Source organism: Sphingobacterium sp. N143 (assembly GCF_030325625.1).
Lineage (GTDB): Bacteria > Bacteroidota > Bacteroidia > Sphingobacteriales > Sphingobacteriaceae > Sphingobacterium.
Genome location: NZ_JACAIS010000004.1, coordinates 173,015 through 230,685, shown reverse-complemented (window position 1 = coordinate 230,685; position 57,671 = coordinate 173,015). Strand labels below are relative to the sequence as shown.

The window sequence follows — 57,671 nt, the reverse complement described above, 5'->3', positions numbered from 1 at the left end:
AAGTATCAGTTTTGAGAGATATTCAATGCTTTTCGCCAAGTTTTTTTCTTGCCGGATTCTTTTGATTAGGCTACGTTTTTCCCACCGTAACCTAATTCCCCCCGTTTTTTACCCAGCGTAGCATCACAGGGACCTAATAATCATACTTTTCAACTGATTTGATCTGATTATTACCTTCGGTAAATACCAGTGTCGGCTGATAAGTTGCTGCCTCTTCCGGAGTTAAGTTAACAAAAGAAAGGATATGTACGGTATCACCTACTTTTGCATGCAATGCAGCCCCGCCGTTCATACATACCTCACCACTTCCGCGCTTGCCAGGCAGCACATAAGTCATGATGCGGCTTCCACTTATTGCATTGTTAATATAAACCTGCTCATATTTCACTATCCCGGCAGCGTCCAATAGATCAGCATCAATGGTAATTGATCCATTATAGGCTACATTTGCTTCTGTTACTTTAACCGTATGAATCTTGGCTTTTAAAATTTTTAGTTCCATTTGTTCTTATTTTTTTAGATAGATTGTTTTAAATTCAAATTGTTTATTGCTAATGTTCTAAATTCTATTTCTTGGTCTTCTTGTTGAATGACATGGCGTTTATGATGCACCTGATAACTAAACCTGGCATCCGCAAAATTATTGAACCTGTTGTCAGCATCAGCTCGTACAGTATAGTCAACCTCACCTTTATGATTAAAGCGCGTAATTTCAACTTCGGTTATCCTATTGGATAAAGAAAACCAACAGCCTTCACCCAGGCCGCCCAGCCATTGGGCATCACTCGGCAAATGCGGGGGGCGCTCGGGCTCTTCCACAAATCCCAGAATCAGATCATCGGGAAGCTCTTTTGATTTTGACTTGATAAAATTCGGTTTCAATAATCCAACCTGGAATTTCAGTGAATCCCATCGTCCCATATCCCATGTTTCCAAGGCGGAATTCATATAACAATACACAGCTCCCTGCCCCGCATTGACCACATTGCTCGTGGGACTTGCCTTCAGGCATTCTGGATAAAGGATCTTGTTCATTCTGGGATCATTCTTTTCTAGGGAATTGGCCAAAATTTGGGCTACATACCTTGAGCAGCTGTTGTTATTGGGAGCGAGCGCTCCATATAAAACAGGGCCCTTATCCACCAACCTTTCTGCAAACTCCACGCCATGCTGAAAAGATACGCCACTGCAGATGGTACATAGCATTCTTCCGCCCCCGTGAGTTGCAGACTCCTTGGCTTTCAGTTCTTGTAGGATCTCTTCAAAGTTCAATAATTCGCCCGCATCAGAAAATTCAGCCATAGTTGTCAGCGCCAAGCGTGGGTCAAACTGACTAGAACGGGCCCTCCCAAATCCACGGGGTGTAATATAACGACCAAAATCAAAGTACCTGAGATTTCCAGTCTTTCGTTCTATGAGGACAATGGCAGCATGGCCAACCTTGAAATTTAGGTTTTTTACAATACCTAATTTCTTTAAAACGGCCATCCATAATTCATCTCCCCTTGCCGTAAGATCGGGCCAAGCAATGGGGATTGCTAAATCATTATATTGATGCATTGTAGTCCTTACTTATCTCTTTGATCGGTTCCAAATCTTGGTAAAGTTTATGCATATATCGATCGCCATGATCTGGAAAAAACAAAACCACATGATCTGATTCGGTTAATCCCATGTGTTCAATATGTTTATCCAATGCAGCTAAAACCGCAGCACTTGAGAATCCAAGCAGCTGCCCACTTATTTCACGATATCTTTTGGACATAACAACAGTTGCATCTTTGTCAATCTGATAAATTTCGTCCACGGCAGTTTTGTCAAAAGCCCCCGGGATGAATGTCCTTCCAATGCCTTCAATCGAATCAAATTTGACCGCCTGATCTGGCATTGGCGTATCCTGCATATATAAGCTATATACAGAATCTTTTGGTTCAACTCCAAAAATCTTCACCTGTGGGTTTTGCTCTTTTAAATACCGGCCAATCCCCGAGATTGAACCACCAGTACCAACACCTGCCAAAACATGGGTTACCTGGCCTTTGGTTTGCTTCCAGATTTCAGGACCAGTAGTTTTGTAATGTGCTTTGATATTGTTGGAATTGTAATATTGGTTGGTGAAATAGGTGTTCAGGTTGTTCGCACTGAAGTTTTGGGCTAAATACTGGGTGGAATTGAAAACATGCAAGCCATTGGAATTGTCACAGCGTTGAATGCTGGCACCATAGGATTTCAACAACTCGATTTTCTCATCCGAGCAACTTGCTGAAACAAAAATCTTTGTTTTATACCCCAGTTTTTTAGCTATCAACGCCATACTTATGCCCATATTTCCACTACTGGCCTCAACAAAAGTACCTCCCGGTGCAATCTTTTTGTTCTGTATCGCATCCTCCATCATAAACCAAGCAGCCCTATCCTTGGATGATTTACCCGGGTTATGAAACTCTTCTTTGACTAAAATAGTTGTATTATACCGCATGGATAAATATTCATCCCTACGTAATGGCGTATTTCCAATAGAATCCTTTATCAAATCTTACCTTATGTTTTTATATGTAGTTTATAATTTAACGTTAAAATAGGTGTTATATTCTATTGTGTTCCTGTTTAGGAGTAATAAACAATGAAAATGTTACCGATTGCCCTGTATCTCCGATGGCAAACTGGCAATTGCCATCACCTATGTCTTCGGTTTTTTTATGGCTGGCGTTCCCTTTTTTGATAGTTATAAAAATTAATTTTTCAGTTTGCTTTCATAGAGTGAAATCCACTGTTGCACACTCATTTTTTTTTATCAGTTCGCCAATGAGTGCAAACGGGATATCTTCCGATTTTTTAAACCTTATACAGCTTTTACCCATATCCAGCTTCTGTCGGCAGTGTTTTGGATATTCTGATACAAACCATTCCAGTAATGCAGGATCGGAATAAATGCCCATGTGGTAGAGATTGATCGAATTTTTCTGCGAAGCGATAGCTGCAAAGGGAAGTGGCTCGGCGGGTTTACAGTGGTAGCCAGCGGGATAAAGACTGTGCGGGACCACATAGCCCAGGCCACCATAACTGATTGTGGCAATAAATCCCTGTGGCAGGTTCTGCACGATGGTGCTGTGCAGTTTACCAAAGGCTTCTGACCGGTCTTGGGGAACATTTGCCAGGATTTCTTCAACGGTATTTCCGATGGCTTTCATCATATGTTATATCAAATCTATTACTTTTTTCTTGTGCGCAAAAATAGCATAACAACTGCTGTGGTAACTACCCCAGAAACAAAGGCAAAAATGGTCGAACTGATGGCGTAGTTTCTATAATTAAAATGCGCCTGCGCCTCGGCAGTTGTTTGATAGTATCCCAGTTCCACCGAACGTTTGATTACATTCGGAAAATACTCGGGTGTGATGACATTGGAAATAATCCACTGCGTAAGCGGACTTAAAACAGCAATGAGGAGGGAAAGAACGATACCCGAAATAAGACCTTGCTTATAGGTCATGCTCCCATTGTAGAAATTTTTCTTTTTGTCTTTCAGTGCCAAAACCATAAACCAGATTGCCGGGATGGCAAAAAGATTGGTAAGGTAAAGGTGGTAATCAATATATCTTCCGTGCAACCCACTTAGCTTTTCCAAAAGCATCCACACAAGGGTCATGATTGCAAAGAATACAGCCCATTTGATTTCAATGTTTATGTTGTTCATCTATCAGGATTTTTTAAGGGATATTAAAACTTCTAATTAGGCCTGCTGCTGTTTATATGGTCAAGTGCATGTATTACTGTGGAAATATATAAAATAAAGATACAGAAAATCGGTTTTTCTTCTATCGGTAAAGCCAATTTTTTCAACCATAAACTTGCCTTTAAGAATAAATCTGTCATTGCTGCTCGTGCCGGGGATATTGTCAAAACTTTCACGATCAGTACATGAGAGATAGAAACGGGACTAGGAAAGAATAAGATGGCAGGGAGTTTCAGTTGAATGCTGTAGATAATTTGTAGATAACAGCAGGTTCTATCGTTTGTTAACTTTGTCCTGCAGCTGAAACTACAGTTGTTTTTTTAAAGTAGAATATGAAAAGAGTTATGATTGGAGGCATTGGGCCTCTCCTGAAGTTTGCATTGATCGGTTATAGTTTTGTTTTAATGATGGCCTGTGGCAAGGATAAAGATCCGGTAGTGGACGTAACACCTGAACCGATCGAGGTCGACGTCTATGTGACAGGAATAAAAAAAGTGGCCGGGATCAATAGACCATTCTATCACAAGAACGGTGAGGAGCATATGCTCCCCTATAATGGCAATGTCTCAGCTACCGCCAACGACATTTTTGTATCGGAAGGGAATGTGTACGTGGTCGGGTTTATCAATTCTGATCTAACCTGGCAATACCTGCCAAGGACGGCGGTATTATGGAAAAATGGTGTAATACAAAATTTGGAAATGCCCAGATCCACGATAAGATCGGAAGCAAGGGCTGTATTTGTTTCCGATAATAATGTTTATGTTGCTGGGAGACATCAGAAACCCAAAGGTAATTGGGTTGCCTGTATTTGGAAAAATGGGAAGGTAATGGATGTTACGGACGGGAGCAATATGGCCAGGCTGTATGATATATGCGTACTTGGAAATGATATCTACGCGGTAGGCTATGAGATAAATGACGAAATTGGAACTCAGGGCAAATATTGGAAGAATGGCAAGGCTACTTTGTTGGAAAATAAGCATGCTGAGAATATCGTTCCCAACCAGATTTCCATTCTGGGTGGAGACATTTATGTTATCGGTACAGGTTTTGGCGGTGAAGGACAGACCGTGCAGTACTGGAAGAACGGAAAACAGTCCATACTACCTTCAAAACCAGCGCCTGTCAATTATGGGCAAGCCATAACAACAGAGGGTAACAATATATTCATCGGCGGAACCCTGGATAACCAACCGACTGTATGGCGGAATGCTGCATCATTGAATTGGAGCATTAACTCCGATCCTTCCATAGATGCAGAACTTTCGGATATGAAAGTATTAAGGGGAAATGTCTTTGCCACAGGATGGAGAAAAAGTGGAAAGGGAAGAATACTCTGGGTATGGAAAAATGGAAAGGAATATTTCAGTTCAGAAACTGATACGCACTATACACCTACCGGCTTGTTTATTGTCGGCCGGTAATGTGATTTTGGAATCCATCCGCATTTTGGACCTCGTATTGAGAAGGTTGTGAAATTTGGGTAGTAACCTGAAAAGCAAAAAGCCCAACTTCCGTTGAGCTTTTTGTTTTGTGGAGCTGGAGGGATTCGAACCCTCGTCCAAACATGGTACTGTATACGCTTTCTACATGTTTAGCTGCTCTTTAATTGTCGGGCGAGGGAAGGTGAGCCGCTTACCTATACCGGACGCCGTAGTTGCTGTTTCTCACAAGTGCTTAGCAACATCACACTTGCCAGTTCTATTGTTCGATGCCCCGAATGTTAAACCAAAGAACAGGATCTAACGGGACAAATAGCTATGTTAAGTCTAACTTAAGCAGCTAAGGCGTAGTTTTCTTCGCCAGTTATAATTCTGAAAGTTCAGATTAAAGTGCTCTACTAACAACGCACTACATGCTTACATAACCGTCTCCATCCTGTCAATTCCGGTCAACCCCAATTATGTGGCTACAAATATACGGTTTTTTTACGATATATCGCCCTATATATTGCAAAAAAGCAAGGCTGAATCTCCTCAGTCTTGCTTTTTGTAGACGGCTATTTAATCAGACCGGCACGTTTTAGGAGTGGTTCGACAGATGGCTCCTGTCCTCTAAAACGTTTATAAAGTACCATTGGATGTTCTGTACCTCCTTTGGAAAGTATATTGTCCTTAAACTTGGCCGCAACTTCTTTATTGAAAATACCATGTTGTTTAAAGTAATCGAACGCATCTGCATCCAGGACTTCAGCCCATTTGTAGCTATAATAACCTGAAGAGTAGCCTCCATTGAAAATATGGGAGAAGGCAGTACTCATCGCATTCTCCTTCACATCCGGATACAGCTTGGTGGAGGCGAATTGCTGGTCTTCAAATGCTTTTAGATCCGTGATGGCTGCAGGATCCTGCCCATGCCAGCCCATATCCAGGAGCCCAAAGCTCAACTGGCGCATGGTAGCCATGCCCTCTAAAAATGAAGCACTTTCACGGATTTTATCCACCAATTCCATCGGGATGACTTCGTTAGTCTCATAATGCCGTGCAAATAATTCCAGCGCTTCTTTCTCATAGCACCAGTTTTCCATCACCTGACTTGGCAATTCCACAAAATCCCAATAAACGGATGTCCCAGATAGCGTAGGATAGATGCTGTCTGCGAGCATGCCATGCAGCGCATGTCCAAACTCATGGAATAAGGTGGTTACTTCCTGGAAAGTCAATAGAGAAGGTTTGGTGGCGGTAGGTCGGGTGAAATTACATACAATGGATACATGTGGACGTTCCTGCTTGCCATCTTGCACATACTGTGATTTGAAGGAGGTCATCCAGGCCCCGTTCCGTTTGCCTTTGCGTGGAAAAAAATCGGCATAGAAAATAGCAACAAGCTCGCCCGTGTCGGTACTGACTTCAAAAGTCTGGACTTCCTCGTGATAGGTGTCGATGTTGCTGACAGCTTTGAAATGGATGCCAAATAAACGGCGGGCAACCTCAAAAGCGCCATGCAATACATTGTCGAGTTTAAAGTAAGGTTTAAGCGTTTCATCATCCAGATTAAAACGTTCCTGCTTTAATTTCTCCGCATAATAAGCGCCATCCCATTTTTCGAGCTGTTCAATACCATCCCTTTTCTTCGCAAATTCGGATAACTCCGCAAACTCTTTTAATGCTGCGGGCTTGGCCTTTTCAAGCAGATCGTTCAGAAAATCGGTGACTTTGGCCGGGTTTTGTGCCATACGTTCTGCTAGCACAAAATCGGCATGTGTGGCATAACCGAGTAGCTTGGCACGTTCAAATCGTAGTTTAACGATCTGAAGTACCTTGTTAACGTTATTGTATTCGTTATCTTGGAATGCCTTGCGCCCTGCAGCCAAGGTCATCTCCCGGCGAAGTTCCCGGTTGTCGGCGTAGGTGACAAAGGGAAGGTAGCTTGGAAAATCCAGTGTAAAGAGCCAGCCTTCTTTTTCATGGGCCTTGGCCAGTGCCTGGGCAGCTTCAACAGCACCATCTGGAAGTCCCGCAAGATCTTTCTGATCCGTGACCAGAAGCTGGTATGCGTGGGTTTCGGCAAGTACATTCTCGCCGAATTTTAATTTTAAAAGCGATAGCTCAGCGTCAATGGCACGGAGCTGTTCTTTCTGTTCATCGTTCAATAGGGCACCATTGCGGACAAAATCCTTATAGGATTTTTCCAATAAAGTGCATTGCTCAGCTGTCAGGTGTAGTTGATCCTTTTGTTCGTAAACGGTCTTTATACGTTTGAACAGATCAAAATTTAACGTAATGTCATTCCCCAGGGCAGATAATTTTGGAGCGACATCCTGGGCTATCCTTTCCAGTTCATCATTCGTTTCTGCGGAATGCAGATTGAAAAAGATATTCGATAACCTGTCCAGTGTCTGCCCGGAATAGGACATGGCTGCAATGGTATTGTCGAAGGTTGCTGTTTCGGGATTGTTGACGATGGCATCGACTTCATCTTTTGTCTTTTGGATCGCCTCGTCAAAGGCAGGGATATAATCTTCGTTTTTTATCTGTGAAAACGGCGCAGTATCGTGCGGCGTTTTGAATTTCTCTGTTAAAATACTCATAGGAGTAAATGTAATAAATATTTGCCTGAAGCGCTAAAAGCAATTTGAATTATGTGCTGCTGATGATATTAATTGGGAATGTGTATCTTCGCAGCATGAGGTTGAATACGATTTATATGCTGCTGGTAGTTATTATAGCTGTCCTGATAAGCACAGAAACATATGCACAGCAGAACTGCGATTCGCTGAGAAATGAGGTGCCGGCCTTTTGTAAACTGCTGGATGATGACGCCCGGGTAGAGTTTCCAAAGGATTATGCTAAAATCGCTGATTGCATGGAAATTGATTCTGTCGCACAGATGTTATTGGGATATGAGCTGGTCAAAATGAAAGCTTTACACTTACAACGTGAAAAAGGCAGAGTTTTTACTTATGGCGACTGGATGGATATGGTGGTGGAACTGAAGACGGGAAAGGAATACCGCAATGCTGTCCAGATGATGCAATTGATCCACAATAGGATCAATCGCGGAGACTGGGAAAAGTTGTTGAAGTTAATGAAAGATAGTATGTTGCCCAGTCATTTGGAAGCTCTTGAACTTGATAAATTGGAAAAAATGCTTTTTGATCCAAAGAATAAAGGGAAGAAATTTATTGAGGTGATGGAGCATATTAAATAAAAGGGGTAGGTAGAAGGGAAAGTATTTGATGTTCACCTGGCGGAATACAATAAACAAAATGGGCTGTTCAATTTTTTTGAACAGCCCATTTTGTTATCTGGGACAAGGGTTATGCTAGTTTTCCCAATGCCGCTTTGATTCGTTTCAGCGCCTCGATCAAACTTTCGTCTGATGCTGCGTAGGATAAACGGATATAGTTGTCGTTACCGAAAGAGTCGCCCCCTACAGTAGCTACATGACCTACGTTCAATAAATATAAAGCAAGATCAGATGAGTTTTTGATGATATTTCCATCTTGGTCTTTTTTGCCAAAGAAAGATGAAATTTCAGGGAAGAAATAGAATGCACCTTCGGGAAGGTTGGTGCGTACCCCCGGGATATCACTCAATAGATCGTACACCAATTGACGACGACGTGCAAAGGCTTCTTTCATTTTGTTGACCGACGCTAATCCTTGTTCGTAAGCAACAATACCTGCACGTTGTGAAATGGAGCAAGTCCCTGAAGTGGTCTGGCCCTGTAATTTATCATTTGCTGCAGCAATCGTTTTGTTGGCAGCAATATAACCCAAACGCCAGCCTGTCATCGCAAAGGCTTTTGAGAAACCATTGATGATAATAACGCGGTCTTTGATGCTGTCAAATTGTGCAATGGATTCGTGTTTGTCGACAAAATTGATGTGCTCATAGATCTCATCCGATAGAATAAATACCTGTGGATGCTTTTCAAAAACTTTCGCCAATGCTGCCAATTCATCTTTACTATAAACCGTTCCAGTAGGGTTATTGGGTGAAGAGAACATAAACAATTTGGTTTTTGGCGTGATGGCAGCTTCCAATTGCTCAGGCGTGATCTTAAAGTTATTGTCAATCTCCGTATTGATAAATACGGATTTTCCTTCTGCCAGTACAACCATTTCAGAGTATGATACCCAGTATGGTGTTGGAATGATAACCTCATCTCCTGGATTGATCAACGTCAGGATTACATTAGACAAGGATTGCTTTGCGCCTGTTGAAACAACGATCTGTGAAATATCATAGTCCAGGTTGTTCTCTGTCTTCAATTTATTCACGATGGCCTGACGCAATTCAGGGTATCCTGGTACTGGCGAGTAACGTGTCCAGTTTTCATCCAGGGCCTTCTTCGCTGCATCTTTTACATGTTCAGGAGTGTTAAAGTCAGGTTCACCTACGCTAAGGCTGATTACATTGATGCCTTTTGCTGCTAATTCTCGGCCCAGCTTGGTCATTTTAAGTGTGGCCGATTCGGACAAATTATTTATCCTGTCTGATAAGTATGATGATGTGCTCATGGTAGGACAAAGATATTATATACGTCGCAAATAATCTTCTTTATTTTTGAAAATTTACAAAGAAAAAGACTGTTTTTATTGGGGCTTTGGTAACAAAAGAGCTATTGAGCCAATCCAAGGACTCCCCATGTTGGTTTTTAGGCTGGGATGTTCAAAACTAATCGACTGGATTTGCCGTTATATCTTTACCTTTGCCCTACAAAATAACTGCCATGTCGAGACAAAGAAGATTGGTTTTATTATCGCTGTTTACGGGAATAAGTTTAATGATCGTTAAGTTTGTTGCGTATTTCCTGACAGACTCCAGTGCAATTTTTACGGATGCAGCAGAAAGTATCGTCAATGTGATTGCTTCGGGTTTTGCTTTTTATAGTATTTATCTCGCTGCGCAGCCTAGAGATGAAAACCATCCCTATGGACATGGGAAAGTGGAGTTTTTCTCGGTATTTCTGGAAGGTGGACTGATCTTTATTGCTGGGGCGATTATTTTGGCCAAAGCTTGCTACACGCTTTTTTTTCCTGCAGAGATTACTCGTCTGGAACAAGGGATTTATCTGATTGGCCTGACTTCACTGGTCAATTTTGCCATAGGTTTTTATATCATGAAAAGGGGACGTGCTTTGGGGTCTATTACTCTGATAGCCGATGGCAAACATCTTCAGGTGGATGCCTATAGCACGATTGGATTGATATTGGGCTTAATCATCATGAAGCTGACGGGGTTCCTATGGATCGATGTGGTGATTTCCCTCATTCTTGGGCTTTTTATTCTGTTCAATGGTTATAAACTACTCCGTCAATCCATTGGTGGACTGATGGACGAATCGGATACAGCATTGGTGCAGGATGTGGTTGAAATCTTGGAACGCAATCGAAAAGCAGAATGGATTGATGTCCACAACCTCAGGGTACAGCGTTATGGCAATGAACTCCATATTGACTGTCACCTGACTTTACCTCATTATTTTGACCTGGTTAAAGTCCACGATGAGATTTCGGAGGTGGATAAGATCGTAAATAAAGAGATGTCTGTCCGTACGGAGTTTTTTGTGCATGCTGATCCCTGCTTACCGCAATGCTGCCGTTATTGTCAGGTCAAGGACTGTCCAGTCCGCTCGGAAGCCTTTCAATCCAGGATTGCCTGGGATATGGATAATGTCACCCGCAACCAAAAGCATTTTCTATATGCCACAGCCGACTGATGGGCTGGGGGAGACCGGATTGCCGACTGGTACAGATGATCCGATATCCTCCTGATGGCGGAGATGAAAAATATACTTGATTCTTATAAATATGTATAAAAAAAGGTATCTTTGCCTTTTAGCAAAAGAGTTTAAAAATCCTATATGAAGCACATTCGTAATTTCTGTATTATTGCGCATATTGACCATGGCAAAAGTACTTTGGCAGATCGCCTTTTAGAGTATACCAATACCATTAGTCAGCGTGAAGCACAGGCACAATTACTTGATAATATGGATTTGGAACGTGAACGTGGTATTACGATCAAGAGTCACGCCATCCAGATGAATTATAAAAAAGATGGTCAGGAATATATCCTGAACCTGATCGATACTCCCGGACACGTTGACTTTTCATACGAAGTTTCCCGTTCTATTGCGGCCTGTGAGGGTGCATTGCTTATTGTAGATGCTTCACAGGGGATTCAGGCACAAACGATTTCGAATCTATACCTTGCGCTGGAACATGATCTGGAGATTATCCCGATCTTAAACAAGATGGACCTTCCAGGTGCCATGCCTGAGGAAGTGAAAGATCAGATCGTGGATCTGATCGGTGGCGACCGTGATGCGATCATCCCAGCTTCGGGAAAGACTGGTCTTGGGGTACCGGATATTTTGGAAGCTATTGTAGAACGTATTCCACACCCCGTAGGTGATCCGGACGCACCATTGCAGGCATTGATCTTTGATTCTGTATTCAACTCCTTCCGTGGGATCATGGCTTATTTCAAGGTTGAAAATGGTGAAATCCGTAAAGGTGACAAAGTGAAATTTGTGGCCACGGGTAAGGAATATTTCGCCGATGAGATCGGTACGCTAAAGTTGAACCAGGTGCCAAAAGAAGTCATCAAGACCGGCGACGTTGGTTATATCATTTCTGGTATCAAGGAAGCAAGAGAAGTAAAAGTTGGGGATACCATTACACATAAAGAACGCCCTTGTGCTGAAGCTATCCAGGGTTTTGAAGAAGTGAAACCCATGGTCTTTGCGGGGATCTATCCGGTGGATACCGAAGATTACGAAGAATTGCGCGAGTCCATGCACCGCCTTCAGCTGAATGATGCTTCCTTGGTCTTTGAACCGGAATCTTCAGCCGCCTTGGGTTTTGGTTTCCGTTGTGGCTTCCTGGGCATGCTCCACATGGAGATTATTCAGGAACGTCTGGAAAGGGAATTTGATATGACGGTGATCACAACCGTTCCCAACGTTTCGTATAAGGCTTATATGACCAGGGATAAGGAGGAAGTTATTGTTCATAATCCTTCCGACCTGCCTGATCCCAGTAAATTGGATTCCATCGAAGAACCTTATATCAAGGCTAACATCATCACGAAATCAGACTTTGTCGGCCCGATCATGTCGCTCTGTATCCAGAAACGTGGTACGATCATGAATCAGCATTACCTGACTTCAGATCGTGTGGAACTGGTCTTTGAGATGCCAATGGGGGAGATCGTATTTGATTTTTACGATAAACTGAAAACAATTTCCAAAGGATATGCTTCATTTGATTATCATCAGATCGGCTACCGTACTTCGGACCTGGTCAAATTGGATATCCGGCTGAATGACGAACCTGTGGATGCCTTATCTTCTTTGATTCATCGCAGCAATGCCTACGATTTTGGTAAGAAAATCTGTGAAAAACTAAAGGAACTGCTTCCGCGCCAACAATTTGAGATCCGTATCCAGGCTTCTATTGGAGCGAAGATCATCGCCCGGGAAACCATCTCCGCACTTCGGAAGGATGTAACGGCAAAATGTTATGGTGGTGATATCTCACGTAAGCGTAAATTGTTGGAGAAACAGAAAAAAGGTAAAAAACGCATGCGTCAGGTGGGGAACGTAGAAATTCCGCAATCTGCATTTATGGCGGTATTGAAGTTGGATTAATCGTATATAATAAAAAAATAAAGGAGCTCTTGGGCTCCTTTTAAATACAATAAAATCTCCTAAACATGAATCTATTAGATGGTAAATTAGTTTCCGAAAAAATTAAAGAGCAAATTGCGTTGGACGCCGCTGAATTTACAACCCAAACCGGCCGAAAACCACATCTTGTCGCTATCCTTGTCGGTAATGATGGTGGCAGTGAAACCTATGTCGCCAGTAAAATGCGCAATTGTCAATTGGTTGGCTTTGAATCCACCAACATTCGTTATGATGAAACAATCACGGAAGAGGAATTGATCGCCAAGATCAAGGAAATCAATCAAGATGACCATATCGACGGTCTGATTGTACAATTGCCATTGCCAAAACACATCGATCCGGACAAGGTGACTGAGGCTATTGATTATCGTAAGGATGTGGATGGGTTCCATCCGATCAATCTAGGTCGTATGCAGCGTAACCTGCCTTGTTTTATTCCTGCCACTCCTTATGGCATTATGTTGATGCTGGATTATTATAAAATCGATACAGCAGGCAAACATGCCGTTGTCGTGGGCCGTAGCAATATCGTGGGATCTCCCATGAGTATCCTGCTTGCCCGTAATTCCAATCCTGGAAACTGTACTGTTACATTGACGCATAGCCGAACAAAGGACCTTAAAACAGAGGTGCTTCGCGGTGATATTGTCGTGGCGGCCATCGGTAAGAAAAATTTTGTCACCGCTGACATGGTCAAAGAAGGTGCGGTGGTGATTGATGTGGGGATCAACAGAGAAACCTCAACCACAACAAAATCTGGATTTAAACTGTACGGTGACGTGGACTTTGAACATGTTGCCCCCAAAGCTTCCTGGATTACTCCGGTACCTGGTGGGGTGGGGCTGATGACGATTGTCGGATTATTGAAAAATACATTAGAGGCAGCCAAGGGAACTATTTATCCAAAACAATAATATTGTCTATTTGGCATAGAAGTTGTAAATTGATAAGGAATTAATCATTAATTACAAACTGAGGTGAAATCATCATGGGTTTTTAGGTATACTTAAATCAAGGTATATAAAAGCTTATGGTTACTTCAAAGCCATTAAAAACAAATATTAGCATGAAAAAAATTGCACTTTTAGCAGTAGTGGCAGGAGCATTGTTGATGTCTTCCTGCAACAATTCAGAGCAAAAAGCTTCTACGGAAACGGACTCTGCACAGACAGTTGGTGAACATGTTGATGCGGCGATCGCTGATTTAAAGAATGCGGAAGAAAATGCGCGCTTGAAAGCTGAACAAGCTAAGAAAGATCTGGATGATGCCATCGCCAAGGGTGATAAAGCAGCTGAGGAAAAGGCACGCGCGGCAACTGAGGAAGCCAATACTGCCTGGGAGAAAACCAAAGACGCCTTGCGCAATGCTGGGGAAGACGTAAAAGAAGGTCTGAAAGATGCTAAAGATGCAACAGTAGATGCGACAAATACTGCTGTGGATAAAACAAAAGAAGCAGCTGAAGATGTGAAAGATGCCTCGAAGAAAGTAGGTGAGGATATCAGCCGTAAAGCCAAAAATGTTGGTGAAGCGCTGAAGAACTAATCTCTTCGGGAGTACGCATTAATTAGACAAAAAAGAACCGGGGCCACCAAGTGAGCCCCGGTTCTTTTTTTACCGTTATTGCCTCCTTACCTGATGGTCAGCAGGAGCTGCCCCATAAGCCTGATGTCTCTACTGGAACTGTTGATGTAGCAGCAGCTGTCGTTTGACAGTGATGTCCCTTACTTGTAATATTCCCACAGTAATTTGGAAAGCTTACGGGTCAGGACTTCAGCTGCATTTGTTTTCCCCCAGCTCTGGTCTTGGTTGTTTTTGGTGAATATGCTGAATACATAGTCTCCCTTAGGTGCGTTGACCAGAATGACCTCGTTCCGGACATCATCCAATGAACCTGTTTTGGACGCGGTCTTGACTGTGGGCGGAATCTGAGAGAGCCCTCTTTCATCATAGAACATATTGCCCAGCAATCGGTACATCTGATCCGAAGCTGTTGCCGACACTACTTTTCCCTGGCGGATCAAGGTCAGCAGATCTGCGATTTCTTTTGGCGTTGTTTGCCCCCAGCCATATTTTTGCCAATCGGCCTGTCTGCCTTCGGTCTGGGAGTTGACCCGGGTATTTTGCAGTTGCAGCCCGGCCATCAGCTCGTTGATCTGAATGCCACCACCGGCCAGCTTTTGGTTCCAGATGCTAGTAACATTATCACTATATGATAACATCAGGGCAATCAAGGTCTTGAGGTCTACCTGAGTACTGTCCTTGAAAAACTGCATCAGACCCGAACCACCATATTTTTGTGCCTCACGGTAAAGAAAGCGTTGGTCCAGCTGCAGCTGCCCCTTGTTGATTTTGTCAAAAATACCGACCAGAATAGGTATTTTGACCACACTTGCAGTAGGGAAGATGCTGTCGGCCTGGATGTTGACCTCTTTATTTTTCTTGAGATGATGTACATAGATCCCAACATCCCCTTGAAACCCCTGTATGAGTTGTTTAATATGTGATTCGAGCTTTTTATCTGTCGTCCGCTTCTGCCCATAGATGGACAGGGAAAGAAGCAGTAGGATCATGGATAGAAAAATGTTACGCATGGCGGGTTTTGAATAGTTGTTAAATGTGCTGGATAATAGTTATTTTTATTGTTTATAGGGCTGAAGTTATGAAATATCCATGATTAGCAGGCACAAACAGGGATGAAAATAACCTGGATATTCCATATGACCATTGAAAGATAGATTATTTGCATATGAAATTATTTATGATTTTAATCGGTTGTAAACCGAAAAATAGACGTACTGAACAACATGATATTTTCTTCGGTATCGGGAATGAACTCCGGGATTTTGTTGAACCGATCAGGGACTTCTGGCCTGAAGCAGACGGTAAAATCCATATTGATGCCTATCGTGTGGTCAATAAAATTGGCGAGTACGAAATCAGTGTGGTGGAGAAAAATGATCTCCTGATGCCGGACACTGCATTAAAGTTGTTTTTTGTCAATCTTGGCGGTTATAAACCGAATGAGTTTGATGAATCGCATTACAAGGAGCTTATTGTTGCCCCCAATTTGGCCAAGGCTACAGAAAAGGCGAAACGGACTGTTTTCTGGAAACATCATGGTTCAGCGCATATTGATGATAAATATGGACTGGATGTAGATGATATCTATGAAATAGAGGATTTACTGCTGGCGGCGGACAAAGCGAAATATGGTATCCAGATTGTCTCAAAAATGGGACTTAAGGACGATGTGATCACGAATGGGTACTTTAAGCTGAGTGCTTTATAGTAATTTGTGGAAAGGGTACCCGGATTGGAAGAGTGTAGCTAATAAAAAATAGGATGATCAAAAAAGGGCAGTCTAAAAATAGACGCCCTTTTTTGATGTTAACCAATTTGCTGTTGGTCCCGATGTTGTTTGCGAATCACGCTATGTTTTTTACCGTATATAAAATAAATCAAGAGGCCTAAAGCCAGCCAGATTGCCAATCGTTCCCAGCTTTCAATGGGCAGCGATGCCATCATCAGGATACAGACCAGGATACCCATGATCGGAACAAAAGGAACCAATGGTGTTCTGAAAGGGCGCTCTAGGTTCGGATCGGTTTTGCGAAGGACCAATATTCCAACACAAACCAATGTGAAGGCAAATAAAGTGCCGATACTGACCATGTGTCCAAGATCGGATACTGGAACAAAGCCTGCGAAAATACTGACAAATACCATGAAAATTGCATTTGTTTTCCATGGTGTCTGTCTTTTGGAAAGATCCGAAAAGACTTTAGGCAACAGTCCGTCCTTACTCATGGAGTAGAATACACGGCTCTGGCCGAGCAACATCACAAGAATCACGGAAGTATAACCGGCAATAATGGTAATGATCAGCGCTGTATTGAGAAAGTGGTAACCTGTTTTTGCAAATGCTGTGGCCACCGGTTTGGCATCGCCTTTAAATACCGCATAGTTTTCAATGCCCGTCATGACATAGGAAAACAGCACATAGAGTAGGGTACAGATGATCAATGAACCGATGATACCGATAGGCATGCCCTTTTTTGGATTTTTAGCTTCCTGTGCGGCGGTACTTACCGCGTCAAAACCAATAAAGGCAAAGAACACAACTCCTGCCGCACGTAGCACACCGCTAATCCCGAAATGGCCAAAATCGTCACTCTTTAAAAAGGACCACAGACTTTGCTGTCCACTTTTGACGAGCTCCTCCCCAGCATTGGTCGGAATAAAAGGATCGTGATTTGCAGGATTTATAAAGCTCCATCCTAATGCTATAAAAATGAGGACAACACCTACTTTTAAGATCACCAATATGTTATTTACGGTAGAGGATTCTTGGGTGCCACGCATCAGTAACAGCGAGAGTAAACAGACGATGATGATTGCCGGTAAATTGACCATTCCACCTTCCCATGGTCCTTTGAGGAAGATGTCGGGCAGGTGTATATGGAAAATCATCAGGAGCTGATTGAAATATTGGGACCAGCTGACGGCAACAGTGGCACCGGCAAGGGCATATTCCAGTACCAGATCCCAGCCGATAATCCAGGCAACGAATTCGCCCATGGTTGCGTAGGAGTACGTATAGGCACTTCCGGCAACAGGGATCATGGAGGCAAATTCAGCGTAACAGAGACCTGCAAAAGCACAGCCCACGGCAGCGATAATGAATGACAGGATAACAGCTGGCCCTGCATTTTCCGCAGCAGCAATCCCGGTGAGGGAAAATAGCCCTGCTCCAATGATAGCGCCCACACCTAATGCAATAAGTCCTGTACTGGACAGGGTTCTTTTTAGCGTATGTTCACCATTTTCGTTGGCCTCAGCAATCAGTTGAGGAATCGATTTTTTAAATAGCATAGGATTAATTCTTTTACGATGATTTAGCTTTTTAATTGTTTAATTTATGTCAAATATAAATGATATCAACGACAAAAGGGAAGATTGCGCTTCCCTTTTGTTATAAAATCTACAATCAATCGATTGTATGTGCTTAATAGGCGGCCGTAAAACGTTTGTTAATAAACTGTTTATTTTCGATCTCATCGACTATGGCAACCGCAAGATCTTCAACGGACAGCCTGGAACGTCCTTCCTGATCGAATACGGGCTGGTCTAAGCCAGTACGGTATTGGCCTGTCCTGGTTCCGCCCGCATGTGAATTCATCTCAATGGCAGGACTGATCATGGTCCAGCTGAGCTGCTCTTCCTTTCGGATCGTATCGAGATAATCTGCTGCGGCCAGTGCCCCGGGTTTGATTGCCGCAGGGAAGTCTGGGGCGTCCACCAGACGTTTTCCTTCAACCAGGAGGCTCCCTGCTCCACCGACAACGATAAAGCGTCGCACACCGACATCTTTGACTGCTTGTTGGATGGCCAAAGCCCCTTTTGTAAAATCGGCATAAAGATCGGGGTTGGTCCAGCCGGCATTGAATGCCGAGACAACGATATCGGCCCCTTTTAGAGCGTTTACCAACTGAGCCTGATCTGTGACGTCGGCCTGAATTTTAGTGATTCTGTCGTTGGACGGAATACTGTCGGTATGGCGCGCAATGGCAATTACATCATAGTTGCGGTCAACCAGTTCTTTTACGAGATGGGATCCAACATAGCCTGTGGATCCAATAACTGCTACTTTCATATTTTTTCAATTAAATGTTTTACTAAAATCAGCCAGCGCTATTTTTTCCAAACGGGAGACAATATCAGTGTCGACTTCCTGATAGAGATCTTGCAATTTGGAATTGATATGCTTACCCACTATACAGTTGGGATTGGGATTGTTGAATTTGCCAACAAGCTCTTCCTGTTTGGTGCTCAGATAAATGTCGGCAAGTGTAATCTTGTCATTTTCAGGATGAATACGAATACCGCCACCTTTACCTTCTTTACTGGTCAAGAGGAATGCCGCTTTCAGGGAAGCGATTTCCTTGCGCACAATAGCCGGATTCACCTGGATGCTGGAGGCTATAAAGTCCGAAGAAAGCCATTGATCGGATTCATTCAACTGGGCCAACACCATAATGTGCAATGCGGTGGCAAATCTCAAATTATGTAACATTCCCTTAACTGATTTTAAAATTTATGGTACAAAAGTAATAGAAAAGGCTTTAAACTGAAATAAAAAATATTACAGTTTAAAGCCTTCTGACAATACGCTGATAAAAAGGGGTGTTTTTTATTTTTTCTCGTTAAATTTTTTATAGCTATCCATGATATATACTTTCAGGGTTTCCTCGCTGCTGTTATGGACAAACTTGTAGGATGGCCTAAATTGTTCTTTGAATAAGGCAAGGTCTGCACCCTCCAATGGTGTCAGTTCTTTGATCAGGCGTTCGGTGAATTTGCGGTCAACGGCTCTTTTTTCCTGTTCTGCTACCAAAAGCTTGTAGTTGGATCGTGCCTGTTTTCCTTCTTTGCTAAAGATACGGCTGGGTGAAATTCGTATACCGCCGCGTTGCTGGCTGACATCGGAGTATTTTCCAGCAATTTTTTCGCGTTGGATCTCTGCCGCGAGCCTGCTATCGGTCATCCGCTCGACAATGACCTCGGTCAGTTCGATGGGATTGTTTATTCTATTCAAATATATTCTACGCAGGCTGGTATCGTAGATAAATACCGTATCCTGTTCATACCCTGATGCCTTGATCAGCAGCAGATCATTGATGTTGGTTTCTATGGCAAAGGAACCGTCCTTATTGGTCTGTACTTCTACCATGTTGCGTAGGTTCTGGATCTGTGCTCCCTCAATTTTTTCACCACTGACCAGTTCCATAATAATTCCCTGTGTTTTTTCCTGTGCAACGAGCTGTCTGCCGATCAGCGAAAGAACTAAGCAACTTAGAATCGTTTGTATGATTTTCATGAGAATAATAGTTTAATCGCAATGAAACCATCATGAAGCCGTTTTCTCCTCTGCTCATGATGGTTTCATGATTTTAATTTCCTGTTATCAAAAATAACGAATAGAATTTGAATTATCTGTCTAATTTGCTTTCCAGGTGTTATTATCTGGATTTTTGTCCGGCATGACGGCATCGGGATCTAGCTGAACGGATTGCAATGCTTCTGTTGTAGGGATTTTAAATTGCCAGACATTGTTTCTTTCCCAAACTTCTACAGGTAATTTTTTCCGTATTTTCTTTCCTGAGGCGGTGGTTGCTTCGACGATAATGGGCATCGGTAGCTTTTCCAGATTTTCAACGGTAATCAGCGCACCGAGTTTTGGCTCGTTGTTGACATAAGAAACCGACTTGATGCCTTGATCCATCTGCCAATTGTTCACAAACCACCCGCGCCAGAACCAGTTAAGGCTTTCTCCGGTACCATTTTCTATTGCCTTGAAAAAATCTTCTGGGGTTGGATGTTTATAGGCCCATTCCTGAATGTATTTCTTAAAGGCATAATCGAAACGCTCTTTACCAATGATTTCGTTACGTAATAATTTAAGGCCGTAGGCTGGTTTGTAGTACACCAAGGCCCCGATATTGCGTTCTTTCATATTCTGAGGTGTGCTCATGATGGGTTCAAGGTTCCGGGAAGTAAATATATAAGGCCTGCTTGCCTGCGAGCGATAATATTCACCATCGTTGAATTCTTGTGTCGCCAGTTCATTGATAAAAGTATTAAATCCTTCATCCATCCAGCCATGTTCGCGTTCATTGGAACTGACAATCATCGGGAACCAGTTGTGGCCGAACTCATGATTGGTGACTCCCCAGAGTGAGCCGGCTTTGGCTTGATGACCACAAAAAGACAGCGCTGGATATTCCATGCCGCCGACATTGGAAGCAACATTCACGGCCACGGGATAAGGATATTCGAACCAATTTTTGGAGTAGATCTCAATAGCGGCCTTGGTGTATTCCGTAGAGCGCTCCCAGGCATTGTTGCTATTGCTTTCGACGGGATAGGCGGATAAAGCCAGGGCTTTTTTTCCACTTGGTAAATTTATTTTTGCTCCATCCAATATGAAGGCCTTGGAGGAGGCCCAGGCAATATCTTGTGCATTATTGAGCTGATATTTCCAGGTCAGGGTCTTTTTATCTGGTCTGGAATCTTTGGCGATCACTTCTTCTGCCGAACGGATCAGTACGGTTTCATCGCTGCGCTGTGCCTGTTGGTATCTTTTAAACTGTTCGGCCGTAAATACTTCTTGTGGATTTAAGAGTTCGCCACCTAAGACAACGATGTGGTTGGCTGGAGCTGTAACCTCCACCTGATAATTGCCAAATTCACGGTAGAACTCACCAGGACCGGTATAAGGCAATGTGTTCCAACCCCTGATATCATCATATACACAGAGCCGTGGAAACCATTGAGCAATGGCATAGATCTTTCCATTCTTGGTGTCCAGAATACCGGTACGGTCTGCTCCATATTGTGGAATAGTATATTGGTAAGCGACCTTAAAGGTTATTTTCCCACCTTTCTTTTTAAGTGCAGCGGGAAGCCTCAGCTGCATCCGGGTGTCATCGATGATATGCTCAATGGCATTGCCATTGGCGTCTGTAACAGATTGAATCTGATAGCCGCCGTCAAAGGTAGAATTTCCATCACCATAACGACTGTTGGTCAAAGGGGAGATCAGCTGCCCACGCCCATGCTGGGAAAACATATTCTGATCCAGCTGGAGCCAAAGATAATCCATATCATCGGGACTATTGTTGCTATAGGTGATCTCGACGGCTCCTGTGATCTGATCATTTTGATCATTAAGCGATGCCTTTATCTTATAGTCAGCGGCATTTTGCCAATAACCGATACCAGGTTTGCCTGCTGCTGACCGGTATTCCGTGCCATTATTGTTGAAAAATAATGGCGCAAATGCCTCTGTATAACTATAATTGGAAGTTTTCTCTTGCGAGAAGGACGGAAAAGCGTAGCTCAATGCAACAAGGCTTAAGGAAGCCAATGCAAATCTTTTCATCATATGTGTTTGAATTATATTGTTTATCTGCTCCAATATACAATGAAAAGTACATAAGGCCAAAAAAAGCTCTTTTTTAGAGAGCTTGTAACAATTATTTTAAGTTGACCCTGTATTCGTCTTCATTAAATCCCAGCAGGATACCACTGCCATGTTCAATGACCGGCCGTTTGATCATACTGCTGTATTGCTGAAGGACCTGATTGGCACTCTCGGCATCGACTACCTGGGCCTGTTCTTCGGGCGTCAGCTTTTTCCAGGTGGTTCCTTTTTTATTGACCAAAGATTGCCAATCAGCCTGTTGCTCCCATTCTTTTAACTTTTCCTCGCTGACACCTTCTTTTTTGAAGTCATGAAATTGGAACGGAAGGTTATTCTCTTCCAGCCATGTCAATGCCTTCTTTACCGTGTTACAATTCTTGATACCGTATACCTGTAGCATAATGATTATAAATTAGTGTATTCAAATTTAGTCAATCCCCCGGGTTTTCAAATAGGTTGGGTGCTTTATGATGAATTTTTTCCAGACTATGCCATTCCCGGTGAAATGATAGTGTATTTAGTACACTATAAAAATTAGGAAGTAATAATTATTTTTAATAATTTAGTAGCTTCAAGAGTTAATAAAGATTAAATAAATCAATAACAGAAATATGAGCCTAAAAGATTTTAAAGGTGTATTGACAGGTGATCAAGTACAAGAGTTGTTTGAAGTAGCGAAGAAGCACAAATTCGCTTTACCTGCGGTAAATATTATCGGAACAAATTCGATCAATGCGGTGATGGAAACCGCAAAAGCGGTAAACTCTCCTGTCATTATTCAATTGTCCAATGGCGGTGCGCAATTCTATGCTGGTAAATCATTGAATAATGATAATTTACAAGCTTGTGTATTGGGGGCAGTATCTGCGGCACAGCATGTACACCTTCTTGCAGAACATTACGGTGTTGCTGTTATCTTACATACGGATCATGCGGCTAAAAAACTTTTACCTTGGATCGACGGTTTGTTGGATGCAGGTGAAAAATTCTTTGCTCAACATGGTAAGCCATTGTTCTCCTCGCATATGTTGGATCTGTCTGAAGAGCCTATTGAAGAGAATATCGAGATTTCAAAAAAATACCTGGAGCGTATGAAACCACTGGGAATGACTGTAGAAATCGAATTGGGTGTTACTGGTGGAGAGGAAGATGGTGTTGACAATTCAGATGTAGACAGTTCTAAATTATACACACAACCTGAAGAGGTTGCTTATGCGTATGAAGAATTGTCGAAAGTATCTGACAAATTTACAGTTGCTGCGGCATTTGGTAACGTACATGGTGTGTACAAACCTGGTAATGTAAAATTACAGCCTGTCATTCTGCATAATTCACAACAATATATCCGTGAGAAATATAATCTTGCGGCTGAGAAGCCAGTGAATTTTGTCTTCCATGGTGGTTCGGGTTCTTCGCCGGAAGAAATTGCTGAGGCTATTTCCTATGGAGCGATCAAAATGAATATCGATACAGATATGCAATGGGCATTTTGGGATGGTGTAAGAGCATACGAAGCTAAAAACCATGATTATTTACAAGGCCAGATCGGTAATCCTGAAGGATCTGATTCGCCAAATAAAAAGTTTTATGACCCGCGTGTCTGGTTACGTAAAGGTGAAGACGCGTTTGTTGCCCGTTTGAAAGAGGCATTTGGTGATTTGAATGCAGTAGATGTAAACAGCAAATTGTAAGCTGTCAAAATTTTAATAAAAAGGTGTCCTATTTTTTAGGACGCCTTTTTTTATGTCAAAATTGGTTAAAAATCCCTTTAATTAACGGGATTGGCTTATTTTTTGACAACTGTTGGAGGCGAAAGTCCGATAAATCACAGCGGTCAGGCTTCAAAAACAATAGGGCCAATGAACCGTGCTATTATTTACGGCTATTAAGAAAAAACAGGTATATCCGGATGAATATCCATGTTAATTTGCAGAGAAATTGCTGAGTATGCGGGATATTCGGTCGGACTTTTAAAAGAAAAATTATTTGCGTATGAAATTTTTAGGACTTAGTGCAATTTTTTTATTGATGACCCAGGTGGGGTTTGGACAGGCAAAACAAAATGTTGGCGATTTTAGTTCAGTGCTGGCGACCGATAAGATACAGGTCGAATTGATCAAGTCAGACGAATCTTTGGTGACCTTTGAAGGGCAGAATTACGAAAATGTGAAAGTGGTCAATACCAACGGCGCCCTTGCATTGAAGATGAATACGTTAAATATGCTACAGGGAGGAAATATTTCTGTTAAGGTCTATTATAAGAGCCTGAAAAATGTAGAGGCTAAAAAAGGCGCGAAGGTATTTGCAACAACAAAGAATACGATCTCAGCTGATCATTTAAAAGTATATGCTTCAGAAGGTGGCTTAGTAGATTTATATGCAGATGCCAAAACTGCTGAAGTGAAGGTAACTTCAGGAGCAACTGTGGCACTTTATGGAAAAGCAAATAGACAAGAGGTCATTTCTAATTTTGGTGGTAAATACGAAGGAAAGGATTTTAAGACGACGACTACCCTGGTGACCGTTAATGGCGGCGGTAAAGCTGAAGTGCATGCCGTGGATTCGATTGAAACGAAAACCCGTGGGGGAGGAGTGATCGATGTTTATGGTAAGCCCGAACAACGTGTAGAGAAGAAGATGGCCGGTGGAACGGTCAACTTTAAATAAGGAAACTGTCTTGATTTTGTCAATTTTGGTAGGAAGCTGTTTTTGATGAATTATAGCGAAACTTTAGGAAATTAGAGTTAAAAGATGAAATAAAAGGGTTTACGCTTCTGGGAGCAGGAAAGGGCTGTTTAACTTTTTTGTTGAAAAGGTCAAATATTTTGTTTTTCTGCTCCGGAGCCTTCTTCATTTGTGCTTAAAATACTTATTTTTGTGTTGGGAATAATAAAAATAGTATTATGGCAAAGCGTAATTATGTTTCAAATTCTACGGAATCTACGCGTATGTTCAAAAATGACTTTTTGGAGTCTTTGACGAAAGTGCACTGGAGTGTACCGTTGATTTTCTATGTACCTGTAGTTGTTTTCTTTTCTTATAAGGCACTGGTTTGGGGAGAAGTTCCTTTCCTTACATATATCGGGTATTTTATCTTCGGACTGGCATTTTGGACTGCATTTGAGTATGCCCTGCACCGCTGGGTATTTCACTATCATCCCACATCAACATGGGGAAAACGGATCGCATTTATTTTTCATGGTGTTCATCATGATTATCCAAGGGACCGCATGCGCCTGGTCATGCCACTCTCTGCGAGTATTCCATTGGCAGTTTTGGTCTATTTGGGATTTACTTTATTTTTTTCTGATGAGTTTATCTTAGCCTGTTTCTTCTCGGGATTTATGGTCGGTTATTTGATTTATGATGAATGTCACTATGCCATGCATCACGCCAATTTCAAGAGCGGCATCTTTAAGCGGATCAAACAGCATCACATGTTGCACCATTACTCGGATCCTGAGAAAGGATTTGGGGTGAGTTCTTCACTCTGGGACGAGATTCTGCGTTCGGGCTTTGAAGAAAAGGAGCCTAAGAAGGAAACCTCAACATTAAAAGAAGGGAAAGTATAGCTGCATTGGTTGAATGACAGTCTAAAACAAAAGCCTTTGGAATAAGCTCCAAAGGCTTTTGTTTTTTTATGTATTTCAGTTTTGTTCCACCAAATAAGATCTGGATCACAGCTCTCGTAAAGGATTGTACAGGGAAGGTTTGACTGGTTATCAAAAAAAACCGCAGAGGCTGTGTCTGCGGTTTTTTTTGATATAATGTCATTAGTTGAGGACAAATTTGAATCCAAGGGAGAAACGTGAAGGCTCAAAGTTAGAACCGTGCGAAAGATTCCACCAAGGTTTCCAATCGAAGTGCATGGCCAAAGGTGCTGCAGGAATTCTGAACTCTAGGCCTAGTGCCGGACGGATAGCAAAATCAACATGGGTATCGCCATCTTTCCAGTGATAGTCATCATACCAGTCGTTGTGCCATTTACCATAATCAATAAATGATACTTGAGGACCTACACCCACATACCAAGATAGACCGCGGGATCCAGGAATACGTTTGTTATAAGAGTAGTCTACACCGACCACGGTGATATTATCACCAAATAAAACTTGAGCGTTTCCGGCATCATGGCCACCAAAATTATGTTTTATCTGTGGGCCAAACAATGATTCCCCATCTCCTAAATCTATTCCGATGCCAATAGCTGTCCGGTAAGGAGTTTGCGCATTTGCCGGCTTATTTGCGACAAATAATAATGTAAAAAGTGTTAAAAAAGGTAGAAGTACTTTTTTCATGATATTAAAAAAAATGTTAGTGTTAAGTTTTCGAAAGGAAAACTTTCGCTGTTATAACAAATAGTTTGCCAAAAGGATCTGTTCATCTGGATAATTTTATTTAAATAGTTAAAGTGCTTGTTATTAGTTTGTTATTTTTTTTTGGTTTAGTGTATCTCCTTCTGTTCGGATATGAATTGAAAATTCGGTTAAACCAAAATAAGAGAAACGATATAGGAGATAGTATTGTTCATCTATAAAACAAGGTGAGTATAAGGAGAAAACTTTAGCAGGGAGCTGACATGGAGCATATACAGATCAACAGAAAAAAAATTGAACAATGGATCGCGGAGGGCTATGCCGTCATTCAGGACGGAAAACTGATCAGGGTTGAAGGCGATGTACATGATTTTTTGGCACAATTTACGGATGAAACGGAGCCTAAGCCTTATCTGTTGAGCGAATTGATTACTTGGCCTGATGAAGAGCTTAAAAAATTGTAAATGGAGCATTATGGAACAGATGAAGATTGCAGCGGAGAAGGTGGTACCTATTGATTTTGATTCCGACGAACTTCCTCTTGAAGTGAAGGAACTTCGTCCTGTCGTATTTAAAGAAGAAGCGTCATACTGGTGTTTATTGGGGCCGGATCCACATCAGGGTATTTTCGGAAGTGGTGATTCGCCAATGGATGCTTTAGGGGATTGGTTGGCGAATCTTAGGCAGCGAGTAACAACAACGGATCCCGATGATGAAGTGGCCAATTATGCCCGGGATAGTTTGAAAATATCCAATCGTGACGTATGGTAATTTCAGAAGCTACAGGAGTGTATCTGAGATCAGAACGATTAAATAAAAGAGGGAATGTTATGGAACATATACAGAACAACCAGCGAAAACGGGATGCTTTAAGAAAAGGGTCTTCCTATGATAAGCACGGTGTGGCGATGTACATCCGTTTGGGTTTTATGGCCATAGTGATGTTTTGGGCAATGTATTTTACGATGTTTGCCATGATTGACCGTTTGGAAAATCTTATTTTCAATATCAACCAATTGCACATGACGCTATTGATGACGGCCGTCATGTTACTCATTGAGCTGGGGATCATGCAGGCAATGTATCCCAAAAGGGTCATTAACCTAGGAATTGCCATGGTCACACTTGCTGTCGGTATTTTCTCCTGGTTCGGTATCCGGGAGCAGATCAATGTGGGGGATGAGCAATTTATCAAAGGAATGATCCCACATCATGCTGCCGCGGTATTGATGTCAGAGAAAGCCAAACTGACCGATCCCGAACTTATTGCCTTACAACAAAGTATTCTTGAAACACAGCAGCGTGAAATTGCATTGATGAAACGTAAACTCAAAGCACTAAAGGGAAAATAAAAGGATTCTTCAACAATTGTAATAGGCCTCGGGGATAGCTACTTTTTTGCCGCTCCAAGTTTCTAGTTGCTGCGCATAAGGATCCAGTTCATAGGTGTCGGCTTCATACAGATAATCGTATTTTCCTGTCTTTAAATACACCAGCAATAAAGCATACCCGTGGCCCTTGGCAGGTAAGATATTTTGGATTTCAAAATAGTCAATGTCGTCCATGACATAGGTTACGCTCGTTTCTTTTCCGGCAAAACCGATCTTATTATTCTTTTTGTCCAGCCAAAAGCCGCTGGATTTTCCGAGCTGGATGTTTACAGCTGCAGGGATATGCTTGACCGCAGCATTGTGGCGATAGTTCTGCTGGATGTCCAGCTTTCTCTTCAGTTTTAAAATGTCGGAGACTTCGATTGTTTTTTCGTAGACAGGATCTTCCAATAAGCTGGAATAATCCCGATGATTGTAAAAATGCAGTGAGGTACCGCCATCATCATAACTCGTTTCATCGTCGTAGGTGTAACAGATGGAACTGGAGATCTGCTTTCCGAAATCAAAGGATAAATAACATTGGTCTTCTCTTTCGTAGCCATAATCTTCAGGGTCATATGCATCATCATCGAGCCAGAGTGACCGGAGATCCTGATAACTTTTGTCGGTATTGGAAGAATCATATAAGGTACTGAAATATTCCTGGACAGCCAGATGCTGGGGAATATTGTCACAATAGATCTCGAGCTGTTTCAACCACAGACTACCTACACGGACCGGGTAATCGATCTTAAAATACCGCGTTCCATAGGCTGTCGTATAGTAATGTCCTATGCCAAGCCGCTCAATAGCGGCATAGGTAATGTCCCAGGAAATAAATTGACTGGGTTCGGTATATACTTCAAAGCCTTCGTCGTCGTCTGCATAGGATTCCGGAAGGATTTTGTAATTGCAGTCTTCCAGCCGAATCCAGATTTTGGCTTTGCAATCCTCCTGTTGACCGATGGTATTGAAGAATATACTATCATGGAACCCAAATTGTTGGGATAGTATAGGATAGACCTTCGAAAAACCTTTTGATTTTGCAGAGATATAGTGCTGGTGGTCCTCGAACAAAAATAAGAAGGGTTCCCCACCTAACAGTTCAATATAGGCATAACGCAATTTTGTCAAGCTGACTTGTTCCTGTTGCCCGTTGTCTCGATAAAAGAGCTGGTCACCATCAAGCCAGATTTTACTCTTGTTATTTTCGGGTGGAAAGAAGGGCGAATGTTTAAAAATGTCCAGCATATCCATGTCTTATTTTCTGGAAACTAAATTAAGCTTTTAGATCCAGATAAACATCAAGTTCAGCATCCAATCTTGTTCGTCATGTGCATGATAGCAGGGCTCCAGACTGTTTGTCTTCCTCAATGGATGGTCGGGTCATTCAATGTCTTTAGGAAAGCGATGATTTTTGCGGTTTCCTGTTCGGTCAATCCCAGGCTGTCAGCTGGAAGTGTCTGGTTGCTTAGTGTAAACCCGAATTGTTGCCCACCACCTTTATTGTAGAAATCCATTACCTGCTCGAGGGTCATATAACCACCGTTATGCATGTAGGGAGCAGTTTTGTCTATATTACGAAGCGTCGGGGTTTTGAAAGCATACTGGAGCTGGGGAATTGTTGGGTGATAACGTCCTCTGCCCCGATCTTGGTCCAGCTGTAGGTTACGGTGGTCAGTAGCAGTTCCCAGCACTTCGGATTCGGTCTTGGCATATTCAGGTGGCACTGTTCCGTTAAACAGGGGTATAAAATGGCAGGTTGCACATTTGGCCTTACCTATGAAAAGATTGAAACCAGCTTTCTCATCAGTCGTGAGCGCCTGTGATTTTCCTTGCATATATTGATCAAATCTCGAGTCAAATGTTGCGAGCGAACGGATATAGCTGGCCAATACATTCTGCAATTGCCAGGTTTCAATGGACTTTGTTTTATAAATCTGCTGAAACACCTCCCGATAGGTTTCATCTTGATTCAGCCGCGTAGTGATCTCATCCATTGAGCCATGCATTTCATCTTTATTGGTGATGACATCCATACTTTGTGCTTCGAGATCTTCCCGGCGCATGTCCCAAAATTGCCCATGCTGATAGTTGCTATAGGATAAGGAAGGGCTGTTGCGGTCCATCTTTTTTCCGGCCAATGTCAAGGGTGTTGTCATTCCGTCCGAAAATCCTTTTTCGGGATGATGACAGGAAATGCAGGAACGTGTCCCATCACCGGACAGGATATTGTCCCTGAATAGCTTGGCCCCCAAGTGTACCTTTTCATTGCTCATTTTTTGTTTTTCCCCAGGCGTGAAAAAGTCGGGCTCAAATGCATTTTTACTGAATAAGTTGGATGCTTCGGGTGAAATCGGGTGGTGGATATTTAGGCTGGGGATATTCTCATGTTTTCGAAATTCGAATAATGCATCTGATATGCTATTGAGATGTTGATCAATCATCGTGAGGTAGTCAAATTTATTACGGTCCCTATTTTGGTTGAGTGCAGCTTCGGCAGTCTCAATAAGATGGAGCGTATGGTCGATGTCCTGCTGATGCTTGACCTGAGGTCTGAGCATTTTCAGTATATTCCCTACCCCCTTGAGGGCATCGGCAGATTCGGGCAGACCTCTACCTGAAAGGGGCGTGTCAAAACCTGTAATGCCTAATGTTGTAATCCGGAATATTTGGTTGCGGAGGGACTCCATCAATTGGGGTAATGATAATGTATTGACTTCAAAATAGGTGTTTATGGCCAGGGATTTATTTTTTAGCTTTTTGAGAAAACGAAGTGTTTCCGCTTTATTTTCTGCCTGATAGGCTGGATAAAAATATTCTTCCAGTGTCTGCAAACCTTCGGCCTCAAGCACCATATTTTCTTCCAGTTCAATCTCATCGAGGTTGGGACCATTTAAAAACCGTGCTGTTTCAGGCATGAAATAAGCAACGGCCCATTCCATTGATTTATAAGTGGACCGTAAATGGTCAAAACCAGCCTGTAGCTGTTTGGTATCTTGTTCATCTTTTACAAGCGTTAGCTGCTGATCGATCTGTCTGTCAAAAACATGGTTGATTCGTAAAACTTCCTGTCGAATTTCGTGTAAATCTCGGGTGACGGAAGACTTGTTTCCTTGACACATGATAGCGAGCAATACGGTAGCAAGTAAGCTGGCTACGATCCAATATTTCATTGATTTATTTTGTAAGATTCAAGTTCAGAATAATAAAAAGAGCGATATCCCATCGGAAGATGGGATATCGCTAGATAGCATAATCATGCAGGGGATTTATTTTTGTACGTCCCTGATGAGGACAACCTGCCCGCCTTCTTTATTGGAGACTGCTCCAGATCCATCTGCATTGGCAAATTTATCATGCTGCCAAGTATGGGAGTGGATATTGACGGCAAAGGTATTTGGTATCCCGACCAAATCTGAGACATCGGTCATTGCACCGAACTCCCAGGAGCCAAATCTATTCAGGTTACCACTTTGGTTGTAATTTTTTTGCCAATCGGCGTCATCCCTTTTATGGTTCATGTTGAGCCAGGGTTTATAAACCTTCGTAGCCATATTGTATTGCCAGATGTAAGAATCGTGTTTGGCTGCGGGATAATAGGAATCACCATCTTCTTGAATATAGACATAATTTTCAGTCACACATAGGTTATCGGGGTTGATCAGGTTCTGTCCAGGATCTGAGTCTCCCTCAGCAATCACTTCGAGCTTTCCTTTCATCATGTCTTTTGCATCTAAATTCAATTTATAAACGCGGCCCCACATAGTTAGCCCTTCGGTTGGGTTGGTACCATCGCTGGACTGCCCTGTTGCGGTAAAATAGATCTCACGACCATTGCCCTGACCTTTTCTATAATCCACATCTTCAACTCTGGAAAAGCGGATGGCCTGATTGTCTAGGTTCTGCTTATTAATCTCTTTACCCGTCAGGTTTTTCGCATTGGGGATCTCGACAAACTCTACGTCATAGGAACTCCCTTTTTTCATATTTGTTTCGGTATAATCGCTGTTGCTCCGTTTCAGGGCATAGAGTTTTCCATTTTCTAGATCTCCCTGCTTGTCGGCCACATACATGATCAACTGTCCGGCAGACTGGTGACTTGAACTATACGATTGGTCCTCACCGATTAAAATATAGGTTTTCCCATTGGAAACATCTTTTGGGAGAGGAACGGCATTTTCCATGGAGGCTTTTCCCAATGCCGGTTTAACACGTGTTTTATCAGACCGCTGTCCTACAGAAGCCAATGGGTCCAGGGCGTGGACCATGCTTTCCTCACCCGATTCACCAGCTGTTAGGAAGGCTGAAAAACCATGTTCCTCTGGTGTTGCCAGCGTGGCTGAACATAACCTCGTGCTACCACCATTGCCATCCATGATGTATTCGCCCTTGACAGGTTTGAAATTTTTGTCCAGGTAAACACGTGATACGGATTGGGTGATTTCATGATTGCTGATCATGAGGAAGCCATCGGAGTTTGGATCCTTCATAAAACCAGCGCCATCCGGCTGGCCTGCAAAAACAAAATCTGGCGTGCCTGACAATTGGTCAGAACTGGAAATCAGGGTGGTGACCTTCAAATGCTCAAAGCCGGGCATAGCATAGACAAAGGCCGGCTCTTTTGAGTAATTCTCTAAAGTTACGATAGGAGGTTTTTCTTCTCCACCTTCTATTTTATCATTGTCCTTGCAGCTATGCATAGCCATAGACAAGAGTAGGCTCAGGATAGTAATTTGGTTTCTTCTCATAACGTAAAGGTAATGCCGCTATATTAGCTGTGCATTAACTTTATTTTAAGGTTATGTGGGTTATAATGGGGGGGGGCAGCATCAGGGGGATAGGGATTGTTTTTTAAGAAAACGATCTGCACTGCGTAGATGTGGCCATGAAAAAGCGAAGATAGTTATTGTACAAATCTAGAGCTGATTCCCCGTTTTTTGATATAGAAATTAAGGGCACGTCCAGCTTCAGTTGGGCGATCAGTACTGAGGATATCTGCACCACGATCAATAAAGCCTGCATAGAGTTGAAATCCCCTTTTGGAAGCCTGTTTATCCAGGTTGCCCAAGGTCCCCAATATGCACATGATGCCATGGTCATGTAGTATCTTCGTCAGCTGGGTATCTGCCTCACGTGTGCCAATGAAAGCTAGCAATCTATTGTCTGGAATATCTTTTTCATTCAATCGTGATAGATCATCCACTGTTCGGATTGAGGCTGAAATCATGAGGTCGCCGGCAAGACTGTGTATTTTGGCTGCCTGATTGGCACTGTAGGTAATGACAACCACACTGGCTTCTGCACGCTGTTTACGAATGGCGTTGATAACAGCTTCATAGGGTACATCATTTTTGATATCCAGTGTAAAGATGACTTTTCCCTTTCCCCAGGCAAGAGCTTCTTCCAGTGTTGGGATTTTATAGGGGGTCAGTTTTTTATTGTTGTCAACAAGACGAAGTTTTTTGAGTTCGGCTAATGTCTTAGCTTTAATAGGTCCTTTGCCGGTTGTCGTTCGGTTCAATGTGTTGTCATGCATCAGCACCAATGCGGAGTCCTTACTCAACCGAACATCACATTCAACAATAACGGGTTGAAGACTTGCATTGTAGGCGAATGTCTCTACAGCATTTTCTGGATATCCAGTCGCTGGACCACCGCGATGAAGGCTGACCAGGGGGTAACGGTTATCATCATAGGTCAAAAATTGATAAAGCTCTTCTACGGTACTGAGCTGAATCCGTTTTCCTACCGGTAGTCCTTCGGTATTGGCGCCGTTGCGAAAACAGCCGGTCATAAAAAGGCCGGTCAATAGAAGTAAGGTAAGATAGCGCAAGCGGTTAGTCATGGGTTATTTATTGTACTGATTGATGAGTGTGGCTAAAGTTTCTACCGTTGTATTCAATTGATCGATGGTTAAATGGGCCTGTGTGTAATAAGGCTCTCTTTCTGTTAGTTTATCCTCAATGAACGTGCGGAGCTCATCGGGAGATTTCCCGATCAGGATGGGTCTTTTATGTAATTTGGATTGAGAAAGTCGGTCAAAAAGCGCTTTTGGTGACATCTGTAGATAGATGGCATAACCATTGGCCTTGATCCATTCCATATTATCAAAGAAGCATGGCGCACCGCCTCCTGTGGAGATCACGGCATAGCTGTCTGCAAATTGACGGAGCTGTTCACGTTCTAGTTTTCTGAACTCTTCTTCACCGTGTTTTCCAAAATATTCGGTAATGGTCATTCCGATTTGTTTCACAATCTCCTCATCGGTATCGATGAAAGGCAGATCTAATTTACTGGCAAGCTTTTTACCAAGCGTGGTCTTTCCACTACCCATATAGCCAATTAAAAAGATAGGTTTAGGCATATGCTATTATTTGTCTTTACTTAAAAAATGATCTTCAATTGTTTTGGCTTCAGGAAAATTGTTGTAATGCCACTTGCCCATGACATTGCCTCCTTTTAATAGGAGCACACCAGGATTGGCCCGCACCATACTTTTGAGCGGGATGAGGTCTGCATAGTAAATTTCAGCAATCAACTGCATTTTATCGCTGAGGTATTGCGCATCTTTGGAGGCTGATGCGGTCAATAGGACGATCCGGAGACCGTTATAGTCTTTGGTCAGCTGCATTGCTGTCTGGTTGATTTTCTGGAGCGCATCAATATTCGCCGATGAAAGATCTTTGGCAACAATAATCATATTATAATATGGATTGCTGATGATTTCCTGTGTATGGTCTGCACCGTCGGCATCTGTGATCAGCAGATCTGGGATAGGAATATCATATCCCTTTTGAATAAGCCGGCTTTCGGGTTCGCCAATAATCTCCCAAGATTCATCTTCCCAGAGTTTATCGGCCATGTATACCTTATCATTCACTTGTTTTGTGGCCCCTGTTTTTTTGTTCTTCATGGTGTAGAGCTGTTCAAACACATCAGCTTGCTTACCCTCTGGCAATACCATCAACGCAGGTAGATTATTACCGACTTTGTAGGGCAGGAAATCTATAATTGGGAGATAATTGACGGTATAAATTCCGATACCTAAGGAAATAATTGCCGTAATCAAAATAGCGGCAAATTGATTGCCTGAACCTTTGATCAGGGATCTGATCTGCTTGCGCCTGAAAAATATAATCAGGATCAGAGCCAAGAGCACCAGATCTTTTGAAAAAGATTGCCATGGTGTCAATGGAATGGCATCACCAAAACAGCCACAGGAAGTGACAACTTCGAAAAATGCGGAATAAAAGGTCAAGAATGTAAAAAATAAGATCAGCAGTAACAGTCCCCAAGCCACCGTATTGGCATATACGCCAAGCAGCAACAGGACCCCCAGCAGAATCTCGAACCCGCAGACCAGCACTGCTATTGCCGTAGCGTATTCATTCATGGCGCTGAGATGGAAGACCTCAAAATATTCCTGCAGCTTATAGCCGAAACCAGTAGGATCATTGGCTTTTATAAATCCTGAGAAAATAAAAAGTAAGCCTGTGAAAATACGGCAAAAACCTAAAAAATAATTTGTCTTTGTATGCGGTGCTGTGGCTGTCATCATCTGATTATTGTTGTGCTATCCCTAACTTAATTAACGCAAACACGGCGTAGTTGAGCATGTCCTGATAATTGGCACCTATACCCTCGGATACAAGTGTCTGTCCGTTATTGTCCTCGATCTGTTTGACGCGGTGTATTTTCATCAGGATCAGATCGGTCATTGAAGAAACCCGCATATCCCGCCATGCTTCACCGTAATCGTGATTTTTGGCCAACATCAGATCCCTTGTCTGGGTGACCTTTTCGGTATATTTTTGATTGACGAAGGCTGGATCAAGATTTTCCTCTCCATCCTGACCAAGGTCGATCTGAATCATTGCCATGATACAGTAATTGATGATCCCGATGTATTCATCTACAATGCCTTCACCCACTTTGGATACTTTTTTGATTTCTAGGGTGCGGATACGCTGTGCTTTGATATAAATCTGGTCTGTAATGGACGAGAGACGCATAATACGCCATGCTGTTCCATAATCTTTTGTTTTTTTAATAAATAAATCTTGACAGTGCTTGATTACACTGTTATATTCTTGCATAGTATCCATATCGTTTTTTGAGAAAGAACTTGTTGAGACAAGTCTAGATTACAAGACAAATATAATTAGAAAAAAGTACTTCTGATGGTCAAATTAATGTACAATTTATGCTATTTTACCAAAATATTAAACAATTTTCAGGGAACTCTCTATCATAATGATGCCTGGCGCTTGTGCTAGGGCGGAGTATTTTGGAAGAATCGGTTACCTCATGTACTGATTTTATACTTTTTATGGTTAAAAGGAATTTAGCTCCTCGTTTGAGGATTATGTCAACAGATAATTATTGCATATCAAAGGCAATTTATCTAAGTTTGATCTAATATCAAGGTTGATTGCCAACTTTGACTGTAAACGAAATAGAGATTCATGGATTTTCAACAACCTATTATTCGAGAAGTAGAGATCATCCGTTATGTGCAACCTTTTCGGGAAGGAGGATCGTTGCCGGCATTGGTCGATGCGGATGATGGCTTTAGTTATGTCATCAAATTTAGAGGGGCTGGACAAGGGCGAAAAGCGTTGATCGCTGAGCTGATCGGTGGAGAACTGGCGAGATTGCTCCAGTTGCGGGTGCCTGAGATTGTCTTTGCCAACCTGGATGAGTCTTTTGGACGTACCGAACCGGATGAGGAGATACAGGATCTGCTTAAATTTAGTGTCGGAAAGAATCTGGGGCTGCATTTTTTAAATGGTGCCATCACGTTTGATGCCAATGTGGATGTTATCGGCGCAGAGGAAGCATCCAAGATCGTTTGGCTGGATGCTTTGCTGATGAACGTAGATCGTACCGTACGAAATACCAATATGTTGATCTGGCATAAGGAGCTGTGGTTGATCGACCATGGGGCTTCACTGTATTTCCATCATAGCTGGGATAACTGGGAAGAACAATCGGTCAAACCATTTGTTCAGATTAAAGACCATGTCCTGCTGAAAAATGCGAGCATGGTGGTACAGGTAGATGCCGAATTTAGCTCCAGCTTTACTGAAGATGTTTTTCGGAAAATAGTAGCGATTGTGCCGGATGAATGGCTGGCAGATCCCGAACGAGACTTGTCGGCTGAGGATGCCAGAGAAGTGTATGTTTCTTTTTTGAAGGAGCGCATTGCAAATTCGTCCATTTTTGTAAAACAGATTGAAGATGCCAGAAAGAACATTGTATGAGTATGCTGTGGTACGGCTGGTACCACGGGTGGAGCGTGAGGAATTTATCAATGTTGGTGTTGCGCTCTATTGCCGTAAATATCGTTTTGCGAAGATGATCTATGCCATAGATGAACAAAAGGTGAGGGCCTTATGTCCAAAAATTGAGCTGGAGCTGATTGAGAATCATCTGTCTTCTTTTCAACAGATCTGCAACGGCGATAAGCGTGCTGGAAAACTTGCTGCACTGGATATGACCGAAAGGTTTCGCTGGCTGACGGCGAAGCGAAGTACCTTGATTCAATGTTCGGCATCGCATCCGGGGCTTTGTGAAGATCCAGAAATCACATTACAGGAGCTCTTTGAGCGTTTGGTGCTGTAGTGGACAGCTGGCTTGGCTTGGGTAATGAAAGGCATGAAGATGTCGGGGTATTCGTCCAACTATGATGGAAAATGAAGAAAAGGTGACCAAATAAGAGGAGTATTGGGATACTTTCATGAAAATAAGGGTTAATCTATCAATATTGTATAGTATATTTGTTTCAATATTTACTTTTGGAGATGCATGATTTTTATCAACATATCTATGAACAGCAACTCGCTGTTTTAGAAATGCCTTCTAACAAGAAGATCTGTGGTTGGGCGACCAAAATTCTGGATGCACTTTTTCCGGAACGAAATTCGGGTGAGATGAAATCGGTCGATGACGTGAAGCTGGCTTTTGAACAGTTTGAGCTGGAGCTGGAACAGCTATTGAGCAAGTCAAAAGCCTGTGGAAATTGCAATCATTCGAAAGTGGCGCGCCAGTTTTTTGAGCGTATTCCAGCACTTTATGAGCTGATGTGCTGGGATGCTGATGCGCTGATGGATGGGGATCCTGCTGCACAGAATAAGCGGGAAGTGGTCCGTACTTATCCTGGTTTTTTTGCGATCTGTATTTTTCGGATGGCAAATGAATTGCATAGGCTTGGCGTGCCATTAATTCCCAGGATATTGACCGAACATGCACATTCAAAGACCGGAATCGATATCCATCCGGGAGCCACCATAGGTCATCACCTGCATATTGATCATGGGACAGGGTTGGTGATTGGTGAAACGTGTACGATCGGTAATTATGTGAAACTTTATCAAGGCGTAACCTTAGGGGCTCTGAGTGTGGATAAAGGATTTTCGAATGTGAAACGCCATCCAACAATTGGCGATCATGTGATTATTTATTCGGGAGCGACGATCTTGGGAGGTGAGACCTATATTGGGCATCATTCGGTGATTGGCGGAAATGTGTGGTTGACAGGGTCAGTGGAACCTTATACTACGGTATATCATCAAGCAACATCAAAATTTATAGATTCAAAACCAATAATATAGAAACTTATGGGAAACATCATAGATACCATTGGCAATACTCCCTTGGTCGAGATTACCCAATTTCATTCAAATCCGAAGGTGCACATCTTTGCGAAGATGGAGGGGAACAACCCTGCGGGATCGGTTAAAGACCGTGCGGCACTGAATATGATCCGTTCGGCATTGGAACGTGGAGAAATTTCAAAAGAGAGTAAACTGATCGAAGCTACCAGTGGCAATACAGGAATTGCCCTGGCGATGATTGCTGGGATATATGGTCTGGACCTGGAACTGGTGATGCCCAAGTCATCTACCAGAGAAAGAACGCTTACGATGGAAGCCTATGGTGCTCAGGTTACTTTGCTGGAATCGATGGAAATCTGTCGTGATTATGCGGAGGAGAAGGCAGCAAAAGAAGGCTATTTTATCTTGAACCAATTTGCGAATCCGGATAATTATAAAGCACATATCAAAACGACAGGACCTGAGATATGGCGTGATACAGCTGGCAAAATTACGCATTTTGTAAGTGCAATGGGAACGACAGGAACTATTATGGGGAATTCAATGTACCTTAAGGAGAAAAACCCTGCCATCCAGATCGTGGGCTGTCAACCCACACCGGAATCTTCCATACCAGGCATCAGGCGCTGGCCTGAGGCGTATCTGCCAAAAATATTTGATCCGAGCCGCGTGGACCGTGTGATTGATATTTCACAGCAGGAAGCGACCGAACTGGCCCGTGAACTGGTGAAACGTGAAGGTCTGTTTGCCGGAATGAGTACGGGGGGCGCATTTGCTGGAGCGCTTAAAATTGCACAAGAAATTGAGGAAGGGGTGATTGTATTTATCGCCTGTGACCGGGGCGACCGTTATCTGAGCTCCGATCTGTTTGCTTAGGTTGCCATGCGATCAGGCTATCTGAAATAGCCTTGTTCGACAGCCTTACATTATTATGCTATGTTTATAATAATGTAAGGCTATTTTTTTTACATTGATGCATGATTCCTGATGTTCTTGGATTTATATAGCCTGGCCAAAAGTCAGCAGATTATTATCGGGATCCAGGATGGAGAATTCCCGTTGTCCCCAAGGTTTGGTCTCCAGTCTGCCGTTGGGATGAATGACAATATTATTTTCCTGCATGAACTGATAGAGCTGGTCGATATGATCTGTACGGATGTAGACCATACCATAGTTCTCAGCAGGTAAAAGATCAGCGAATTCAAAAAAATGGATTTCGACAAGATCTTTTCTCATCATCAGATAACCGGGATAGTCTTCGGTCCCGCAAGGTTGAAAATGGAGCTTTTCCAGGTAGAAATGTTTGGTGGCGGCTTTGTCACGCATGGGCAACTTGGGGTGTATGGCGGTCAATTTCATAACTTGTTTCTTATTTGATATAATGTTGAATTTAATTGAAATATAATGATTTATATGTTTAAATCAGCAGGAATTTAAGACTGTATAGGTGTAACCGCTGATTTTTGCTGAATAATACCTGTAACATCAATAATATATAGTTATGACTTATTATTTTTTATAGTTTAATGGATAATTAAAAGTTATTCAAATTTGTGCCATATCAATTTACAGTTATATGGACAAGAAAGTAAGTGCCGAATTCCGGTACAGACAGCTTTTAAATAAAAAGGTTTCAATTCGAGAGCTTATCTTTATTCTTTTATTCGTTATGTGTCTTACACCGATGGTGTCGGCACCAATGGCTTTACTGTTGGGGATCATTGTCGCACAATGGATAGGTCATCCTTTTTTGACGCTCAACCATAAGCTGACTCAGCTTATGCTACAAGTATCGATCGTGGGATTGGGGTTCGGGATGCAGGTGGATACTGTGATACAGACCGGGAAGCAGGGATTTTTCTTGACCCTGTTGGTGATGTTGGGCACTTTGTCTCTGGGACATGTATTGGGCAACTTATTCAAGTTAGAAAGGGGAACAGCCTATTTGATTGCCGTGGGAACAGCAATCTGTGGCGGAAGTGCTATTGCGGCAGTTGCACCGGCAATAAAGGCAAACGAAAAGCAGATCAGTATGGTTTTGGGAACCGTATTTTTATTGAATGCCCTGGCATTGTTCGTATTTCCTACGGTAGGCCGTATCCTGGATCTCTCACAAACCCAGTTTGGATTGTGGTGTGCCGTAGCAATACATGATACCAGTTCTGTCGTCGGCGCGGCAAGCAAATACGGCAGTGAGGCACTGGAAGTTGCAACAACGGTCAAATTGACACGGGCATTATGGATTATTCCAATTTCGTTTTTGAGCAGCCTGGCGTTTAAATCGAACGGAACGAAAGTCAAATTTCCTTATTTTATCGCATTATTTATACTGGTCATTATCTTGAACAGTTATGTTCCCTGGTTCCAATCCATTGAGACGTATATGGTGGCGATATCCAAGATCGGACTTACATTAACGTTGTTTCTGATCGGAGCAAGTATGTCGAGGGATGTCCTATTGTCTGTCGGTCTCAAGGCGATATTACAAGGTATAGTACTGTGGCTATGCCTGTCAATCCCGGTCCTAGTGTATATTTATTTTTGTTTTTAAACGGTCAGCAAAAGGAAATGGGAGATACCTATTCGTTAGCATGCTGTACTCTTCAGCTGAAGAGTTTCATCAAGATCCTGAAGACTGATATTTTAACAGGACCATATCTTTTAAGCGCTGGCCGTTTTCGTAGATGGGCTGATCATAGTTGTCAATAAAAAAATTCTTCCGAATACCATAGGGGACAAAGCCATTACGCTCATAGAATCGGATTTGATGGATACCGCAGTCGGCAGTACCGACAATCAGGTTCGCATAGGATTTCGCATAGTTTTTTTGGATATAATGCAAGATGCGGCTTCCAAGCCCCTTGTTTTGATGGGGGACGGAAACGGCGATATTCTTAATCTCCAGGGTTTGGGTATCGTGTGGGTATAAACAAAATACAGCAATGGGCTGCTGCTGATCCAGTACTGTATAGACCTTTGAATTGAAAATATAGTTGTTGATTGCGGCCACAGTCTCATCGGCCAAAAGCAACAGATCATAAGGAAAATCCTTATGATCTGTTATTTCTTTTATGTTTAAATCATCTTGCATATCGAATATTGGATAGGCATGAAGGCTAATTGAAATGGTATAAGAAAATGACGTCACCAACATAGGCTGGTTTTGCGGTATCCTTGATTTTTAAGGTAGCTTCAATCGTTACTTTGATCACACCCCGGAGGTTGACCACAGATTTTACATGCGTATGTAACTGCACTTCATTGTCAACAAGAACCGGCTGAGCAAAACGTAAGTTTTCAATGCCATAATTGATTTCCATCTTTACATTTCTCACTTCGGCTATTTGTTTCCATAAATAGGGAATAAGCGACAGGGTCAGGTAGCCATGTGCAATCGTTGTCTTGAAGGGGCTATCCGTTTTTGCTTTTTCACTATCGAGATGGATCCATTGATGATCAAGAGTTGCGTCAGCAAATTGATTGATCTGTTTTTGATCAATGGTGTGCCATTGGGACTCTCCTAATGACTTGCCTTCAAAGGCTTTGTACTCTTCATAATTGTTAATTATTGTCATATGTTATGTCTTTATCGCTTTTCATTGGACTTTATATCCGAAGGTCATACGCATGTTACGTAATCTTGGTTAAAGATAGCTAATGTACCTAGTAATCCAAGCATATTACCTATTTAAATCGTTCTGGATCGCAGTATGGCTGGCAACCGTAATGTATTTAAAATAATATCCACACATTTTAATGTGTCTGACCATAGGCCGGGTTGCCGTATGTTCTTTCAACATAAGATTTAAAATTGTCCAGTATGGCCTGCCAGCCATTGCGTTGTAAATCAATGGGGTTTTCGGATTCAGCGTCAAAAACTACGTTGACATCGGTGGTGTTTTTTTTTGTATCGAAATGAATTTCCACATGGCGGCCATCAGACATGACATAAGCGATTTTTTTAAAGGGGTCGAGAGCGGTATAGGTTCCTTCAAAATCAAAACCGGCAGATCCATCTTTCGCCTCCATGCGATTTTTGAATTTTCCACCTACTCGGAGGTCATTGATTGAACTTGTACAGTGCCAATCATCAGAGGCTTGATTCCACTGCATAATATCTTCTGCGGAGGTGTACGCATTCCAGATGGTTTCTACTCGTACATTGATATTGGCTTGAATTTTTATCTGTTCCATATGCTATTGATCAGTTTTATAGATTAAGTAATAACAGTTTCTAAAATAATAAACAGGAAATTACGGGTTTTGTTATATCCTGAAGTGATAATTATCGAAATTTCAACAGAAATGATCTGAACAGGCTGATCAAAATGATGAGCATATGGTCACATCAATTAATTTTAGGGATCGGTGCCCCGTATTAGCATAGTTTTTACTAACTTTATGAGGCTGAATATGTAAACTCATTTTTTATGCTCTCAAGACTGCTTGTTCTATTTTTTTTATTGATTTCGCAGGGTACAATCTTTGCGCAAAAATACCGAACACTAGAAAATATCAGTTACTGTAAAAATACGGATACTGATGCCTACAAAAAAGAACGTTGTAAGCTGGATCTCTACGTCCCAGCCGATCGAAAAGGTTTTTCTACTATTGTATGGTTCCATGGTGGCGGGTTGGAAGAAGGAAATAAGTTTATTCCACTAGAACTGAAGGATAAGGGTGTTGCTGTCGTTGCAGTCAACTATCGCTTAAGCCCAAAGGGGAAAGCCCCCAGTTATATCGATGATGCGGCTGAAGCAGTGGCCTGGACCTTTGCCAATATTGCTTCTTATGGTGGTGATCCGGCAAAAATTTATGTTTCTGGGCATTCCGCCGGTGGGTATTTGGCTTTAATGGTGGGGCTCGATTCGAGTTATCTACAGCGATATGGCGTCGATGCCAATAAAATTAAAGGGTTGGCACCTATCAGTGGTCAGACAAATACACATTATACTATTAAAAAGGAGCGCGGGCAGTCGATGGTGATCCCGCAGATCGATCAATTTGCACCAATCTCATTTGCACGAAAGGATGCCCCAGCTATTGTCCTGATCACTGGCGATGCGAAGCTGGAGCTGCCAGCAAGGTATGAAGAGAATGCGCATCTGGCGGCTATACTCAAACAAGTGGGGCACCCAAAAACGTCATTGTATGAATTGCAGGGCTTTGATCATGGTGCTGTCTATGCGCCGGGCTGTTTATTGATGCTCAAGTGGATCAAAGAGCAAGAAAAGTAATGAAATGGCTGATGCCATGAAAAATCTTACAAAAGAAACTGGAAATATTATAAGTATAATTTAAGAAATAGTAACGATCTTTACACTGATAAAAGCACAGACCGCTATTTTTACAGATATTACACTTGCATGTAGAAAAGGTTTGTATATACTTTAATTTAATCCTTATGCGGGCAAAAGTCAACATTGTGTTGTTAATCTGTATGTTGGGGCTCCTATTAGTCCCAGGTCGGGTCTTTGCCTGTCATGCGGCCGCTGAAGAACTAAAACAGGAGGAAGCTGCTGAGCATGCTTGCTGTTTGGAAAAGAATATGGAGGCTGAGGATGCCGGACAGGGAAGCTGTTGCGCAGATGATAAACATACTGATGAACAGTCTGGGGACAATGCTGATAGCTGCGAAAAGAAATGTGCGGAAAAATCCTGTCGCAGTTCACTGCAATATAATCTCCTGGTATCTCCTGTAGAAGAGGATGCTTTTTCACTTTTAGATGCAGATGCCATTCAACACTATGCAGGGTATAGACAGCCGATCTATACTCAAGGATATTTTTCGATCTGGCAGCCTCCCAAAATAATCTAAAAGCACGATGGCAGCCCATGCTGTGTCTTATTGGATCGGATTCCGGATCCAAAAATCTTAAACTTATTGGTTGAAATCCCTTGTTGGTACGCGTCTGATCCGTCATGCGTTCTTTTACTATTTGGGGTATTTAAACAGGGATTTCATCTTATTTTACTTACATTATAAATTAGAATCAAAATGAAATCAAATTCGATCATAGGGATGGCTATCATGATATTGCTATCCAATGTAAACAGTTATGCACAAATCAAACATGCACAGACATCAACGATGAAGGTATTCGGAAATACAGCAAGTGAACAGATGATTGAAAAAGCGGGGAGCGGAGGAAGGCTGGCTAAAGTTGACTGGAACGGGGATACGAAGATGGCAACGATTACTTATGATGCGACAAAAACGAGCGCTGATGAAGTACTCAAACGTATTGCTCTTGCAGGATTCGACAGTGAAAAATTTCTGGCCCCCGATGATGCTTATGCTAAATTAGCCAAAGAAAGCCAGTATGTGCGAACGCTGAAGCCTGTATCGGAGCATCAGCATCATGAACATGAAACGCATTCCACGACAAATAATTCTTCAGAGCATGGTACACAACTTGCGCTTGTGACCAGTCGGTATTTTGTGGTAAAAGACGCTTTGGTGAAGGATGATGCTAAAACATCGGCCGCAAGTGCCCAAAAATTGCTGGATGCTATTCAGGCTGTGGATATGAATAAATTGTCATCTGCGGAGCATACCGTCTGGATGAAGGTGATGAATAATTTGCGTAAAGATGCAGCGGACATGACAAAAGCAAAGGATATTGCTGGGCAACGTCTTTCCTTTGCTTCTCTTTCGAACAACATCTATGCACTGGTTAAAGTAGCCAAGCTGGAAACCCAGGTTTATTACCAACATTGTCCGATGTTTAATGATGGTAAGGGTGGGCATTGGCTGAGTAAGGAAAATGGGGTTAAGAACCCGTTTTTTGGTGCAAAAATGCTCAGCTGTGGAAGTACCGTCGAAACAATTAATTAAGAGGCGATGAACTATTCCATCGTGACTTTGTTGATAAATTTATCCGGAATTGCATTTATCCACCATAAAAAAATAGCACTGTGCGGGGATCGCCCTGGTGCTGGATGAAAGAAGCATGCGGCTGGATGAAGGAACAGCAAAATACGAATTAAGCAATAAGAATAAAATGAGCAAAAAAATAATAACTGTTGTACTTTTTTTGATGGCAAATATGGCTGTTTTTGCACAGAAAGTAGTGCGGCATGATCTCTATGTCAGGGATACGGTGGTAAATTATGCGGGTAAAGCCAAACGTGCTATCGCTGTTAATGGGCAGATACCAATGCCTACTTTGACCTTTACACAAGGGGACACTGCTGAGATTGTGGTCCATAATGAGTTGGATGAAAGTACTTCTTTACATTGGCATGGTGTGTTTCTGCCCAATAAAGAAGATGGTGTACCCCATCTGACACAGGAACCTATCAAACCAAAATCAACGTATACGTATCGTTTTCCCATTATCCAACATGGAACACACTGGTACCATTCACATTCGGGCCTGCAGGAACAAATCGGGATGTACGGCAGTTTTGTGATGAAGAAACGCCTTGATGATACGACGTTTAGAAAGGGGATAGATGATCTTCCGACGGTCCCGATCATATTGAGTGAATGGACAAATTATAATCCCGATAATATCCAGCGTATGCTGCACACAGCAAATGATTGGTCGGCGATTAAAAAGGGAGCCACGCAATCGTATGTGGAAGCGATCAAAGAAGGGAAATTTAAAACAAAAGTTACCAATGAGTGGAAACGCCAGCTTGCGATGGATGTGAGCGACGTGTACTATGATAAAGTGTTGATGAATGGTGCGCATTCCACTGATTTGGAGGTAGTTGATGGTCGTTCGTTAAAGGCAGGGGATAAGGTTAGGCTGCGGATTTCAAACGGGGGAGCATCTTCCTATTTCTGGTTGCGTTATGCTGGTGGAAAGATTACCGTTGTGGCCAATGACGGAAATGATGTGGAACCCGTAGAAGTTGACCGGCTTTTGATTTCAGTGTCAGAAACCTATGACGTTGTTGTCACGATCCCGAATGAGAACACAGCTTATGAATTTATGGCGACGACAGAAGATCGGACCCAGTCTGCCAGTTATTTTATCGGTCATGGAATTAAACAGCTTATTTCACCTCTTCCCCGACTAAAATATTTCGAGGGGATGAAAATGATGAACGATATGATGAAAATGAACGGCGACCTGAACGATATGGGGATGAAAATGAGCCTCAATCAAATGGATATGAATGTCGTGATGTACCCGGAGATCACAGGAGATGGAAAAAAGAAAGTAGATCAGGACATGGACCACAAGGGGATGAACCACGGAGAGATGAAGCAGAAAGAGGACCCTGGTCGTTATAATGCAAATGCGCTGGCTGACATTGTTACTTTAAATTATGCGATGCTGGAATCGCCGCACAGTACAGCATTACCTAAAGATGCTCCTGTGCGTGATCTTAAATTTGTACTGACCGGAAATATGAACCGTTATGTATGGAGTATGGACAATAAGATCCTCTCGGAAACGGACAAGATTCCGGTCAAAAAAGGAGAAGTTCTGCGTATCACGCTTTACAACAATTCAATGATGCGGCATCCGATCCATTTGCATGGTTTTGACTTTAGGGTGCTGAATGGCAAAGGAGCGAAAGCTCCATTGAAAAATGTTCTTGACATTATGCCAATGGAAACGGATACTATTGAATTCTTGGCAAATGAGGAAGGCGACTGGTTTTTTCACTGTCACATCTTGTATCATATGATGGCCGGGATGAACCGTGTATTCGCTGTTGGCGATTATCAAAATCCTTATCTTCCGGATAAGGCTAAAGCGTACAAAGCCCTCCAACGGGAGAGTAATATGATCCATTTTATGGCACAGAATGATTTTGCAACGAATGGAAATGATGGACAGGCCATGTTTCAAAATGCGAGATGGCAATTGGGTACCGAATGGAGATTGGGGTATAACGCGATGCATGGCTATGAGGTGGAAACGCATCTGGGTACATTTATAGGGAAGATGCAATGGTTTATGCCTTTTGTTGGCTTTGATTACCGTTACCGAAAAATGGGGTCGGATGAGCATGAAAAGAATATTTTTGGACAGACAAATAAGAAAGACAGTAGGAAAGCTTTGAGTCTAGGTTTTATGTACACATTGCCAATGTTGGTGAATTTTCAGGCGGAAGTATATCATGATGGTATCGTAAGATTGCAGCTGATGCGTGAGGATATCCCGATCTCTCGGCGGGTACGGGGTGACTTTATGGTCAACTCGGATCTGGAATATATGGCCGGACTGAATTATGTGCTAACAAAAAATATGGCCTTCAGAACTCACTACGATAGTGATATGGGATTTGGTGTAGGCCTGTCACTAAATTATTAGATAGATCTGACTATACAAAAAAAGGCATCCCATACACTGGGATGCCTTTTTGCATTCATTAAAAAAGGGCAATAGCCCAAAATTAGTTAGATCATCCATTTAAAAATACTGGCACCCCAGGAGAAGCCCGCTCCAAAGGCTGTCAGCATTACGAGATCTCCTGTATTCAATTTTTTGATATTCTGCCAGATACAAAGTGGTATTGTTGCAGCAATGGTATTTCCCAGATATTCGATATTGCTCAAGGCTCTATCTTCCGGAATGTTGAGACTACGGCCGACGGCATCTATAATGCGCTGATTGGCCTGATGTGGAATTAACCAATTGATATCTTCAATCTGCAAATTGTTGCGCTGTAAGATTGTATTGCAGGCATCACTCATTGACTGAACAGCATGTTTGAATACGGTTTTTCCATCCTGCTTGAGAAAGCGGTTATCATTGACGGGCAGGTTGCTATTGATAGGATAGAGTGAGCCTCCAGCCTCAATTTTGAGGAACTCACGGCCAGCACCATTACTACAGAGGTAAGCGTCCATGATACCACCTTCAAGTGAAGGTTCAAGCCATATGACACCGGCACCATCGCCAAAAAGAATATTCGTGGATCGGTCCTTTAGGTCTACATAGGTGCTAATATTGTCTGCGCCAACAACCAGCACATTTTTATAGCGCCCTGTTTCGACCAGGGATGAAGCCATATCCAAAGCATATAAAAATCCTGAACAAGCTGCATTGACATCGAATGCCCATACATTGGCCAATCCTAATTTTTCTAGAATAATATTTGCTGTTGCCGGCATCGGCATATCTGGTGTCGATGTGGCCACGATAAGGGCATCCACATCGTGAAGGTTTTTATTATATTGTTTGGCTAAATCATGGATTGCTTTGACCGCCATGTCTGAGGTTGCCAGATTATCTTCTAAAATCCGTCGTTCTTTAATTCCGGTACGTTTGATAATCCACTCATCGGATGTGTCACAAAACTGCTCTAAATCGGTATTGGATCTTTTGTTCGGTGGAATATATCCACCAATTGCAGTGATGGCAGCATACGGTCTGCTCGGTATTCTTTCAGTCATAAAATAATGTACTCTATCTCTCTTTTTTCAGGCCTGTACTGAGCGAACTCGGGCAGGATTGAATTTTGCGCCGTAAAACTACGGTTAATTTGTGCAAGTCAGCGGTAATAAACTTGGTTTTTGACAAAATAATTACGTTTTATTACTATTCTTAACTGTTTTTAACAAGTAAGCTATACTATTCTTTTAATTGGTCTTTGAGTAGCAAAATTATATGTTGCTTAGGTTTGTTTTTTCGAAATTTTAATCTATTTGTATTTTTCTAAACCTGAGAACGGTCTAGCTTTTTATGTGTTTTTCTTAGCGGATTTTCTGGTACCTTGATTTATGATCATGTGAACAAATCGTTTCTTACAGATTGAGATTTGCCGGCTGAATTAAGGATGGTCAAAGCAGTTATATGATTCATTTGTTGAAACCATGGGGAGACGGGAAATTGTGGATTTGATAGCTTTGATAAATGTATAAAAAGAGGTAATTTCACCGCACGAGTTTATGATGTAGCAACTTACACCGTTTTATGATGCGAAAATATTTACCTACTGCGGGCTTGATCAGTGTAAAAGAGAATAAGTTATTGCTTGCTTACAGCAACAATAGGAGGGCATGGTACCTGCCCGGCGGAAAGATCGATTCGGGTGAGGATGCCTTGCAGTCCCTTCGAAGAGAGATTCTGGAAGAATTGACTATTGATCTTGATCCTGAAAAAATCACGTATTATTGCCATATCACTGCCCCAGCCTATGGCTTGGTGCCCGAAGTAATCATGGAACAGGAATGCTTCCTGTATCCACTCACAGAGCATATCATGCCGAGTAATGAAATCGGAGCTGTTCAGTATTTTTCCTATGAAGAATATTTAGGTGAAGAGGTTCAGGTGGTTGGCGTACTGCATGTGTTTGAGCAACTTATGAAAGATGAGCTGATTTAAGCTCATCTTTCATAAGCGTTTAAAAGAGTTAGTATCTTTTAAGGTGACTATTCATATTTGGAGAAATCGACCGCAAATATGCAACGATTGACCTGGCTGCCATTTTTTGCACCGGCGTTGGGCTCAAATTCAGTCAGACTCCATAGATAGCCATATTTAGCTTCATGGTATAGCGATTCGGCTCCATATGGCCAACGGTAGCGTACGGTATTGTCGGCCCCATCGGTATATCTTGCCAATCGTGCACTGGATCCGTAGGAGTCACTTGGTGATCCTGTACAAGAAAGCCATGTTCTGTTTCCTTTTCGGAACACACCCTGGATACCGTGTGCATGATTGTCTGCAAAAAGGCTGTTTTTGGGTGTGACAGTAACGATCCCTGCGTTCTGTAGCTTGCCTTCTGTATCAATCGGAAAACCAAAAATCTTGGGTACAATAGACGGATCTGCACTACCGGCATAGTATTGGCCGGTCCAGAATTGTGTGCCTTCATCGTTGATCTGTATCGTGGAAAATGGACTGGCATTGTTGATTTTTTGATAACCGACCTGAGGCAATATATATCGATAATTGAAGGCAAATAGATTCCCATTTGCGTCTTTGCCACATTTTGAGGAGGTATTGTCCCCAGTGCTCACTTCAATGATCTTGTCGAGGTCAAATACACGAACGCCTAGACTGGTACTGCTCAGATAGACCTTTCCTTTGAAATAAGCGATACCTCCTGCGTGTACTTTTAATGGTGCGTAGGACCCATATTGGGTATAGCCCGTTGGGCTGGTCGGTATATCTGCCTGTACCAATAATATATGTCTATAAGTAAGGTAAGTACTGGAACTTGGACTGATATCTATCAGGGTGATGCGAGATCCTTTATGTTCAGCACCATTACGTGCATACCAGCTGACCAGAAGGTAGCGTACGCCATCTTTTGTGAAACCTGTAATACCTTGGGGGCGCCAGATTGCTGTAGTTTCATCATCGGTATTCCAACGGATGCCCCGAACTCTGTTTTCCTCGGGGATGTTGAATCCATAGACTTGTGTATATGCACTGCCGCCAATGGCCTGGCGATTTTTGTTGACTTGCGCTGGGTTTAAAAAACTGAAGCCTGAATTGATATAGGAAGAGGTGTTGACATAGCTGTTGACACTGACACTGGCTGCAGCTGTAGCCGCTTTTAACTTGGGATCAGTGCTGTCTTCAACCGCAGTTCCCGTCGTTGCAAGTTCATTTTTTTTACATCCGCCACTCATAGCGGCCAAAATCAAGATAAGTCCAAGGGTTTGTTTCTGAATCATGTTGTATCGCTTTGTTGTAATAGTATACAATCCTAATTGCAAATAGTTCTCATGTTATTGACGAAACTAAATGATTCAGTTTTTATATAGATGATCTGGATGTTAAATTTGTATTATCATTATCTTTCCAATCGGTGGACGATGTTATTGTTTTTTTGCGTCGATTTTAGCGGATTCGGCTCTTTTTTGAGCTTCATTGTATGTCTTGCAATCCTCATCATCCATCTCTGTATCGAGGTCTTCTTCTTTGTATTTTCCCATCTTCAGGTTGAAATTGTCAGCAGTGCCGGTAATACGCATCGGTATACCAAAGATTCCAAAAGGAGGCAGACCGAGCCTGAAACCTAGATTCATATGTCCATCGAGTCTGATCTGACCTTCAAATCTTGGTCTGAAGCCCATCATTTTCATTTTGGTCCGTTCAATGGTCATGACATTATCTTTGATATGGGACTTAATAGCTACTTTTTTTACTTCTCCATCCTTCAATTTTTCTTTTGAAGTGGATTGGCTGATGCCATTCAGAAGTTTAAATCCACGAAACTTGATCTGGTCCAATGTCAATGTTCCTTCTCCGACGATGGATGGCATGATAGGCTGCATATTACCATCCAATAAGCCACTCAGCTTATAATCTAATGAGACAAGTCCATAGGCATTTTTAGCAGAGCTGACCATATCCCTGAACATTGGAATCTCTTTATAGGCGCGCTGAATATCAAAGCTGTCTGCTTTTACTGCGTAATCAAAAGTAGCCCTTCGCGGATTCAATGGATGGTAATTGCCCTTCATATCCACTTTTAATCCAGCTAAATCAAATCGGGTATTACTGAGGAGCAATGTGCCATTTTTAAGTTGCAGATCGCCATTAAAATGTTTGATGTTCATCTTATTATAGAAGATGTCGTTGGCCTGTCCCAATACCTGTACATCAAGATTCATTGGTAACAAGACAACGCCACTTTCTAATGCTGTAGGTGCTGTCGTGGATGAATTATTGCCAAAAACCATGAAATCTTCGATATTTATCTTTTTGCTGTTGAGGGTAAATAGACCTTTTAGGGCAGCATTGCTGCTGGTCATGTAATTGATGACATTGTTCAGGTGGCCCGTCATGGAGATCTCATTACGTGCATAACGGATCAAAAACTTATCGAAGTTCATTTTTTCCTGATGGAAGCTGAATTTACCACTTTTGATGGCGATCGGTTGAGGGAGCAAATCGGTTTGAACCTGAATATTGCCTATTTCAAGGCGGCCGGTATTGTGTAACCGGCTATAATGACCATTGGTGGCATCGCTCTGGAGTCCCTTGAGGTTGAGATCTGTATGGATAAAACCATCAATATTGGTGCCTTCCAGTGCAAAAAGTTTATAAATAGGGCCAAGATTAAGCTTGCCCTTGGATTGGATTTTGTAGTTGATGTCATTGAAGTTTCTTAGGTCTGCATTCAAGAAAAAAGGCTCGCCGGCAAATGTAAATGAGACAGGTAGAATTTTAATCCTTAAGTCATTGAGTGAGCCTTTTTCGCTATTGACAAATGCTTCAACGTGAATATTTTCCATTGGAATGGGATAATCCTGCGATTTGATCAGTCCATTTTTAATCGCAAAGGACGCATTGGTCTCCGGGAAGATATTCCGTTTAAGGTCCACATAACCTTTGGCGGTTAGGTTGGCATTTACCAGACCGGCTAATTCGACCTGCTTAATGGGATAGAAGCTTTTGATATCGGCCAAGTTGAATAGGGCTTTAAGATCGGAATGTACTGCAATTTTATTAAAATCTGTGATAGAAATATAACCTTTTATATAATTATTGAGCGCCTGGATGGAGATATCCTGAATGGAAACCACTGCACTTTTCATTTGACCGTCAGGATCTTTTGCTTCGAGGTTGTAGGCGATTTTGTCGAGTCCTTGGGGGAGGTCTGCCAATTTAAAATGGCCATTTGTGAGTGTGTTTTTGATCACAAAGGTCGGGATCGAAGCAATATATTCCTGTTCGCGTTTTTGAAGGCCTACTTTGCGGATAGCTTTGGCATAAATTCCGTGGATCTGGGCATCGAGGTTCCATGTGCCACCAAAAGAGAATCCGGGGAACTGCAAGGAAGCGTAAAGCATGTCCAGATCAAGACTGCTCTTCATATTGGCATGTACGGTGACCGGTGTGATACCAGCTATTTCCCCTTTTGCGTTGAAGTATCCGGAGGCGACCTTGAAGTCAAACTGCCGGAGGTTAATCCTCAGGGAGTCTGGATTTAAGCCGGGAAGATCTATTCTTAACTTTGCATTCCAATCTGTCAATGGGTTGCTGGACTGCTTATGGAAAAGGTAGCCATTGTTGATGGTCAGGCCAAGGGACAAATTAGGCATTTCATTATTGTCGATGATATAATCACCGACTAAGTTGACAAATACTTCAGAGGTACCCTGGACCGACAGATCCTTTATCCAGGAGGCGTAGCTATTGGGAACTAGGGAAAGTAATTCACTTAATGTGCTTTCCTGTGATTTTAACTTGAAGTCTAAGTGATAGCCATGGGAAATAAAAGACAGCAATCCTCGAAAACGTACCGGTAGCTGATTGACTTTGATGTCGTTCCGCTCGAATAGGAAGGACAGCTTGTTAGTATTAATGCGCGTCAATAGTGTTGCGTCTATTGTCTTTTTATCGACATAAAGCTCATTGTCAAACGAGAAAGAAAATGAAGCAATCTTGGCCCGTGTATTTAAGTCAAAGATATTTGACATGAGATCGCCTTTGCCCTCATAGTCCAGGTCCTTGGCTTCAAACCATAGGGGAATGGATTGATCTTCGTAATGCAGATTGGTTTTTTCAAATTTGATCAGCTTGAATGCCAGTGCACTGCCTGCTGAATGGTCTGTGGTCCTTGAAGTGTCGCTAGGTGAGGACTTATAGATATTGTAATTGCTGTTACCCAGGGGATCCACTAAGATATTCACGCATCCCTGGCTGACGATAAATTTGTCAATTACGATCTTGGACTTGAGTAAACTAATGAGGTCAATGCCAAAACTTACCTGCTGGGCAGCGAGCAAAGTATCATTTTTAAATGGAGCTGAGCCTTTGAGCAATACTTGGTCCATGGATGCGGTCAAAAGTGGAAATTGGTCAAAAAATGTCAACCGTACCTTTTTATAGTTCAACTCTCCGCTGATATGTTCGTTGACCAGAGACTTAACTTTTGTATTCACTTCGTTTTCAAAAATGTAAGGAATGGATAAAACGCAGAAAATGAGTAGTGTTGTGAAACTTGCCAGACCGATAGAGATTCTTTTTGCAAGCTTTAGAAATTTAGCTTTTGACACAGTGTTATTTTTTGTGGATGCAAAAGTCTGAAATTTATTGCTAAACTCCATTGATTGATCAAATTATTTTAATGCGAAGTGAGCATATGTCGTCTTTCGGTGACAATATAGAGGAGCATGTGTTATAAATGGGGGAGCTCTAACCTAAGGTACTGTAAGATTATTAATTATAGTTAGTTTGCTAACTATCAATTATTTGCTTGTTTTGTTTTTGTTTAATCTACTGATTTTAAGATATTTAATTTTTATTGTAAAAAAATCTAGCAATTTAGTATAGTTTGTTATATATTTGCGATTCAATAAAATCTATTGAATAAGTAGTCTTTATTGAGTTGATAAAAACAGGTGTGCTTTTACATTTGATTAATTACACTTAACTTATTTTTTATATTTTTAATAAAACTTAACTAACGTATTAAAATATCCTTAATATGCATGCAACACTAAAATACATTCCTTTGGTAGCGATAGCTTTGTCTGCTACTTCAGTGAATCAGCTCTATGCACAACAGCGTTCTATCCAGGGAAAAGTCACTGATGCCAGTACAGGGCAGGCTCTGCCGGGGGTAAGTGTACGGGTTTCAGATCAAAATCAAAGCACTTTAACCAATGCGAAAGGTGAATTTGTTGTCAATGTAACCAATAATGAAGCTCCTTTTCTAGAATTTTCTTTTGTTGGTTATGAATCTCAACAAGTTAGGGCTACGGGAGCAAGTATCAATTTATCATTGAAGCCTTCGACAACAGATCTGGAAGAAGTTGTGGTTGTTGCTTATGGTACGGCCAAACGAACAAATATCACAGGTTCTGTCAGTACCGTCAGCAGCAAAGCGATTGAGAACAGGCAGGTCTCCAATATTACGAAAGCGCTTGAAGGCCAGGTTCCGGGACTGCAATCTGTTGCTTCTTCTGGCCAGCCTGGTACGGAGGCTGCTATCCGTATTCGTGGGATTGGATCAATCAATGCGTCAAGTGCACCTTTGATCGTGCTGGATGGCAATCCGTATGCTGGGGATATCAACTCGATAAATCCAAATGATATACAGTCCATTTCTGTTTTAAAAGATGCTGCCTCCAGTGCGCTATATGGGTCCAGAGGAGCGAACGGTGTTATCATCATCACGACTAAATCCGGTGTCAACTCCGATAATACAAAGATCAACCTTAATTTTACGCAAGGTTATTCGAGTAGAGCTGTTCATGATTATGACCAAGTTTCCACAGATGAATACTTTCAATTGTATTGGGAGGCGCTCAGGAATAAAGGGTTATCAAATGGACTAACTTCCGCTCAGGCGGCTGCAGATGCAAGCCGTTCATTATTGACAGATCTAAATATAAACCCTTATGGTGAACAATTTCCACAACCAGTAGGTGCAGATGGTAAGCTTGCTGCAGGAGCAAAGACCTTATGGGATGATCCGTGGACAGATGTACTGCAGCGTACTGGTGTGCGTACACAGGGGGATTTGAGCTTTAGTGGTGGAAGTGCGAAGAATACATACTATATCTCGGGTGGCTATCTCAACGATCAGGGAATAGCTATCGCATCTGGATTTAAACGCTATAATCTACGGGCTAATATTGATAGTAAAGTCAAGTCCTGGTTAAATGCAGGTGTCAATATTGGCGGCAGCAGTACACAGCAGAAGTATCCGCAGTCGGAAGATAGCAATACAGCCAATATTATTAATTTTGCCCGTTTAGTACCATCTTTTTATCCGTATTATGAGCGTAATGCAGATGGATCCTATGTATTGGATGCCAATGGAAATAAAGTTTACGATTTTGGAGAGTATCGTCCAAGTGGGGCAACACCACGTAATAATCTTGCTGCGACATTGCCATTGGATAAAAATGATATCCGTAGAGAGAACCTGTCGGCCAGAGCGTACCTGGAAGCTTTGATAACCAAGAATCTGAAATTTAAATCTACGTATAGTGTAGACTATACCAATGGGAACACGCACGATTACACTAATCCACTGCTAGGAGATGGCATAAATACTGGAGGGTATGTCTTCCGGTCGAATGTACGAACCGTTGCGCAGACCTGGAATAATATATTGTCCTATGAAAAACAATTTGGTTTGCATCACCTCAACGTGTTGGCAGGACAAGAATATTATGACTTTAACAGCAGTAACATTGAAGGGAGCCGCCAACAATTTGTATTACCGGGATTTTATGAACCGGTAGCGGCCTCTCAGTTAAATAATTTTACAGGGTCTAGCGTTGATTATAGACTGTTGAGTTTTTTGGGTAGAGCAGAGTATAACTACGATAATCGGTATTATTTTTCAACTTCTTTGCGTACAGATGGCTCTTCCCGTTTTGCACCGGATACCCGCTGGGGAACATTTTGGTCTGTTGGCGGATCCTGGAAAATGAAGCAGGAGGATTTCTTAAAGGATCTGAATAGTATTGATCAGCTGACACTTAGGGCGAGTTATGGTGGACAAGGGAATGATAATCTAGGTGTTTATTATGCTTATAAAGGACTTTATACTATTGCCAACAGTCTGGGTAAAGGGGGGACATATACGGGTAGGCTAGCAACTCCTGATCTGAAATGGGAATCCAACCTCAACCTGAATGTGGGTATTGATGTGTCTGCATTTCAAAATCGGGTATCTTTAAGCGTAGAGTATTTTAACCGGAGGAGTAAAGATCTGTTGTTCACCATGCCAATGGCTTATTCTACAGGATATACAGGATATGATGCAAATATAGGATCATTGAAAAATACAGGTATTGATCTGGATATTCGTACGATTCCTGTGCGCAATGAAAATTTTAAATGGAATCTGGATCTGAATCTTTCCCATTATAATAACAAGATTACTTCGTTGCCAAAAGATGACAGGCCAATTGTTACAGGCAATAAGCTTTTGCGCGTAGGTGGGAGCATCTATGATTTCTATTTGCCTGAATGGGCTGGGGTCAATCCGGAAAATGGGTTGCCACAATGGTATGTAGCTGACAAAGATGGTAACAAAACAGGGGAAAAAACCTCTGAATATGGAAAGGCTGGAAATTTTATTGCTGGTACATCACTTCCGGATCTTGTAGGTGGAATCCAAAATAGCTTTACGTATAAAAATTTTGATTTGTCTGCATTGCTAAGTTTTAGTTTAGGTGGAAAAATATTGGATAATGATTATACACAATTAATGCATAATGGCAATAACCCGGGCAGAGCTTGGTCGAAAGAAATCCTGAATCGCTGGACACCGGAAAATACACAGACGGAAGTGCCTAAATTAACAACAGATAATCTGACTTGGACATCGTCATCCACTCGTTTTTTGTATAGTGGAACTTATGCGCGTTTAAAAAATGTTAGCTTGGGGTATAGCCTGCCCACTGATATGATCAAACGAATTGGTATAGAAAGGTTGCGTGTTTTTGCTACCGCTGAAAATCTGTTAACGTTCTACGGGCATCAGGGTATGGACCCGGAACAAACAGTCAATGGGGCTACTTATTTCCGTTATCCTGCCATGCGCACTATTTCTGGAGGTGTTCAGCTTGTTTTTTAATAGTATGTTGTTAATCTGAAAAATTAAATGAA

At 42.2% G+C, this 57,671-nt stretch carries 53 protein-coding genes and 1 other RNA gene; 24 read left to right on the top strand and 30 right to left on the bottom strand.

The window, feature by feature from the left end; all coding sequences use genetic code 11:
• Positions 1–133: 133 nt before the first annotated feature.
• The 5 genes from panD to HX021_RS09945 form a co-directional block, all read right to left on the bottom strand.
• Positions 134–502, bottom strand: coding sequence for an aspartate 1-decarboxylase (panD, locus tag HX021_RS09965; RefSeq protein ID WP_286590078.1), 369 nt, complete (start codon positions 500–502; stop codon positions 134–136).
• A 14-nt stretch (positions 503–516) separates the two neighbouring features.
• Positions 517–1,560, bottom strand: coding sequence for a DUF6695 family protein (locus HX021_RS09960; protein WP_286590077.1), 1,044 nt, complete (start codon positions 1,558–1,560; stop codon positions 517–519).
• The gene (locus HX021_RS09955; RefSeq protein ID WP_286590076.1) at positions 1,547–2,533 is read right to left on the bottom strand and encodes a PLP-dependent cysteine synthase family protein; all 987 of its coding nucleotides are present in this window, start codon (positions 2,531–2,533) and stop codon (positions 1,547–1,549) included. The genes HX021_RS09960 and HX021_RS09955 overlap by 14 nt, the downstream gene beginning before the upstream one ends.
• 220 nt (positions 2,534–2,753) lie before the next feature.
• Positions 2,754–3,194, bottom strand: a complete 441-nt coding sequence (locus HX021_RS09950; protein WP_286590075.1) for a DUF1801 domain-containing protein — start codon at positions 3,192–3,194, stop codon at positions 2,754–2,756.
• A 17-nt stretch (positions 3,195–3,211) separates the two neighbouring features.
• A complete protein-coding gene (locus HX021_RS09945) occupies positions 3,212–3,697 on the bottom strand; it encodes a DUF4199 domain-containing protein (protein ID WP_286590074.1) in 486 nt (161 codons plus the stop codon).
• 371 nt (positions 3,698–4,068) lie between these two features.
• On the opposite strand from HX021_RS09945, the gene HX021_RS09940 reads away from it, so the two are divergent.
• A complete protein-coding gene (locus HX021_RS09940; RefSeq protein WP_286590073.1) occupies positions 4,069–5,163 on the top strand; it encodes a hypothetical protein in 1,095 nt (364 codons plus the stop codon).
• Between the two features lie 107 nt (positions 5,164–5,270).
• Here HX021_RS09940 and ssrA read toward each other — a convergent pair.
• Positions 5,271–5,638, bottom strand: a transfer-messenger RNA (tmRNA) gene (gene ssrA / locus HX021_RS09935).
• 100 nt (positions 5,639–5,738) lie between these two features.
• Positions 5,739–7,769 carry a M3 family metallopeptidase gene (locus HX021_RS09930; RefSeq protein WP_286590072.1) on the bottom strand — a complete coding sequence of 677 codons (2,031 nt, stop codon included), beginning with the start codon at positions 7,767–7,769 and terminating at the stop codon, positions 5,739–5,741.
• Between the two features lie 95 nt (positions 7,770–7,864).
• On the opposite strand from HX021_RS09930, the gene HX021_RS09925 reads away from it, so the two are divergent.
• Positions 7,865–8,389: a hypothetical protein gene (locus tag HX021_RS09925; protein WP_286590070.1), complete on the top strand. Its 525-nt coding sequence runs from the start codon at positions 7,865–7,867 to the stop codon at positions 8,387–8,389.
• Positions 8,390–8,498: 109 nt separating this feature from the next.
• On the opposite strand, the gene HX021_RS09920 is transcribed toward HX021_RS09925, so the two are convergent.
• Positions 8,499–9,704, bottom strand: a complete 1,206-nt coding sequence (locus tag HX021_RS09920; RefSeq protein ID WP_286590069.1) for a pyridoxal phosphate-dependent aminotransferase — start codon at positions 9,702–9,704, stop codon at positions 8,499–8,501.
• Between the two features lie 212 nt (positions 9,705–9,916).
• Between HX021_RS09920 and HX021_RS09915 the strand changes: the two genes are divergently transcribed.
• The 4 genes from HX021_RS09915 to HX021_RS09900 all read left to right on the top strand — a co-directional run bounded on the left by HX021_RS09915 (position 9,917) and on the right by HX021_RS09900 (position 14,423).
• Positions 9,917–10,906: a cation diffusion facilitator family transporter gene (locus tag HX021_RS09915; RefSeq protein WP_286590068.1), complete on the top strand. Its 990-nt coding sequence runs from the start codon at positions 9,917–9,919 to the stop codon at positions 10,904–10,906.
• A 144-nt stretch (positions 10,907–11,050) separates the two neighbouring features.
• Positions 11,051–12,841, top strand: a complete 1,791-nt coding sequence (gene lepA, locus HX021_RS09910) for a translation elongation factor 4 (protein ID WP_286590067.1) — start codon at positions 11,051–11,053, stop codon at positions 12,839–12,841.
• A gap of 65 nt (positions 12,842–12,906) precedes the next feature.
• The gene (locus tag HX021_RS09905) at positions 12,907–13,794 is read left to right on the top strand and encodes a bifunctional 5,10-methylenetetrahydrofolate dehydrogenase/5,10-methenyltetrahydrofolate cyclohydrolase (RefSeq protein ID WP_286590066.1); all 888 of its coding nucleotides are present in this window, start codon (positions 12,907–12,909) and stop codon (positions 13,792–13,794) included.
• A 152-nt stretch (positions 13,795–13,946) separates the two neighbouring features.
• Positions 13,947–14,423: a hypothetical protein gene (locus tag HX021_RS09900; protein ID WP_286590065.1), complete on the top strand. Its 477-nt coding sequence runs from the start codon at positions 13,947–13,949 to the stop codon at positions 14,421–14,423.
• 179 nt (positions 14,424–14,602) lie between these two features.
• Here HX021_RS09900 and HX021_RS09895 read toward each other — a convergent pair whose 3' ends face one another.
• A complete protein-coding gene (locus HX021_RS09895) occupies positions 14,603–15,472 on the bottom strand; it encodes a serine hydrolase (RefSeq protein WP_286590064.1) in 870 nt (289 codons plus the stop codon).
• A gap of 155 nt (positions 15,473–15,627) precedes the next feature.
• Between HX021_RS09895 and HX021_RS09890 the strand changes: the two genes are divergently transcribed.
• Complete coding sequence (locus tag HX021_RS09890; protein ID WP_286590063.1) at positions 15,628–16,170, top strand: DUF1543 domain-containing protein; 543 nt, start codon at positions 15,628–15,630, stop codon at positions 16,168–16,170.
• Positions 16,171–16,268: 98 nt separating this feature from the next.
• On the opposite strand, the gene HX021_RS09885 is transcribed toward HX021_RS09890, so the two are convergent.
• The 6 genes from HX021_RS09885 to HX021_RS09860 all read right to left on the bottom strand — a co-directional run bounded on the left by HX021_RS09885 (position 16,269) and on the right by HX021_RS09860 (position 22,264).
• Complete coding sequence (locus tag HX021_RS09885) at positions 16,269–17,753, bottom strand: amino acid permease (protein ID WP_286590062.1); 1,485 nt, start codon at positions 17,751–17,753, stop codon at positions 16,269–16,271.
• A 133-nt stretch (positions 17,754–17,886) separates the two neighbouring features.
• Positions 17,887–18,534, bottom strand: a complete 648-nt coding sequence (locus HX021_RS09880) for an NAD(P)-dependent oxidoreductase (RefSeq protein WP_286590061.1) — start codon at positions 18,532–18,534, stop codon at positions 17,887–17,889.
• A gap of 6 nt (positions 18,535–18,540) precedes the next feature.
• Complete coding sequence (locus HX021_RS09875) at positions 18,541–18,954, bottom strand: RrF2 family transcriptional regulator (RefSeq protein ID WP_286590060.1); 414 nt, start codon at positions 18,952–18,954, stop codon at positions 18,541–18,543.
• A gap of 117 nt (positions 18,955–19,071) precedes the next feature.
• Positions 19,072–19,758, bottom strand: a complete 687-nt coding sequence (locus HX021_RS09870) for a peptidase associated/transthyretin-like domain-containing protein (RefSeq protein ID WP_286590059.1) — start codon at positions 19,756–19,758, stop codon at positions 19,072–19,074.
• 120 nt (positions 19,759–19,878) lie between these two features.
• Positions 19,879–21,825: a M1 family metallopeptidase gene (locus HX021_RS09865; protein WP_286590058.1), complete on the bottom strand. Its 1,947-nt coding sequence runs from the start codon at positions 21,823–21,825 to the stop codon at positions 19,879–19,881.
• Between the two features lie 91 nt (positions 21,826–21,916).
• Entirely contained in the window at positions 21,917–22,264 is a 348-nt protein-coding gene (locus HX021_RS09860) for an ArsC family reductase (RefSeq protein WP_286590057.1), read from the bottom strand.
• Between the two features lie 211 nt (positions 22,265–22,475).
• Between HX021_RS09860 and fbaA the strand changes: the two genes are divergently transcribed.
• From fbaA to HX021_RS09845, 3 genes are all read left to right on the top strand, one after another.
• Positions 22,476–23,555, top strand: coding sequence for a class II fructose-bisphosphate aldolase (gene fbaA, locus HX021_RS09855; protein ID WP_286590056.1), 1,080 nt, complete (start codon positions 22,476–22,478; stop codon positions 23,553–23,555).
• Between the two features lie 301 nt (positions 23,556–23,856).
• Positions 23,857–24,531, top strand: a complete 675-nt coding sequence (locus HX021_RS09850) for a head GIN domain-containing protein (RefSeq protein ID WP_286590055.1) — start codon at positions 23,857–23,859, stop codon at positions 24,529–24,531.
• 236 nt (positions 24,532–24,767) lie between these two features.
• Positions 24,768–25,436, top strand: coding sequence for a sterol desaturase family protein (locus tag HX021_RS09845; protein ID WP_286590054.1), 669 nt, complete (start codon positions 24,768–24,770; stop codon positions 25,434–25,436).
• A gap of 201 nt (positions 25,437–25,637) precedes the next feature.
• Here the strand turns inward: HX021_RS09845 and HX021_RS09840 are convergent, their stop codons facing one another.
• On the bottom strand, positions 25,638–26,162 hold the full coding sequence (locus HX021_RS09840) for a hypothetical protein (protein WP_286590053.1): 525 nt from the start codon (positions 26,160–26,162) through the stop codon (positions 25,638–25,640).
• A 281-nt stretch (positions 26,163–26,443) separates the two neighbouring features.
• Here HX021_RS09840 and HX021_RS09835 point away from each other — a divergent pair, with 281 nt between their 5' ends.
• From HX021_RS09835 to HX021_RS09825, 3 genes are read left to right on the top strand one after another with little or no spacing between them, the layout of a single operon-like run.
• Complete coding sequence (locus tag HX021_RS09835; RefSeq protein WP_286590051.1) at positions 26,444–26,644, top strand: hypothetical protein; 201 nt, start codon at positions 26,444–26,446, stop codon at positions 26,642–26,644.
• A gap of 10 nt (positions 26,645–26,654) precedes the next feature.
• Positions 26,655–26,951 carry a hypothetical protein gene (locus tag HX021_RS09830; RefSeq protein ID WP_286590050.1) on the top strand — a complete coding sequence of 99 codons (297 nt, stop codon included), beginning with the start codon at positions 26,655–26,657 and terminating at the stop codon, positions 26,949–26,951.
• A 59-nt stretch (positions 26,952–27,010) separates the two neighbouring features.
• Positions 27,011–27,532 carry a DUF305 domain-containing protein gene (locus tag HX021_RS09825; protein ID WP_286590049.1) on the top strand — a complete coding sequence of 174 codons (522 nt, stop codon included), beginning with the start codon at positions 27,011–27,013 and terminating at the stop codon, positions 27,530–27,532.
• Between the two features lie 9 nt (positions 27,533–27,541).
• Here the strand turns inward: HX021_RS09825 and HX021_RS09820 are convergent, their stop codons facing one another.
• The 7 genes from HX021_RS09820 to HX021_RS09790 all read right to left on the bottom strand — a co-directional run bounded on the left by HX021_RS09820 (position 27,542) and on the right by HX021_RS09790 (position 35,658).
• Positions 27,542–28,801, bottom strand: a complete 1,260-nt coding sequence (locus HX021_RS09820) for a hypothetical protein (RefSeq protein ID WP_286590047.1) — start codon at positions 28,799–28,801, stop codon at positions 27,542–27,544.
• Positions 28,802–28,920: 119 nt separating this feature from the next.
• A complete protein-coding gene (locus tag HX021_RS09815) occupies positions 28,921–30,726 on the bottom strand; it encodes a cytochrome-c peroxidase (RefSeq protein ID WP_286590046.1) in 1,806 nt (601 codons plus the stop codon).
• A 96-nt stretch (positions 30,727–30,822) separates the two neighbouring features.
• Entirely contained in the window at positions 30,823–32,301 is a 1,479-nt protein-coding gene (locus tag HX021_RS09810; RefSeq protein ID WP_286590045.1) for a hypothetical protein, read from the bottom strand.
• A gap of 155 nt (positions 32,302–32,456) precedes the next feature.
• Positions 32,457–33,398: a glycerophosphodiester phosphodiesterase family protein gene (locus tag HX021_RS09805; RefSeq protein WP_286590044.1), complete on the bottom strand. Its 942-nt coding sequence runs from the start codon at positions 33,396–33,398 to the stop codon at positions 32,457–32,459.
• Between the two features lie 3 nt (positions 33,399–33,401).
• Positions 33,402–33,917 (bottom strand): shikimate kinase, encoded by a 516-nt coding sequence (locus HX021_RS09800; RefSeq protein WP_286590043.1) that lies wholly within the window; start codon positions 33,915–33,917, stop codon positions 33,402–33,404.
• A gap of 6 nt (positions 33,918–33,923) precedes the next feature.
• Entirely contained in the window at positions 33,924–35,111 is a 1,188-nt protein-coding gene (locus HX021_RS09795; protein WP_353621029.1) for a BT_3928 family protein, read from the bottom strand.
• A gap of 4 nt (positions 35,112–35,115) precedes the next feature.
• Complete coding sequence (locus HX021_RS09790; RefSeq protein ID WP_286590042.1) at positions 35,116–35,658, bottom strand: DUF1599 domain-containing protein; 543 nt, start codon at positions 35,656–35,658, stop codon at positions 35,116–35,118.
• 360 nt (positions 35,659–36,018) lie between these two features.
• On the opposite strand from HX021_RS09790, the gene HX021_RS09785 reads away from it, so the two are divergent.
• The 4 genes from HX021_RS09785 to cysM all read left to right on the top strand — a co-directional run bounded on the left by HX021_RS09785 (position 36,019) and on the right by cysM (position 39,045).
• Positions 36,019–36,816 (top strand): HipA family kinase, encoded by a 798-nt coding sequence (locus HX021_RS09785; RefSeq protein WP_286590041.1) that lies wholly within the window; start codon positions 36,019–36,021, stop codon positions 36,814–36,816.
• Positions 36,794–37,177 (top strand): DUF3037 domain-containing protein, encoded by a 384-nt coding sequence (locus HX021_RS09780; protein ID WP_286590040.1) that lies wholly within the window; start codon positions 36,794–36,796, stop codon positions 37,175–37,177. The genes HX021_RS09785 and HX021_RS09780 overlap by 23 nt, the downstream gene beginning before the upstream one ends.
• A 179-nt stretch (positions 37,178–37,356) precedes the next feature.
• A complete protein-coding gene (locus HX021_RS09775; RefSeq protein WP_286590039.1) occupies positions 37,357–38,166 on the top strand; it encodes a serine O-acetyltransferase in 810 nt (269 codons plus the stop codon).
• A gap of 6 nt (positions 38,167–38,172) precedes the next feature.
• Positions 38,173–39,045: a cysteine synthase CysM gene (gene cysM, locus HX021_RS09770; protein ID WP_286590038.1), complete on the top strand. Its 873-nt coding sequence runs from the start codon at positions 38,173–38,175 to the stop codon at positions 39,043–39,045.
• 123 nt (positions 39,046–39,168) lie between these two features.
• Here cysM and HX021_RS09765 read toward each other — a convergent pair whose 3' ends face one another.
• Positions 39,169–39,528, bottom strand: coding sequence for a bleomycin resistance protein (locus tag HX021_RS09765; RefSeq protein WP_286590037.1), 360 nt, complete (start codon positions 39,526–39,528; stop codon positions 39,169–39,171).
• Between the two features lie 217 nt (positions 39,529–39,745).
• Here HX021_RS09765 and HX021_RS09760 point away from each other — a divergent pair, with 217 nt between their 5' ends.
• The gene (locus HX021_RS09760; protein WP_286590036.1) at positions 39,746–40,720 is read left to right on the top strand and encodes a YeiH family protein; all 975 of its coding nucleotides are present in this window, start codon (positions 39,746–39,748) and stop codon (positions 40,718–40,720) included.
• A 69-nt stretch (positions 40,721–40,789) separates the two neighbouring features.
• Here the strand turns inward: HX021_RS09760 and HX021_RS09755 are convergent, their stop codons facing one another.
• The 3 genes from HX021_RS09755 to HX021_RS09745 form a co-directional block, all read right to left on the bottom strand.
• Positions 40,790–41,260 carry a GNAT family N-acetyltransferase gene (locus HX021_RS09755; protein WP_286590035.1) on the bottom strand — a complete coding sequence of 157 codons (471 nt, stop codon included), beginning with the start codon at positions 41,258–41,260 and terminating at the stop codon, positions 40,790–40,792.
• Between the two features lie 25 nt (positions 41,261–41,285).
• Entirely contained in the window at positions 41,286–41,744 is a 459-nt protein-coding gene (locus HX021_RS09750) for a MaoC family dehydratase (protein ID WP_286590034.1), read from the bottom strand.
• A gap of 178 nt (positions 41,745–41,922) precedes the next feature.
• Positions 41,923–42,363 carry an SRPBCC family protein gene (locus HX021_RS09745; protein ID WP_286590033.1) on the bottom strand — a complete coding sequence of 147 codons (441 nt, stop codon included), beginning with the start codon at positions 42,361–42,363 and terminating at the stop codon, positions 41,923–41,925.
• A 236-nt stretch (positions 42,364–42,599) separates the two neighbouring features.
• Here HX021_RS09745 and HX021_RS09740 point away from each other — a divergent pair, with 236 nt between their 5' ends.
• The 4 genes from HX021_RS09740 to HX021_RS09725 all read left to right on the top strand — a co-directional run bounded on the left by HX021_RS09740 (position 42,600) and on the right by HX021_RS09725 (position 47,447).
• Positions 42,600–43,406, top strand: a complete 807-nt coding sequence (locus tag HX021_RS09740) for an alpha/beta hydrolase (protein ID WP_286590032.1) — start codon at positions 42,600–42,602, stop codon at positions 43,404–43,406.
• Between the two features lie 167 nt (positions 43,407–43,573).
• Entirely contained in the window at positions 43,574–43,987 is a 414-nt protein-coding gene (locus tag HX021_RS09735; RefSeq protein WP_286590031.1) for a hypothetical protein, read from the top strand.
• A gap of 180 nt (positions 43,988–44,167) precedes the next feature.
• The gene (locus tag HX021_RS09730) at positions 44,168–45,007 is read left to right on the top strand and encodes a DUF3347 domain-containing protein (RefSeq protein WP_286590030.1); all 840 of its coding nucleotides are present in this window, start codon (positions 44,168–44,170) and stop codon (positions 45,005–45,007) included.
• A 166-nt stretch (positions 45,008–45,173) separates the two neighbouring features.
• Positions 45,174–47,447, top strand: coding sequence for a multicopper oxidase family protein (locus tag HX021_RS09725; RefSeq protein WP_286590029.1), 2,274 nt, complete (start codon positions 45,174–45,176; stop codon positions 47,445–47,447).
• A gap of 86 nt (positions 47,448–47,533) precedes the next feature.
• On the opposite strand, the gene HX021_RS09720 is transcribed toward HX021_RS09725, so the two are convergent.
• Positions 47,534–48,532 carry a beta-ketoacyl-ACP synthase III gene (locus tag HX021_RS09720; protein WP_286590028.1) on the bottom strand — a complete coding sequence of 333 codons (999 nt, stop codon included), beginning with the start codon at positions 48,530–48,532 and terminating at the stop codon, positions 47,534–47,536.
• Positions 48,533–49,052: 520 nt separating this feature from the next.
• Between HX021_RS09720 and HX021_RS09715 the strand changes: the two genes are divergently transcribed.
• Complete coding sequence (locus HX021_RS09715) at positions 49,053–49,463, top strand: NUDIX hydrolase (protein ID WP_286590027.1); 411 nt, start codon at positions 49,053–49,055, stop codon at positions 49,461–49,463.
• Positions 49,464–49,510: 47 nt separating this feature from the next.
• Here HX021_RS09715 and HX021_RS09710 read toward each other — a convergent pair whose 3' ends face one another.
• Together HX021_RS09710 and HX021_RS09705 are read right to left on the bottom strand one after the other, a co-directional pair.
• Positions 49,511–50,764: a hypothetical protein gene (locus HX021_RS09710; RefSeq protein ID WP_286590026.1), complete on the bottom strand. Its 1,254-nt coding sequence runs from the start codon at positions 50,762–50,764 to the stop codon at positions 49,511–49,513.
• Between the two features lie 144 nt (positions 50,765–50,908).
• The gene (locus HX021_RS09705; RefSeq protein ID WP_286590025.1) at positions 50,909–54,097 is read right to left on the bottom strand and encodes an AsmA family protein; all 3,189 of its coding nucleotides are present in this window, start codon (positions 54,095–54,097) and stop codon (positions 50,909–50,911) included.
• Between the two features lie 431 nt (positions 54,098–54,528).
• Between HX021_RS09705 and HX021_RS09700 the strand changes: the two genes are divergently transcribed.
• Positions 54,529–57,639: a SusC/RagA family TonB-linked outer membrane protein gene (locus tag HX021_RS09700; protein ID WP_286590024.1), complete on the top strand. Its 3,111-nt coding sequence runs from the start codon at positions 54,529–54,531 to the stop codon at positions 57,637–57,639.
• Positions 57,640–57,671 lie beyond the last annotated feature (32 nt).

Bases quoted from the DNA above. Each gene is read 5' to 3' on its own strand.
- panD (WP_286590078.1), bottom strand. From the start codon at position 502: ATGGAACTAAAAATTTTAAAAGCCAAGATTCATACGGTTAAAGTAACA.
- HX021_RS09960 (WP_286590077.1), bottom strand. From the start codon at position 1,560: ATGCATCAATATAATGATTTAGCAATCCCCATTGCTTGGCCCGATCTT.
- HX021_RS09950 (WP_286590075.1), bottom strand. From the start codon at position 3,194: ATGATGAAAGCCATCGGAAATACCGTTGAAGAAATCCTGGCAAATGTT.
- HX021_RS09945 (WP_286590074.1), bottom strand. From the start codon at position 3,697: ATGAACAACATAAACATTGAAATCAAATGGGCTGTATTCTTTGCAATC.
- HX021_RS09940 (WP_286590073.1), top strand. From the start codon at position 4,069: ATGAAAAGAGTTATGATTGGAGGCATTGGGCCTCTCCTGAAGTTTGCA.
- HX021_RS09930 (WP_286590072.1), bottom strand. From the start codon at position 7,769: ATGAGTATTTTAACAGAGAAATTCAAAACGCCGCACGATACTGCGCCG.
- HX021_RS09925 (WP_286590070.1), top strand. From the start codon at position 7,865: ATGAGGTTGAATACGATTTATATGCTGCTGGTAGTTATTATAGCTGTC.
- HX021_RS09920 (WP_286590069.1), bottom strand. From the start codon at position 9,704: ATGAGCACATCATCATACTTATCAGACAGGATAAATAATTTGTCCGAA.
- HX021_RS09915 (WP_286590068.1), top strand. From the start codon at position 9,917: ATGTCGAGACAAAGAAGATTGGTTTTATTATCGCTGTTTACGGGAATA.
- lepA (WP_286590067.1), top strand. From the start codon at position 11,051: ATGAAGCACATTCGTAATTTCTGTATTATTGCGCATATTGACCATGGC.
- HX021_RS09905 (WP_286590066.1), top strand. From the start codon at position 12,907: ATGAATCTATTAGATGGTAAATTAGTTTCCGAAAAAATTAAAGAGCAA.
- HX021_RS09900 (WP_286590065.1), top strand. From the start codon at position 13,947: ATGAAAAAAATTGCACTTTTAGCAGTAGTGGCAGGAGCATTGTTGATG.
- HX021_RS09895 (WP_286590064.1), bottom strand. From the start codon at position 15,472: ATGCGTAACATTTTTCTATCCATGATCCTACTGCTTCTTTCCCTGTCC.
- HX021_RS09890 (WP_286590063.1), top strand. From the start codon at position 15,628: ATGAAATTATTTATGATTTTAATCGGTTGTAAACCGAAAAATAGACGT.
- HX021_RS09885 (WP_286590062.1), bottom strand. From the start codon at position 17,753: ATGCTATTTAAAAAATCGATTCCTCAACTGATTGCTGAGGCCAACGAA.
- HX021_RS09880 (WP_286590061.1), bottom strand. From the start codon at position 18,534: ATGAAAGTAGCAGTTATTGGATCCACAGGCTATGTTGGATCCCATCTC.
- HX021_RS09875 (WP_286590060.1), bottom strand. From the start codon at position 18,954: ATGTTACATAATTTGAGATTTGCCACCGCATTGCACATTATGGTGTTG.
- HX021_RS09870 (WP_286590059.1), bottom strand. From the start codon at position 19,758: ATGAAAATCATACAAACGATTCTAAGTTGCTTAGTTCTTTCGCTGATC.
- HX021_RS09865 (WP_286590058.1), bottom strand. From the start codon at position 21,825: ATGATGAAAAGATTTGCATTGGCTTCCTTAAGCCTTGTTGCATTGAGC.
- HX021_RS09860 (WP_286590057.1), bottom strand. From the start codon at position 22,264: ATGCTACAGGTATACGGTATCAAGAATTGTAACACGGTAAAGAAGGCA.
- fbaA (WP_286590056.1), top strand. From the start codon at position 22,476: ATGAGCCTAAAAGATTTTAAAGGTGTATTGACAGGTGATCAAGTACAA.
- HX021_RS09850 (WP_286590055.1), top strand. From the start codon at position 23,857: ATGAAATTTTTAGGACTTAGTGCAATTTTTTTATTGATGACCCAGGTG.
- HX021_RS09845 (WP_286590054.1), top strand. From the start codon at position 24,768: ATGGCAAAGCGTAATTATGTTTCAAATTCTACGGAATCTACGCGTATG.
- HX021_RS09840 (WP_286590053.1), bottom strand. From the start codon at position 26,162: ATGAAAAAAGTACTTCTACCTTTTTTAACACTTTTTACATTATTATTT.
- HX021_RS09835 (WP_286590051.1), top strand. From the start codon at position 26,444: ATGGAGCATATACAGATCAACAGAAAAAAAATTGAACAATGGATCGCG.
- HX021_RS09830 (WP_286590050.1), top strand. From the start codon at position 26,655: ATGGAACAGATGAAGATTGCAGCGGAGAAGGTGGTACCTATTGATTTT.
- HX021_RS09825 (WP_286590049.1), top strand. From the start codon at position 27,011: ATGGAACATATACAGAACAACCAGCGAAAACGGGATGCTTTAAGAAAA.
- HX021_RS09820 (WP_286590047.1), bottom strand. From the start codon at position 28,801: ATGCTGGACATTTTTAAACATTCGCCCTTCTTTCCACCCGAAAATAAC.
- HX021_RS09815 (WP_286590046.1), bottom strand. From the start codon at position 30,726: ATGAAATATTGGATCGTAGCCAGCTTACTTGCTACCGTATTGCTCGCT.
- HX021_RS09810 (WP_286590045.1), bottom strand. From the start codon at position 32,301: ATGAGAAGAAACCAAATTACTATCCTGAGCCTACTCTTGTCTATGGCT.
- HX021_RS09805 (WP_286590044.1), bottom strand. From the start codon at position 33,398: ATGACTAACCGCTTGCGCTATCTTACCTTACTTCTATTGACCGGCCTT.
- HX021_RS09800 (WP_286590043.1), bottom strand. From the start codon at position 33,917: ATGCCTAAACCTATCTTTTTAATTGGCTATATGGGTAGTGGAAAGACC.
- HX021_RS09795 (WP_353621029.1), bottom strand. From the start codon at position 35,111: ATGATGACAGCCACAGCACCGCATACAAAGACAAATTATTTTTTAGGT.
- HX021_RS09790 (WP_286590042.1), bottom strand. From the start codon at position 35,658: ATGGATACTATGCAAGAATATAACAGTGTAATCAAGCACTGTCAAGAT.
- HX021_RS09785 (WP_286590041.1), top strand. From the start codon at position 36,019: ATGGATTTTCAACAACCTATTATTCGAGAAGTAGAGATCATCCGTTAT.
- HX021_RS09780 (WP_286590040.1), top strand. From the start codon at position 36,794: ATGCCAGAAAGAACATTGTATGAGTATGCTGTGGTACGGCTGGTACCA.
- HX021_RS09775 (WP_286590039.1), top strand. From the start codon at position 37,357: ATGCATGATTTTTATCAACATATCTATGAACAGCAACTCGCTGTTTTA.
- cysM (WP_286590038.1), top strand. From the start codon at position 38,173: ATGGGAAACATCATAGATACCATTGGCAATACTCCCTTGGTCGAGATT.
- HX021_RS09765 (WP_286590037.1), bottom strand. From the start codon at position 39,528: ATGAAATTGACCGCCATACACCCCAAGTTGCCCATGCGTGACAAAGCC.
- HX021_RS09760 (WP_286590036.1), top strand. From the start codon at position 39,746: ATGGACAAGAAAGTAAGTGCCGAATTCCGGTACAGACAGCTTTTAAAT.
- HX021_RS09755 (WP_286590035.1), bottom strand. From the start codon at position 41,260: ATGCAAGATGATTTAAACATAAAAGAAATAACAGATCATAAGGATTTT.
- HX021_RS09750 (WP_286590034.1), bottom strand. From the start codon at position 41,744: ATGACAATAATTAACAATTATGAAGAGTACAAAGCCTTTGAAGGCAAG.
- HX021_RS09745 (WP_286590033.1), bottom strand. From the start codon at position 42,363: ATGGAACAGATAAAAATTCAAGCCAATATCAATGTACGAGTAGAAACC.
- HX021_RS09740 (WP_286590032.1), top strand. From the start codon at position 42,600: ATGCTCTCAAGACTGCTTGTTCTATTTTTTTTATTGATTTCGCAGGGT.
- HX021_RS09735 (WP_286590031.1), top strand. From the start codon at position 43,574: ATGCGGGCAAAAGTCAACATTGTGTTGTTAATCTGTATGTTGGGGCTC.
- HX021_RS09730 (WP_286590030.1), top strand. From the start codon at position 44,168: ATGAAATCAAATTCGATCATAGGGATGGCTATCATGATATTGCTATCC.
- HX021_RS09725 (WP_286590029.1), top strand. From the start codon at position 45,174: ATGAGCAAAAAAATAATAACTGTTGTACTTTTTTTGATGGCAAATATG.
- HX021_RS09720 (WP_286590028.1), bottom strand. From the start codon at position 48,532: ATGACTGAAAGAATACCGAGCAGACCGTATGCTGCCATCACTGCAATT.
- HX021_RS09715 (WP_286590027.1), top strand. From the start codon at position 49,053: ATGATGCGAAAATATTTACCTACTGCGGGCTTGATCAGTGTAAAAGAG.
- HX021_RS09710 (WP_286590026.1), bottom strand. From the start codon at position 50,764: ATGATTCAGAAACAAACCCTTGGACTTATCTTGATTTTGGCCGCTATG.
- HX021_RS09700 (WP_286590024.1), top strand. From the start codon at position 54,529: ATGCATGCAACACTAAAATACATTCCTTTGGTAGCGATAGCTTTGTCT.